Consider the following 53,295-nt stretch of genomic DNA (forward strand, 5'->3'; position numbering starts at 1 on the left):
GGAAGCCGGTCGTGCGTCCGGCCTTCATGGCCGGGCGCCCGCCAGTTCGGGACAACGATAATGAACGGGCAGAACATCCGGATCCGGCTCAAAGCCTTCGATCACCGGATCCTAGATGCTTCGACGCGGGAAATCGTGAACACCGCGAAGCGGACCGGCGCGCGCGTGCGTGGCCCTGTGCCGCTGCCGACGCGGATCGAGAAGTTCACGGTGAACCGTTCGCCGCACATCGACAAGAAGTCGCGTGAGCAGTTCGAGATGCGCACCCACAAGCGGTTGCTCGACATCGTCGAACCCACCCCACAGACAGTCGATGCGCTTATGAAGCTCGATCTCGCCGCTGGCGTTGACGTCGAGATCAAGCTCTAAGGCCGAGAAAGACGAGGCTGACATGCGCTCTGGTTTGATCGCGCAGAAGGTCGGCATGACCCGGATCTTCACCGAATCCGGCGAACAGGTGCCGGTCACGGTGTTGCGGGTCGAGGGCTGCCAGGTTGTGGCCCAGCGGACCGAAGAAAAGAATGGGTATACCGCGCTCCAGCTCGGAGCCGGCCTGGCCAAGGCGAAGAACACGTCGCGCCCGATGCGCGGCCACTTCGCCGTCGCCCAGGTCGAGCCGCGCCGGACGCTCGCCGAGTTCCGCGTGAGCCCGGAGAACATGATCGACGTCGGTGCGGAGATCACTGTCGACCACTTCGTGGCCGGCCAGTATGTCGACGTCACCGGCACCTCGATCGGCAAGGGCTTCGCCGGCGCCATGAAGCGGCACAATTTCGGCGGCCTGCGTGCTTCGCACGGCGTGTCGATCTCGCACCGCTCGCACGGTTCGACCGGTCAGAACCAGGATCCCGGCAAGGTCTTCAAGGGTAAGAAGATGGCCGGCCACATGGGCGACGAGCGGGTGACGACGCAGAACCTGCAGGTCGTGAAGACCGATGCAGAGCGTGGCCTGATCATGGTCCGCGGTGCGGTGCCGGGCTCGAAGGGCGGCTGGGTTCTCCTGAAGGACGCAGTGAAGCGCAAGCTTCCGGACGGCGTGCCGTTCCCGGGTGCCGTGAAGGCGGCGAACGGCGGGGCTGCAGCCGAGACCGGCGGCGAAGCCGGCCAGGAGGCGTGAGGACAATGAAGCTCGACGTAATCGCGCTCGACGGCAAGACGGCCGGCTCGGTGGAGCTCTCGGACGAGATCTTCGGTCTCGAGCCGCGCGAGGACATCATTCAGCGCATGGTGCGCTGGCAGCTGGCGAAGCGCCAGGCCGGCACGCACAAGTCGAAGACGCGCGGCGAGATCCGCGCGACGACTGCGAAGATGTTCAAGCAGAAGGGCACGGGCCGCGCGCGGCACGGCGCCCGGACGGCTCCGCAGTTCCGCGGCGGCGGCAAGGCGTTCGGCCCGGTCGTGCGCAGCCACGCCCACGACCTTCCCAAGAAGGTTCGGGCGCTCGCGCTGAAGCATGCGCTCTCGGCGAAGGCGAAGGGCGAGGCGATCGTCGTGATCGACGACGCGGTCGCTGGCTCGCCGAAGACGAAGGCGCTGGGCGAGCAACTCGCCAAGCTCGGCTGGACGTCCGCCCTGGTGATCGGCGGCGCGGAGCTCGACGACAACTTCAAGCTCGCCGCGCAGAACATTCACAGCGTTGACTTTCTGCCCGTGCAGGGAATCAACGTGTACGACATTCTTCGGCGCGACACGCTCGTGTTGACGAAGGCGGCGGTCGAGGCGCTGGAGGAGCGGTTCAAATGAATCCGAAGCTTTACGACATCCTCGTCGCGCCGGTGATCACCGAGAAGTCGACTCTGGCCTCCGAGAACGGCCAGGTCGTGTTCCGGGTTGCGAAGGACGCGACGAAGCCCCAGATCAAGGCCGCCGTCGAGGCGCTCTTCTCCGTGAAGGTGAAGGCCGTCAACACGCTGGTCCGCAAGGGCAAAACGAAGCGCTTTCGCGGCGTGAAGGGCAAGCAATCCGACGTCAAGAACGCGATCGTGACCCTCGAGGAGGGGCACTCGATCGACGTGACGACGGGGCTGTGACGGGAACGGACCGATGGCACTGAAGCATTACAATCCGATCACGCCGGGGCAGCGCCAGCTCGTCATCGTCGACCGGAGCGGCCTCTACAAGGGCGATCCGGTCAAGTCGCTGACCGAGGGCCTGACCAAGAAGGGCGGCCGCAACAACCTGGGTCGTATCACGGCCCGGCGTCGCGGCGGCGGTCACAAGCGGCTCTATCGCGTCGTCGACTTCAAGCGCACGAAGTTCGACGTCTCCGCGACGGTCGAGCGGCTCGAGTACGACCCGAACAGGTCGGCCTTCATCGCGCTCCTCAACTACGAGGACGGCGAGCAGGCCTACATCCTTGCGCCGCAGCGCCTGCAGGTCGGCGACAAGGTCGTCTCCGGCAAGCAGACCGACGTGAAGCCCGGCAACGCGATGCCGCTGTCCGCGATCCCGATCGGCACGATCGTCCACAACGTGGAGATGAAGCCGGGCAAGGGCGGGCAGATCGCACGCTCGGCCGGAACCTACGTACAGCTCGTCGGGCGCGACCAGGGCTACGCGGTGCTTCGCCTGAACTCGGGCGAGCAGCGCATGGTTCACGGCAGCTGCATGGCGACGGTGGGCGCGGTCTCGAACCCGGACCACTCGAACACGAACATGGGCAAGGCGGGCCGCGCACGGTGGGCCGGCAAGCGTCCTTCGGTCCGTGGCGTCGTGATGAACCCGGTCGACCATCCGCACGGCGGCGGCGAAGGCCGCACCTCGGGCGGCCGCCACCCGGTAACCCCGTGGGGCAAGCCGACGAAGGGCAAGCGGACCCGCAAGAACAAGGCGACGCAGAAATACATCCTGCGCTCGCGTCACCAGAAGAAGAAGTAAGTCGAGGTTCCGATGACCCGCTCAGTCTGGAAAGGTCCGTTCGTCGACGGCTTCCTCCTCAAGAAGGCAGAAGCTGCACGGCAGTCCGGCCGGAACGACGTGATCCGGATCTGGAGCCGCCGCTCCACGATCCTGCCGCACTTCGTCGGCCTGACCTTCGGCGTGCACAACGGGCAGAAGCATATCCCGGTGCTCGTCACCGAGGACATGGTCGGCCACAAGTTCGGCGAGTTCGCGCCGACCCGCACCTATTACGGCCATGCGGCCGACAAGAAGGCCAAGAGGAGGTAAGGGATGGGCAAGCCCGTGACCCCGCGCAGGCTCGCCGACAACGAGGCGAAGGCTGTCGCGCGCATGCTTCGCATCAGCCCTCAGAAGCTGAACCTCGTGGCCGGCCTGATCCGCGGCAAGAAGGTGTCGTCCGCCCTGGCGGATCTCACCTTCTCGCGCAAGCGGATCGCCAAGGACGTCAAGAAGACGCTCGAATCGGCTATCGCGAATGCCGAGAACAACCACGACCTCGATGTCGACGACCTCGTCGTCGCCGAGGCCTTCGTGGGCAAGGCGCTCGTGATGAAGCGCTGGGAGCCGCGGGCGCGTGGACGCGTCGGCCGGATCCAGAAGCCGTTCTCGAACCTCACGATCGTCGTCCGTCAAGTCGAGGAGACCGCCTGATGGGCCAGAAAATCAATCCGATCGGCCTGCGGCTCGGGATCAACAAGACCTGGGACTCCCGCTGGTTCGCCGACGACAAGGAGTATGGCGAGCTGCTGCACGAGGATCTGCGGATCCGCAAGATGCTGCAGAAGTCGCTGAAGCAGGCCGCGGTGTCGAAGATCGTCATCGAGCGTCCGCACCGGAAGTGCCGGGTCACGATCCACTCGGCCCGCCCGGGAATCGTCATCGGCAAGAAGGGCGCGGACATCGAGAAGCTGCGCCGCCGCATCTCGCAGCTCACGAAGAGCGAGGTGCACCTGAACATCGTCGAGGTCCGCAAGCCGGAGACGGACGCGAACCTCGTGGCGGACTCGATCGCGCAGCAGCTCGAGCGGCGCGTGTCCTTCCGCCGCGCGATGAAGCGTGCCGTGCAGTCCGCCATGCGCCTCGGCGCCGGCGGCATCCGCATCAACTGCTCCGGCCGTCTCGGCGGTGCCGAGATCGCGCGCATGGAGTGGTACCGCGAGGGCCGCGTGCCGCTGCACACGTTGCGCGCCGACATCGACTACGGCGAGGCGACGGCCGTGACGGCCTACGGCACGTGCGGCGTGAAGGTTTGGATCTTCAAGGGCGAGATCCTCGAGCACGACCCGATGGCGTCCGAGCGGCGTGCGACTGAGGCCGCCGAGAGTGGCGGCGGTGGTCGCGGACGTCGCGAGCGCGAGCGCGCGGGTTGAGGCGTCGAGGCTGAAGGCAAGAGAGAGAACAGATGCTGCAACCAAAGCGCACGAAGTTCCGCAAGCAGCACAAGGGACGCATTCATGGCGTCGCCAAGGGCGGCACGGAGCTGAATTTCGGCGCCTTCGGCCTGAAGGCGCTGGAGCCAGAGCGCATCACGGCCCGCCAGATCGAGGCCGCGCGCCGTGCCATCACGCGTCACATGAAGCGTGCGGGCCGGGTGTGGATCCGGATCTTCCCGGACGTGCCGGTTTCGAAGAAGCCGACCGAGGTCCGCATGGGCAAGGGCAAGGGCTCGCCGGAATACTGGGCGGCCAAGGTCAAGCCGGGGCGGATCATGTTCGAGATCGACGGCGTGCCGAACGACGTTGCCCGCGAGGCGCTTCGTCTCGGCGCGGCCAAGCTGCCGGTGAAGACGCGCTTCGTGCAGCGTCTCGGCAGCGACAGCGCGGGAGCGTGACGATGAAGGCGAGCGACCTCAAGGGCAAGACGCCCGACCAGCTCAAGGACGAGCTGCTTCGACTGAAGAAGGAGCAGTTCAACCTGCGCTTCCAGCAGGCCACCGGGCAGCTCGAGAACAGCGCGCGCGTGCGCCAGGTGCGTCGCGACATCGCGCGGGTCTCGACCTTCCTGTCCGAGGCTGGCCGCGGCGCGGCGAAGGGCTAAAGGAACGAACGAGATGCCGAAACGAGTGATGCAGGGCGTCGTCGTCAGCGACACCAACGACAAGACCGTGGTCGTGCGCATCGAGCGACGCTACACCCACCCGCTTCTGAAGAAGACGGTGCGGACGAGCAAGAAGTATCACGCGCACGACGAAGACAACCGGTGCAAGGCGGGAGACATCGTCCGGATCGAAGAGACCCGGCCGCTGTCGAAGACCAAGCGCTGGGTCGTGCTGGCGGACTGAACGCAAAGAAGAATCGAACAGGATCCCGCGACCTGGCTGAGGCGCGGAGATCGGAGTTGAGAGGCCGGCCATGATCCAGATGCAAACCAACCTCGACGTCGCCGACAATTCCGGCGCCCGACGTGTGCAGTGCATCAAGGTGCTCGGCGGCTCCAAGCGCAAGACCGCTTCCGTCGGCGACATCATCGTCGTCAGCGTCAAGGAAGCGATCCCGCGGGGCCGCGTGAAGAAGGGTGACGTCATGAAGGCGGTGATCGTGCGCACCGCGAAGGATATCCGCCGCCCGGACGGCAGCGTGATCCGCTTCGACCGGAACGCGGCCGTGCTGATCGGAAACAACAAGGAGCCTGTGGGCACGCGTATCTTCGGACCGGTTCCGCGCGAGCTTCGCGCGAAGAACCACATGAAGATCGTGTCGCTGGCGCCGGAGGTTCTCTAAACATGGCAGCGAAGATCAGGAAGGGTGACCGCGTCGTTGTCACGACCGGTCGCGACAAGGGCCAGGAGGGCGCCGTCCTCAAGGTTCTTCCCAAGGACAACCGTGCCATCGTTCAGGGTGTGAACCTCGTGCGTCGGCACCAGCGCCAGTCTCCGAACCAGGAGGGCGGGATCGTTTCCAAGGAAGCGAGCATCGACCTGTCCAACCTGGCGCTTCTGGATCCGAAGGACGGCAAGCCGACCCGTGTCGGCTTCAAAACCCTCAACGACGGTCGCAAGGTACGCTTTGCCAAGCGCTCGGGAGAAGAGATCGATGGCTGAGGCAGCTTACGAGGCCCGGCTCAAGGGCGAGTACGCCAACCAGATCCGCCCGAAGCTCATCGAGAGCTTCGGCTACAAGAACCCCATGCAGGTTCCGCGGCTGGAGAAGGTCGTGCTCAATATGGGCGTCGGCGATTCCGTGGGCGATTCCAAGCGCGCCCAGGCTGCCGCGAACGAGCTTTCGATCATCGCCGGCCAGAAGGCGCTCGTGACCCGCGCGCGGACGTCGATCGCGACGTTCAAGCTGCGCGAGGGCATGCCGATCGGCGCGAAGGTGACGCTCCGCGGGAACAGGATGTTCGAGTTCCTCGACCGTCTGGTAAATATCGCGCTGCCGCGCGTTCGCGATTTCCGGGGCCTCAACCCCAAGAGCTTCGATGGCCGTGGCAACTACGCGATGGGCATCAAGGAGCACATCATCTTCCCCGAGATCGAGTACGACAAGGTCGACCGGATCATGGGGATGGACATCATCGTCTGCACAACGGCGCGGACGGACGACGAGGCGCGGGAACTGCTTCGCGGCCTCAACTTCCCGTTCCGCAAGTGAACCGGCAGCCATAAGGAGATCGACATGGCGAGGAAAGGCCAGATCGAGAAGAACAAGCGCCGGCAGCGGATGGCGAAGAACTACGCGCCGAAGCGCGCTGCGCTGAAGGCGCTCGCCAACGACGAGTCGCTTTCGAACGAGGAGCGCTTCCAGGCGCGCCTGAAGCTCTCGGAGCTGCCGCGGAACTCCGCGCCCAACCGCGTCCGCAACCGCTGCGACGTGACGGGCCGGCCGCGCGCGTACTACCGCAAGCTGAAGATGTCGCGTATCGCGCTTCGGGAACTGGGCTCGCGCGGCCTGATCCCGGGCCTGGTCAAGTCGAGCTGGTGAGGATTTTCAGACATGGCCATCAGCGATCCCATCGGTGACATGATCACGCGCATCCGCAATGCGCACATCCGCCGCAAGACGAGGGTGACGACGCCGGCTTCCAAGCTGCGCGGCCGCGTTCTCGACGTGCTCCAGTCCGAAGGCTTCATCCGTGGCTACTCCATGGTGGAGTACGAGGGCGGCAAGCTCGAATACGACATCGAGCTGAAGTACTTCGACGGCGAGCCCGTGATCCGGAAGATCGAGCGCGTCTCGAAGCCGGGCCGCCGGGTCTACGCTTCGGTTCGCACGCTCCCGGTCGTGAATAACGGCCTCGGCGTCTCCATCGTGTCGACGCCAAAGGGTGTGATGCCCGACTGGCAGGCGCGCGAGGAGAATGTCGGCGGCGAGGTTTTGTGCCGCGTCTTCTAAGGCGGCGACAGGAATTATTGGAGACGGTTCAATGTCGCGTATCGGAAAGAGGCCCGTGCCCGTGCCGGGCGGCGTCACCGCGACGGTCGAGGGCCAGCGCGTCAGCGCCAAGGGCCCGAAGGGCGAGCTCTCCGTCGTGCTGCACGACGACGTGAAGGTGGAGCAGACGGACGAGGGCATCTCGATCATGCCCCGCACCGAGACGAAGCGCGCTCGCTCCATGTGGGGCATGTCGCGCACGATGGTCTCGAACATCGTCGGCGGCGTGTCCGAGGGCTTCCAGAGGCGTCTGGAGATCCAGGGCGTCGGCTATCGCGCCCAGCTTCAGGGCAAGAACCTGCAGCTGGCGCTCGGCTTCTCGCACGAGGTGCTGTTCCCGATCCCGGAGGGCATCACCATCGAGGTGCCGCGCCCGACCGAGATACTGGTGTCCGGCATCGACAAGCAGCGTGTCGGTCAGGTTGCGGCCAACATTCGCGACTACCGTCCGCCGGAGCCCTACAAGGGCAAGGGCGTGCGCTATGGCGACGAGTTCGTCATGCGCAAGGAAGGCAAGAAGAAGTAACGGGTGCGGATATGACAAAAGGACTGACGCGTCAGGAAAAGCGCACCCTGCGGGTGCGCCGCGCGCTGAAGAAGGCGGCCAACGGTCGCCCGCGGCTCAGCGTCTTCCGCTCCTCGAAGCACATCTACGCCCAGGTCATCGACGACGGCGTCGGCCGGACGCTCGCGTCGGCCTCGACGATCGAGAAGGACCTGCGCGAGGAGCTGAAGACCGGTGCCGACGTGAGTGCGGCCGCCCGGGTCGGGAAGCTGCTCGCCGAGCGCGCGACGGAGGCGGGCGTCAAGGACGTCATCTTCGACCGTGGCGGCTACCTCTATCACGGCCGGGTCAAGGCCCTGGCCGACGCCGCCCGCGAAGGCGGTCTGAGCTTCTAACGCGCTCGCAGAGACACGAAAGGGACTATCGTGGCAGGACCCAGAGAAGACCGCGAGCGCGACAGCGAATTCGTTGACAAGCTCGTCCACATCAACCGCGTCGCGAAGGTCGTCAAGGGCGGCCGTCGCTTCGGCTTCGCAGCACTGGTCGTCGTCGGCGACCAGAAGGGCCGTGTCGGCTTCGGCCACGGCAAGGCGCGCGAGGTGCCGGAGGCGATCCGCAAGGCGACGGACGCGGCGAAGCGCTCGATGGTGCGCGTGCCCCTGCGCGAGGGCCGGACGCTGCACCACGACGTGCACGGCCGCCACGGCGCCGGCAAGGTGATCCTGCGTGCCGCTCCCGCCGGCACCGGCATCATCGCGGGCGGCCCGATGCGCGCCGTCTTCGAGACGCTCGGCGTCCAGGACATCGTGGCGAAGTCGCTCGGCTCGTCGAATCCGTACAACATGGTCCGGGCGACGTTCGACGCGCTGAAGAACGAGGACAGCCCGCGCTCGGTCGCGGCGCGTCGCGGCCTCAAGGTGTCGGCGCTCCAGGCCCGTCGCCGCGAGGGCCAGGCCGACGTCGCCGAAGCCTGATCGCCGCGGCAGGAGCAGGTTAGATGGCGAAGAACAACGAACAGACGATCACGGTCGAGCAGATCGGCAGCCCTATCCGGCGTCCGAAGGACCAGCGCGCGACGCTGGTCGGCCTCGGCCTCAACAAGATCCGCCGCCGCTCCACGCTGCCGGATACGCCGGAGGTTCGCGGCATGATCGCGAAGGTCGGCCATCTCGTGCGCGTGGTCGAGGGCAAGTGAACTAGAGCCCGCGAGGAGCTGAAGACATGAAACTCAACGAGATCGCGGATCTCCCGGGTGCGACCCACGCGCGCAAGCGCGTCGGGCGCGGCATCGGGTCGGGCCTCGGCAAGACCGCAGGCCGCGGCCACAAGGGCCAGAAGAGCCGCACCGGCGTCGCCGTGAAGGGCTTCGAGGGCGGCCAGATGCCGATCTACCGGCGGCTCCCGAAGCGTGGCTTCAAGAGCCTGAACCGGAAGGACTACTCGGTCCTCAACCTCGGTCGCATCCAGGAGGCCTTCGACGCGGGCAAGCTGTCCGCCGATGGCGAGGTGACGATGGAGCAGCTCGTCGCCGCCGGTCTCGCCCGGAAGTCGAGCGACGGCGTGCGCCTCCTGGCCGAGGGCGAGCTGAAGACCAAGGCGACGTTCAAGGTGCATGGCGCCTCGAAGAGCGCCGTCGAGGCCATCGAGAAGGCCGGCGGCAGCGTCGAGATCATCGGCGGCCGGAAAGCCGACCCCGAGGCGACGGCCGAGTAACGGCCGTCATATCCTTGCCCTACCACCGGTAGGGCATCTCGGGGGGCGTATCGGAGCAGCATATGGCGTCAGCAGCCGAACAACTGGCCGCGAACCTCAACTTCGGGGCCTTTGCCAAGGCCGAGGAACTGAAGAAGCGCATCTGGTTCACGCTGGGTGCGCTGCTTGTCTATCGGCTGGGCACGTACATTCCGCTCCCGGGCGTCAACCCGGCCGCGGTTGCCGAGATCTTCAATCGCAACGCCTCCGGCCTGCTCGGCATGTTCAACATGTTCTCGGGCGGCGCCGTCGGGCGCATGGCGATCTTCGCGCTCAACATCATGCCGTACATCTCGGCGTCGATCATCGTTCAGCTGCTGACGGCGGTTTCGCCGCAGATGGAGCAGCTGAAGAAGGAAGGCGAGGCCGGGCGGAAGAAGCTCAACCAGTACACGCGCTACGGAACGGTCTTCCTGGCCGCCGTGCAGGGCTTCGCGATCGCGCAGGGCCTGCAGAGCACCGGCAACATCGTTCTGGACCCCGGGCCGTTCTTCATCATCTCCACCGTCATCACGCTGACGGGCGGCACGATCTTCCTGATGTGGCTCGGCGAGCAGATCACCCAGCGCGGCGTCGGCAACGGCATCTCGCTGATCATCTTCGCGGGCATCGTGGCCGAGCTTCCGTCGGCGCTCGCCGGCATGCTCGAACTCGGCCGCCAGGGGTCGCTGTCGACGGCGATCATCCTCGGCGTCATCCTGCTGGCCATCGTCGTGATCGCCTTCATCGTGTTCATGGAGCGCGCGCAGCGGCGGCTTCTGATCCAGTATCCGAAGCGCCAGGTCGGCAACCGGATGTATCAGGGCGATTCGTCGCATCTGCCGCTGAAGCTGAACACTGCCGGCGTGATTCCGCCGATCTTCGCCTCGTCGCTGCTTCTGCTGCCGATCACGGCCGCGAACTTCATGAGCGGGACGGGGCCGGAGTGGCTGAACACGACGGTGGCGCTGCTCGGCCGCGGCCAGCCGCTGTTCATGGCGATCTACGCGGCGGGGATCATCTTCTTCGCCTTCTTCTACACCGCCGTCGTCTTCAATCCGTCGGACACGGCGGACAACCTGAAGAAGCATGGCGGCTTCATCCCGGGCATCCGCCCCGGCGAGCGGACCGCCCAGTACATCGACTACGTGCTGACGCGGATCACCGTCATCGGCGCGGCCTATCTGACGATCGTCTGCCTGCTGCCGGAGTTCCTGGTGGCGAACTGGAGCGTGCCCTTCTATTTCGGCGGCACGTCTCTGCTCATCGTGGTCTCGGTCACGATGGACACCGTGGCCCAGGTACAGGGGCACCTTCTGGCGCACCAGTACGAGGGCCTTGTGAAGAAAGCACGCCTGCGGGGGGGCAAGCGTAGATGAGATTGATATTCCTGGGACCGCCGGGGGCGGGGAAGGGCACCCAGGCCGCGCGGCTTGCAGATCACTACGGGATCGCCCAACTATCGACGGGCGACATGCTGCGGGCCGCGGTCGCCGCGGAGACCAATATCGGGCTCGCGGCCAAGGACATCATGGCCCGCGGGGAGCTGGTGCCGGACGAAGTGGTCGTCGAGATCATTTCCCAGCGGGTCGAGGAGCCGGACTGCGCGAACGGCTTCATCCTCGACGGCTTTCCCCGAACGGTCGCCCAGGCCGCGGCGCTCGACGAGTTGCTCGCTCAGAAGAGGCTCGACCTCGATGCGGTTCTCGAGCTTTCGGTCGATGACGGCGTGCTGATCCAGCGGATCGAGAAGCGCGCGAAGGAGACGGTCGGCGGCCCGCGGGACGACGACAACGCGGAAGCCCTGAAGAACAGGCTCGGGGTCTACAACAGGCAGACCGCGCCGCTTGTCGCCTATTACAGGGAGCGCGGTCTCCTGAAGACTGTGGACGGCATGGCGGGAATCGACGATGTCACCGCAGAGATACTTCGGGCCCTCGAGGCCCGGTAGACGAGAGTTTCACGATCGAGGTTGACGACGTCGTCACCGATGCGCTATCAGACCCGTCTCATTCGCGAGACGTAAGTTGACGGGTTCTGCTGGCGGTGAAGCGCTGCGGAGCCTTTTGTCGCGCTGCGCGGTCGGTCCCTTGATCTGACGAAGAGAATGAACGTAGGCCGCGATCAGGTGGCCGGGGAATTTGGAGCGAGAATCGTGGCTCGTATTGCAGGCGTCAACATCCCGACGAACAAGCGTGTGGAAATCGCGCTTTGCTACATTCACGGCATCGGCCGCACGCAGGCGAAGAAGATTTGCGAAGCTGCGCAGATCCCCGCCGAGCGTCGCGTGAACGAGCTGTCTGACGCCGAGGTCGGCCAGGTCCGCGAGATCATCGACCGGGACTTCATCGTGGAAGGCGACCTGCGTCGCGACACCGCGATGAACATCAAGCGGCTGATGGACCTTGGCTGCTACCGCGGCCTGCGTCACCGCCGCGGCCTCCCGGTTCGCGGTCAGCGCACCCACACGAACGCCCGCACCCGCAAGGGTCCGGCCAAGCCGATCGCCGGCAAGAAGAAGTAAGCGGCGCGGCCACCCGTGCAGTCGCGTAGCCCGCAGAGGACATAGGTTAGATGGCGAGAGATACCAATCGCGTTCGTCGGCGCGAGCGCAAGAACATTACCGCTGGCGTGGCTCACGTGAATGCCAGCTTCAACAACACGATGATCACGATCACCGACGCGCAGGGCAACGCCATCTCCTGGTCGTCGGCCGGCACGATGGGCTTCAAGGGCTCGCGCAAGTCGACGCCCTATGCCGCCCAGGTCGCGGCCGAGGATGCCGGCAAGAAGGCCGCCGAGCACGGCATGCGGACGCTCGAGGTCGAGGTGACCGGCCCAGGCTCGGGCCGCGAGTCGGCGCTGCGTGCGCTGCAGGCCGCGGGTTTCACCATCACGTCGATCCGCGACGTGACGCCGATCCCGCACAACGGCGTCCGTCCCCGCAAGAAGCGCCGCGTCTGACATTTTTTATTCCCCGCGGCGCCGGTTCGGCCGGCTGCCGCGACGGGCGCATGTTCGCTTCCCGCGAACGACGCGTTGCGCCGCTGACTGACGAGGTCCGATCGTGATTGAAAAGAACTGGCAAGAGCTGATCAAGCCGAACAAGCTGCAGGTCACGCCGAGCCGTGAGGGCAAGAAGCTGGCGACGGTCGTCGCCGAGCCGCTCGAGCGGGGCTTCGGCGTGACGCTCGGAAACGCGCTGCGGCGCGTGCTTCTGTCGTCGCTGCAGGGTGCCGCGGTGACGTCGGTGCAGATCGACGGCGTCCTGCACGAGTTCTCGTCGATCCCCGGCGTGCGCGAGGACGTGACGGACATCGTCCTCAACATCAAGGAAATCGCCCTGAAGATGGGCGGGGACGGCCCGAAGCGGATGACGCTGCGCAAGCAGGGGCCGGGTCAGGCGACCGCCGGCGACATCCAGGCGGTCGGCGACATCCAGGTTCTGAACCCCAACCTCGTTCTCTGCACGCTCGACGAGGGCGCGGAGATGCGCATGGAGTTCACGGCCGATGTCGGGAAGGGCTACGTCCCCGCAGACCGCAACCGTCCGGACGACGCGCCGATCGGCCTCATCCCGGTCGACAGTCTGTTCTCACCGGTGCGCCGCGTGTCCTATCGCGTCGAGAACACCCGCGAGGGTCAGATTCTCGACTACGACAAGCTGACGATGGAAGTCGAGACGGACGGCTCGGTCTCCGCCGAGGACGCCGTGGCCTACGCCGCGCGTATCCTTCAGGACCAGCTCGAGGTCTTCGTGAACTTCGAGGAGCCGAAGCCCGAGGTCGTCGAGGACATGGTCCCCGAACTGGCCTTCAACCCGGCCTTGCTGAAGAAGGTCGACGAGCTCGAGCTCTCGGTCCGTTCGGCGAACTGCCTGAAGAACGACAACATCGTCTATATCGGCGACCTCATCCAGAAGAGCGAGGCGGAGATGCTCCGCACCCCGAACTTCGGGCGGAAGTCGCTGAACGAGATCAAGGAAGTGCTGGCGCAGATGGGCCTGCACCTCGGCATGGAAGTGCAGAACTGGCCGCCTGACAACATCGACGAGCTGGCCAAGCGCTACGAAGACCACTACTGAGAACACCAATTCGTGCCGCTGCCCCGTTCATGAGGCGCGCGGCGACTGATCGACGAGGGAGACTATCATGCGCCACGGCAAGGCAGGGCGGAGGTTCAACCGCAGCTCGAGCCATCGCCAGGCGATGCTCGCCAACATGGCGGTGTCGCTGCTGAGGCACGAGCAGATCGTGACGACCCTGCCGAAGGCGAAGGAGCTTCGGCCGGTGGTCGAGAAGCTGATCACGCTCGGCAAGCGGGGCGATCTTCACGCGCGCCGTCAGGTGATCAGCCAGATCGGCGACAAGGCCGTCGCCGCCAAGCTGTTCGATGCCCTCGCTGATCGCTATCGGGACCGCAATGGCGGCTATACGCGCGTCCTGAAGGCGGGCTTCCGCCACGGCGACGCCGCACCGGTGGGCGTGATCGAACTCGTCGATCGTGATCCCGACGCCAAGGGCGCGGACGACCGTGCGCGCCTCGAGGCCGAGGAGCGGGAAGAGCTCGAGAACGCCTGATCGGCGATCTCCGTCCATCCGCTTTCCAGAGGGCAGCCTTCGGGCTGCCCTTTTCGTTTGGCGTTGTGGGCGACGGGACGTGAAATCGTCGATGAACGCCGAGCCTGGCGGCATCTTTGGTGCCAGAAGGTGTTCGGCGTGATGAGGAGCTTCTTGGCTGGTCTGCTCGAGCCGCCGTTGTCGCGATTGTGGGCATCGACGCCATGAGGCGGTTGCTGAAGCGCACCGCCCTGGCGGTCGCCGCGGGTGCCGCCGTGGCACTTCTCGCGCTGGCGCTCGGGGTTCTCGTTCCGCGGCCGGGCTCGGCCGTTCCCGCGTCGCGGGGGGAGGGCGCGCGGGTGCTGCTGCTCGCCAACCCGATCCACACCGACATCGTGCTGCCCGCGACGCCGGAGATACTCGGGCGGTTCGAGTTTCTGGCCGAGGACGGGCTGGCGCTCGACCACCCGGACCTTGCAAACCTCGTCTTCGGCTGGGGCGCGCGCGACTTCTACATCAACACGCCGATCTGGTCGGATCTGCGCCCGGGACCGGCGGCGAGGGCGCTGACGGTGGACCGGTCGGTCATGCACGTCTCCCTGGCCGGACCGATCGGAGAAGACGGGCCGGACCTGCGCTGCCTCGATCTCGGGGAAGCGGAGCTCGACCGATTGCTCGCGGCGATCGAGGCCCGCTTCAGCCGGGGCGCAGGTGGTCGTCCCCGCCTGATCGCGGGTGCCGGCTATACGCCCTACGATCGCTTCTACGAGGCTGAGGGCTGGTTCAACCTTCTCGTGGGCTGCAATACCTTCACGGCCGGCGCCCTCCGCGCCGCCGGAATCACCACCGGCCTCTGGACGCCTCTTCCAGCGACGCTCTTCCTGTCGCTGGACCTGCACGAACCCGCAACGTGCTGACGGGGCGGCAGAGGTCTGCCCTGTCCAACTCGCGAATCTGTTAAGGAGCGGCGTGCTTCAAGACGCTTCACCTGAGATCACGGACGCCGAGGCGGCCGCCAGCGGACGGCGGAAGCTCGACGTCCTGCGCCAGACCTTCGGCTTCGACAGCTTCCGCTCGGGCCAGGAGGAGATCGTCGATTCCGTCCTGGCGGGCCAGAACACGCTGGCGATCATGCCGACCGGTGCGGGCAAGTCGCTGTGCTACCAGCTTCCCGCGCTCGTTCTCGGCGGGCTGACGATCGTCGTGTCGCCACTGATAGCGCTGATGGAAGACCAGGTCGCGGCCCTGACCGTCGCCGGGCTGGCGGCAGGCGCCATACATTCCGGCAAGTCGCGCGACGAGAACGTCGCGGTGTGGCGGCGCGTGGCGGCGGGCGAGATCCGGCTGATCTACATGTCGCCGGAGCGGCTGTTGAGCGACCGGATGATCGCGGCCCTTCAGCGGCTGCCGGTCCGGCTCATCGCTGTCGACGAGGCGCACTGCGTCTCGCAATGGGGGCACTCGTTCCGGTCGGACTATCTCGGTCTTTCGATCCTGCGCGAGCGCTTCCCTGGCATCGGGATCCTCGCCCTCACGGCCACGGCAGACACGACGACGCGCGAGGAGATCCGCAACAAGCTCTTCGGCGCCGAGGCGAGGGTGTTCGTCTCGGGCTTCGACCGGCCGAACATCCAGCTGACGGTGGTCGAGAAGGACGACACGTCGCGGCAGATCGAGCGCTTCATCGACGAGCGGCCGGGCGTCAGCGGCATCGTCTACCGGCTTTCGCGCAAGAAGGTGGAGCAGACGGCCGAGCGCCTGGCGGCGAAGGGCGTTCGGGCCCTGCCGTATCATGCCGGCATGAGCCAGGAGGACAGGGCGAGGAACCAGGAGACCTTCCTGGCGGAAGCCGGCGTCGTGATGGTTGCGACGATCGCCTTCGGCATGGGGATCGACAAGTCGGACGTGCGCTACGTCCTTCACGGCGACCTGCCGTCGAGCCTCGAAGCCTACTACCAGGAGATCGGCAGGGCGGGGCGTGACGGCGCGGCGGCCGAGGCGCATCTGCTCTACGGGCTGGAGGACGTGCAGCTCAGACGCCGCTTCATCGACGAGCAGGAAACGGACGAGGCTCGAAAGGCCGTGGAGGCGCGGCGTCTCGACGCGCTCCTCGGTTTCTGCGAGGCATCGACCTGCCGACGGTCGGTGCTCCTGCGCTATTTCGGCGAGGAGCAGGAGCCGTGCGGCAATTGCGACGTGTGCCTCGACCCCCCGCAGCTCGTCGACGGCACCGAGCCGGCGCGGCTCGCTCTCGCCGCTGTTTCTGAGACGGGCGAGAGATTCGGCGCCGCGCACGTCGTGTCCGTCCTGATCGGTCGGCAGACAGACAAGATCCGCGAGCGCGGCCACGACACGCTCACGGTTTACGGCGCCGGCGCCGCCAGGCCGGCGAACGAGTGGCGCTCGATCCTGCGGCAGATGGTGACGGGGGGGCTGCTGCATCTCGACCACGGCGCCTTCGGCTCGGTGACGATGACGCGCGAGGGCCGCCTTCTGGCCGAAGGGCAGGGGCGGTTCGACATGCGGCCGGTGCGGAAGCCGGCGAAGAAGCCGCGGGGCGAGGCCGCTCAGCTTCCGCCTGAGGACGCGGAGCTGATGGGGCGGCTGAAGAAGCTGCGGCGCGAGCTTGCGGCCGAACGAGGCGTGCCCGCTTATGTTATCTTCTCGGATCGGACGCTCGCCGAACTGGCGCGCCACCGGCCGGGCTCGCTCACCGAGCTTGCGGAGATCCATGGCGTCGGGCGCGCGAAGCTCGAGCAGTTCGGCCAGCCGTTCCTTCAACTCCTGGCGGACTGACCGCCGCCGTTTCTCCACGATCGGTTGCTACCGGGATCCGCATGCTGAAGCCCACTGGACTGAGTCTCCTCGCCGCGATCGGCCTCATGGCTGCTGCCGTCCTCGCCGTCACGCAGGCGGGCCATGGCGAAGCCGAAACCGTGCTCGCGCAGCGCGCGGAGCCTCAGATCGCGGTGCCGCCGGCGCGGCCGGAGGCGCCGGCCGAGGCGCTGCCGAGCGAGCGCGTGGTTCCCGAGGGGCGCGAGGGCCTGACGCTCTCCTACGCCCCGGTGGTCAGGCGCGTGGTGCCGGCCGTCGTGAACATCTATGCCAACCGCGTCGTGCAGGGGCGGCAGGCGTCGCCCTTCTTCGACGACCCGTTCTTCCGGAGGTTCTTCGGCGATATTCCCGGCCGCAGTCCCGACCGGGTCCAGCAATCGCTCGGCTCCGGCGTCATCGTCGACGCCACGGGACTGATCGTCACGAACCACCATGTCATCAATGGCGCCACCGAGGTGAGGGTCGCCCTGCACGACCGGCGAGAGTTCGAGGCCGAGGTGGTGGTCGACGACGAGAAGACCGACCTGGCCGTCCTCAGGATCGACGCCGGCGAGGCGCTTCCCGCCCTCGAGTTCGACGATTCCGAGGCGCTCGAGGTCGGCGATCTCGTGCTTGCGATCGGAAACCCGTTCGGCGTGGGCCAGACCGTGACGAGCGGCATCATCTCCGCCACGTCGCGCACGAAGGTCGGCGTCGGCGACTACGGGTTCTTTCTTCAGACCGACGCGGCGATCAACCCGGGCAATTCCGGCGGCGCGCTCGTCGACATGCGGGGCAGGCTCGTCGGCATCAACACCGCCATCTTCTCGCGGTCCGGCGGGTCGCACGGCATCGGCTTCGCGATCCCCTCGAACATGGTCCGGCTCGTCGTCTCCTCGGCCGAGAACGGTGGGGCCGTCGAACGCCCGTGGTTCGGCGGATCGCTCCAGGCGGTGACGAGCGACATCGCGGAGAGCATCGGGCTCGACCGGCCGCGCGGCTGCATCGTGGGGAATGTCTATCCCGGCAGCCCCGCCGAGCGCGCGGGCCTGCGCACCGGAGACGTCGTCGTGGCGGTCGACGGTGGAGAGGTGAGCGACCCGTCCGCGTTCGGCTACCGGTTCGCCACGCGGGGCATCGGGGGAACCGCCGACCTGACGATCCTGCGCGACGGGCGCGAGGAGACGGTGGCGGTCGCGCTGATGCCGGCTCCGGAGGATCCCCCTCGGGACCTGCGCGAGATCGGCGGCTCCTCGCCCTTCGCCGGTGCGACCGTCGGCAACCTGTCGCCGAAGCTCGCCGAGGAGCTCGGGCTTGAGCCGACACGGCGCGGCGTCGTGGTCGTCGGCGCCTCCCGCGGAACGATCGCGAACCGGGTGGGGTTGCGGCCGCGCGACGTCATCCTGCAGGTGAACGGGCAGCGTGTCGACACGACGGCGACGCTCGAGCGGATGGCGGCCGGTCGGCCCGGACGCTGGGAGCTTTCGATCGAGCGGGACGGCCGGGTGATCTCCACCGTCCTCAGGGGCTGAGACGGCCGTGTCCGACCTCTTCGCCGCCGCCGGGATCGAGGGAGACGCCACGCGACCGCTCGCCGACCGGCTGCGGCCTCGCACGCTCGGCGATATCGTGGGGCAGGACCATCTTGTGGGGCCGGACGGCGTGCTGACGCGCATGCTCGCCTCGGGGAGCCTCGGGTCCCTGATCCTCTGGGGGCCGCCGGGCACCGGCAAGACGACCGCGGCGCGCCTGCTCGCTGGGGAGACGGAGCTCGAATTCGAGCAGCTCTCGGCGATCTTCTCCGGCGTGGCGGACCTGAAGAAGGCGTTCGAGCGGGCCCGCGACCGGCGCCGGATGGGGAAGGGCACGCTTCTCTTCGTCGACGAGATCCACCGCTTCAACCGCGCCCAGCAGGATTCCTTCCTGCCGGTCATGGAGGACGGCACCGTCGTCCTGGTCGGTGCGACGACGGAAAACCCGTCCTTCGAGCTCAACGCCGCGCTCCTCTCGCGCGCGCAGGTGCTGGTGTTCCGGCGCCTCGACGCGCCGGCGGTCGAGACGCTACTTCGGCGTGCCGAAGCGGCGAAGGACCGCGAGCTGCCGCTGACGCCGGAGGCGCGCGAGACGCTGGCCTCCATGGCGGATGGCGACGGCCGCGCGGCCCTCACGCTCGCCGAGGACCTCTTCCGTGCCGCCCGTGAAGGCGAGACATTCGACGTGGCGGGCCTCGTCGAGGTCGTGCAGCGCCGAGCGCCGATCTACGACAAGGGGCAGGACGGGCACTACAACCTGATCTCCGCGCTGCACAAGGCCGTCCGCGGCTCCGACCCCGACGCCGCCCTCTACTACCTCGCGCGCATGTTCGTGGCCGGCGAGGACCCGCTCTACATCGCCCGCCGGGTGGTGAGGATGGCGGTCGAGGACATCGGGCTCGCCGACCCGCAGGCCCTCCTGCAGGCGAATGCGGCGAAGGAAGCCTACGACTTTCTCGGCAGCCCCGAGGGCGAGCTCGCGATCGCGCAGGCCGTGGTCTACTGCGCGACGGCGCCGAAATCGAACGCCGCCTACGTCGCCTACAAGCGCGCCACGCGCGCCGCGAAGGAGCACGGCTCGCTCCTGCCGCCGAAGCACATCCTGAATGCGCCGACGAAGCTCATGCGGCAGGAGGGATACGGCGAAGGCTACGAGTACGATCACGACGCGCCCGACGCGTTCTCCGGACAGGACTATTTCCCCGACGAGATGGAGCGCGAGACCTTCTACGATCCGCCGGAGCGCGGCTTCGAGCGCGAGATCCGCAAGCGGCTCGACTACTGGGCGAAGCGGAGGGGCGAGCGCGGTTGATCCGCCGGCCGCCGCGCCCGAGCCTCAAAGGAACGTGTCGAGCGCAACGTCGATGACGAGGCCGATCAGCTTCTGCCGGAAGCGCTCGAGTTCGATCTGTGTGATGCCGAGACGTGTCAGCGCCGCGAGCTCCGCCAGGTCCTTCTGGGAGTTCACCAGGAAGGCGAACTCGTCCGGCTTGAGCTTGCCTTCCGCCAGTGCAGCCGCCCAGCGCCGAAGCTTCTCCTCGGATCTCCTCAGGAAGTCGTCGGCGTCCTCACGCGCCTCGTCGGCCCCCTTCTTCAGGAAGTCTCGGGCCAGGTCGGCAGCGCCGTCGAGAACCCTTCTTGCGAAGTCGTCGAACGCGCTCATGATCCTACTCCTGTCGGCACCGCACAGGCCGTGGCCTTCTGCTTGTTGGCTTCAAGGCAGATGATGTAGTCGAAGCCCTCGGCGATCTGCGAGCGGGCTTCGTCGCGGAAGAACGCGCCGACTCGTCCCTGCTCCCGCCAGCGGGCAACGAAGCCGCCATAGAGATTCCGATCCGGCGACCGCATTATGGCCCACTGACGCGCAGAGAGCGCGTTGCGCGGCAGCCCGGCAGAGAATTCGTACGCAGCGTCGATCCTCGTCGACAGCTCTTCGACCTCCCTCGCATGGCTCGCATACGGCTCGTGCGCCTTGGCGATCAGCGCAAGGCTCTCTGCCTTCAGGGTCGTGGCGTTCCTGTAGGCCTCGAGGCTGTAGTCGGGAGCGAGCGACGCGCATGCGGACAGAAGCGCGACGAGGACTGCCGCCAGCAAAGGCAGCAGAAGATGACCTCGAACGAAACCAGGCACCTTGTGCATGACGGTCCCCTCCGGTCAGAAGCAAGATGCTCAGCATGATACAATCAACGGTTGTGTTCAAGTGGCGGAGGTTCATGGGCGTTCGCTCTTGACGTCCTGATGCATACCGACGATGCCTCGCGACGGATAAGGGGCGCACATGCCAACGTCACTCTCGCACTTCCTGCTCGTCGCCGCCGGCGGGGCGATCGGCGCGTCGGGCCGCCACGCCGTCGGGCTCATGACCCTCCGGCTGTTCGGTCCGGGCTTTCCCTATGGGACGCTTCTCGTCAACATCCTCGGCTCGTTCGCGATGGGCGTTTTGATCGGGGCGCTCGCGCTCAAGGCCGACGCGTCGCAGGGCTTGCGCCTCTTCCTGGCGACCGGTCTTCTCGGTGGGTTCACGACCTTCTCGGCCTTCTCCCTCGACGCCCTCTCACTCTGGGAGCGTGGTGCCCACGGTGCCGCTCTGCTTTACGTCGGCCTGTCCGTCGCCCTTTCGCTCGCCGCGGTCGTCGCGGGCCTCAGCCTCGTCAGGAGTATCGTCGCATGAGCAACGTCGAGAGACGGCTTGTCGGCCGGGAGGAGGGCGGGATGCGGCTCGACCGCTGGTTCCGTCAGCTCTTCCCCCACGTGACGCAGGGCCAGATCCAGAAGCTCCTGCGAACGGGCCAGATCCGCGTCGACGGCGCGCGCGCCAAGGCCGCCGACCGGCTGGAGGAGGGGCAGGAGGTCCGCATCCCGCCGCTGCCGGCCGCCCCTCCCGAGGACGCGGACAAGCCGAAGAAGACGCTGAGCGCGGCGGACCGCGCCTTCCTCAAGCGCATCACGCTCTACGAGGACGATGATCTCCTGGTGCTGAACAAGCCGTCCGGTCTCGCCGTCCAGGGCGGCTCGAAGACGGTCCGGCATCTCGACGGGCTTCTCGAGGCGATGGAGGAGGATCCCGAGAAGCGGCCCCGGCTCGTTCACCGGCTCGACCGCGATACGTCGGGCGTGATGGTGATCGCGAAGCGCCGGTCGGTGGCAAGCTCGCTCGGCAAGCTCTTCCAGACGCGCACCGTCCGCAAGATCTACTGGGCGGTCGTCAACGGCGTGCCGAAGCCCCCGCAGGGCAAGATCGACTTCGCGCTCGTGAAGACGGGTGGCCCTGAAGGCGAACGCGTGCGCAAGGCGCGCCCGGGCGAGCAGAAGGAGGCCCAGACGGCCATCACCCGCTACGCCGTGGTGGATCGCGCGGCGCAGAAATACGCGCTCGTCTCGTTGAAGCCGACGACCGGGCGCCAGCACCAGCTCAGGGCGCACATGTCGATCATCGGCCATCCGATTCTCGGCGACAACAAGTACGAGGGGGATCGGGAGATCCCGGATGGCATCGCGAAGCGCCTCCACCTCCATGCCCGGCGCGTGACGTTTCCGCACCCGTCCGGTCGAGGAACGGTCGACGTGACGGCGCCTCTGCCGGAGCACATGGAGGCGACGTTGCAGGCGCTGGGCTTCCAGCCGCCCGGCGAGCGGGACGAGGCCCGGGGCGACGACTGATCCGGCTCGCGGACGGGCCTCGCAGGACCGGGCCGGTGCCCCTATCTACCGGGGCGGGTACCCGCCGCGACGCCGGCGGCGGCCGATGAAGGATATCCGAATGACCGACAAACCCGATCCGACGCGGCGCGCGCAGGAACTCGCGCGTGCGGAGCTTCCCCGGCGATTCTACGAGGCCGTGACGGTGGAGGCCGGGGAGGCGGGACACGTCATCCGCCTCGACAGCCGCAACGTGCGGACGCCTGCACGGCGGCTTCTGGCCTTGCCCACGTCTGAGCTGGCGGAGCTGGTGGCGGAGGAGTGGCGGGCTCAGGGCGAGCGGATCGACCCTTCGTCCATGCCGGTCAACCGCATCGTCAACTCCGCCCTCGACGGTGTGGCCGTGTCGGCCGATGCCGTGCGCGAGGATGTGGTGCGCTTCCTCGACAGCGATCTCCTTTGCTACCGCGCCGACTCGCCGGAGCGGCTCGTCGAGTGGCAGAACGCTGCTTGGGATCCGCCGCTGGCGTGGGCGCGGGAGAGCCTGGGGCTCGACCTGAGGCTGGCGGCGGGCATCGTGCATGTCGAGCAACCCCCGCAGACGCTCGAGCGCGGGGCCGGGATCGTCGCCCGCTACGAGACGCTCCCATTGGCGGGGCTGCACGTCATGACGTCCCTGACCGGCTCCATCGTCCTCGCCCTCGCCGTCGTCGAGGGGCACATGTCGCCCGACGATGCATGGGCTGCGGCCCACGTGGACGAGGACTGGCAGATCTCGCAGTGGGGCGAGGACGCCGAAGCCATGCGTCGCCGTCAGGCACGCTGGGCCGAGATGCGCGCAGCGGCTCTGGTCGCGCGGCACGGGCGCGGCGGCCGCTGAGATTGCGCCGGCCACGCCAGACGACCGGCGGAGAGCGGTCGGACTTGCCGCCTCCGACAGGCATGCTATGCAACGGGTGAAGGGCAGGCAGCGCCTCCGGAGATGACATGAAGGCCATCCTCGACACGCTCGAAGAACGTCGCGCGGTCGCCCGACTGGGGGGCGGCGAGACCCGCATCGAGGCGCAGCACGCGCGGGGCAAGCTGACCGCCCGGGAGCGCCTGTCGCTGCTGCTCGACGAGAACTCCTTCGAGGAGTTCGACATGTTCGTCGAGCACCGCTGCACCGATTTCGGGATGGACAAGCAGAAGATCCCGGGCGACGGGGTCGTGACCGGCTGGGGCACGATCAACGGTCGCACCGTCTTCGTCTTCGCGAAGGATTTCACCGTCTTCGGCGGCTCGCTGTCGGAGACCCACGCCCGGAAGATCGCGAAGATCCAGGACATGGCGGTGCGCAACCGCGTTCCGATCATCGGTCTGTTCGACGCGGGCGGCGCGCGCATCCAGGAGGGCGTGGCGGCGCTCGGCGGTTATGGCGAGGTGTTCCAGCGCAACGTGCTGGCATCCGGCGTCATCCCACAGATCTCGGTGATCATGGGACCGTGCGCCGGCGGCGACGTCTATTCGCCGGCGATGACGGACTTCATCTTCATGGTCCGCGACACGAGCTACATGTTCGTGACGGGCCCCGATGTCGTGAAGACCGTCACGAACGAGACGGTGACGGCCGAGCAGCTCGGCGGCGCGAGCGTCCATACGACGAAATCCTCGATCGCCGACGGCGCCTATGACGACGATGTCGAGGCGCTGATCCAGATGCGCCGGCTGATGGATTTCCTGCCGCTCTCCAATCTCGGCGGGGTGCCGGAGATTTCGAGCTTCGACGATCCCGAGCGGATCGACCACTCGCTCGACACCCTCATACCCGAGAACCCCAACAAGCCGTACGACATCAAGGAGCTCATCCTGAAGGTCGTCGACGAGGGCGACTTCTTCGAGATCCAGGCGTCCTTCGCGAAGAACATCGTCATCGGTTTCGCCCGGATGGCCGGGCGCACGATCGGCGTCGTGGCGAACCAGCCGATGGTGCTCGCCGGCGTTCTCGATTCCGACGCCAGCCGGAAGGCGGCACGGTTCGTGCGGTTCTGCGACTGCTTCAACATCCCGATCGTCACCTTCGTCGACGTGCCGGGCTTTCTGCCGGGGACGGCGCAGGAGCAGGGCGGCCTCATCAAGCACGGCGCGAAGCTCCTCTTCGCCTATGCGGAAGCCACCGTTCCGAAGGTCACGCTCATCACCCGCAAAGCCTACGGCGGAGCGTATGACGTGATGGCGTCGAAGCACCTCCGAGGCGACCTGAACTACGCCTGGCCGACGGCCGAGATCGCCGTGATGGGTCCGAAGGGCGCAGCCGAGATACTCTATCGGTCCGAGCTCGGGGATCCCGAGAAGATCGGACGGCGGATCAAGGACTACGAGGAGCGCTTCGCGAATCCGTTCGTCGCGGCCGAGCGCGGCTATATCGACGAGGTCATCCTGCCGCACTCCACGAGGCGGCGTATCACCCGCGGTCTCGACATGCTGCGCGGCAAGAAGCTCGAGAACCCCTGGAAGAAGCACGACAACATCCCGCTCTGAGGGGTGGTCGGCAAACGACATGACCAAGACGAATCCCCAGCATTGGGACGAAACGGAGCGGCTGAGGACCCTAGAGGGCTTCGGCATCCTGGATACGCCGGACGAGGACGATTTCGAGGGCATCGTGCGCATGGCCTCGATCGTCTGCCGGGCGCCGATCGCGGCGGTCAATCTCGTCGACGCGTCCCGCCACTGGACGAAGGCGGCATCCGGCCTAACGGCGCGCGAGATGCCACGCGAGGCTTCGCTCTGCGCCGCCGCCATGGAGGAGGGGGAGCTTGTCGTCGTCCCGGACCTTCATGATGCTGCCCAGCCTCGGATGAAGGCCCTGTCGAACGGGGCCGGCCGTCCGCGCTTCTATGCGGGGGCGCGCATCGAGACCGCCGGGGGGCTGCCGCTCGGCATGCTCTGCGTCCTCGATCATGCGCCGCGGCCCGAGGGCCTGTCGGACGAGCAGCGAGAGGTGCTGCGCGTGCTGGCGCGGCAGGCGATGACGCTGATCGAGCTGAGGCGTGCCAGGGCGAACTCGGAGGTTCTGGGACGCGAGCTGAGGCACCGCATCAAGAACATCTTCGCCGTGGTCGGCGGGCTCGTCAGCGCGTCCTCGCGCGGCTTTCCCGAGGCCGCCGATTTCGTCTCCTCGCTTCAGGGGCGGCTCAACGCGCTCGCCAAGGCGCAGGATTTCGTCCGGCCGAACGAAGATGGATCCGGATATCTGGGGCGGAGCGCGACGCTCCACAGCCTCGTTCGCACGGTGCTCGCTCCCTATGCCGACCGCGACCAGAGGCTGGCGATCGCCGGCGACGACGTGGAGGTGGGGCCCGGCGCCGCGACTCCGCTCTCGCTGATCGTGCACGAGCAGGCGACGAATGCGATGAAGTACGGGAGCCTCGCGGCCGAGGACGGGCACCTCGACATCCTCACGCGGCTCGAAGGCGGCACGCTCGTGCTGACCTGGACCGAACAGGGCGGGCCGCGCATCGAGGCGCCGCCACAGAGGCAGGGCTTCGGCTCCCGCCTTGCCGCCCGCTCCGCGGCGCAGCTCGACGGAGAGGTGCGCTACGACTGGGCGGAGGAAGGTTTGCGCCTGGAGCTCGAGATCCCGGTCCATCGCCTCGCGAACTGAAGCCGGCGACGTCCGTTTAACGCGAGACCTACAACGGACAGGAGGGTCGAGAGATGTATGCGGTCGTGACGCGGGTGAAGGTGATGCCGGGCACGATGGACGAGCTTGCAGCCACGTTCCGGGCGATGCATCCGTCGACCGTCGAGCACGAGACGGAATGGCGGTCCGCACGGCTGCTGGCCGACCGCGACAGGGATCTCGTGACGATCGTGGAGATCTGGCATTCCGCGGACGCCTATCGCCGCTACGCCTCCACGCCGTCCTTCCTCCACGCCATGTCGAAGCTCGAGCGCTGTTTCGACGGCGCGCCCGAGGTTTCGATCACCGAGGTCCTGGCGGACTTCGAGCACACGTCCGCGGCGGCGCAGGGCATCGCTTTCGGCCCCGGCTGACGCCTCACGCCTTCAATCGCTGCGCGTGCCAGGCGATGTGGTCCTCCATGAAGGTCGAGATGAAGAAGTAGGAGTGGTCGTAGCCCGGCCGCATGTTCAGCGTCAGGTCGATGCCGGCGTTCGTGCAGGCCGCCTCCAGCGCTTCCGGCTGCAACTGCTCGGTCAGGAACTGATCCTTATCTCCCTGATCGACAAGGATCTCCTCGACGCGGTGCCCGTCCTCAATGAGTGCCGCCGCATCGTGCTGCCGCCACAGCGCGCGATCTTCGCCGAGATAGGCGGGGAAAGCCTTCTGGCCCCAGGGCACGGAGATCGGATTGACGATCGGCGCGAAGGCCGAGACGGAGCGGTAGGTGTCGGGGTTCTTCAGCGCGATGGTCAACGCTCCGTGGCCGCCCATCGAATGGCCGAAGATCGACTGGCGCGTCATGTCGGCGAAGAAGTTCGGCTCGATCAGCTGCGGCAGCTCCCGCGTGACGTAGGAGTACATCCGGAAGTGCTTCGCCCACGGGTCCGCGGTCGCGTCGAGGTAGAAACCCGCGCCCTGGCCCATGTCGTACGCCTCGTCGTTGGCGATGCCGTTTCCCCGTGGCGAAGTGTCGGGGCAGACGATGAGCACGCCATGCTCGGCGGCGGCGCGCCGGTACTCCCCCTTGTCCATGACGTTCTGGTGCGTGCAGGTCAGTCCGGACAGGTAATAGAGGACCGGGCATGGCCCGTCCGCGGCCTGGGGAGGCGTGAAGACGGCGAAGGTCATGGGGCAGCGGCATTCGGCCGAATCGTGGCGGTACACGCCCTGGATGCCGCCATGCGAGGTGTTGATCGAGATCGTTTCCATGTCCTGCGGCTCCCTTTAGACCCGGTTCCAGTGGTGGCGATGCTACCGCGTCCGCCGCGGCGGGGACACCCGGCCCTCGACCGGAGGCGGCCGCTTCGGATGGCGAGCCGGTTGTCCGGGCCGCCGCGAGCCCGTAAAGAATCTGCATTGCCCGGGCTGTGCCGGGACTGGGGCAGGGAAAACGCATGTTCTCCAAGATCCTGATCGCCAATCGCGGGGAAATCGCCTGCAGGGTCATCCGGACGGCGCGCCGCATGGGCATCAAGACGGTGGCTGTGTACTCGGATGCGGACCGCGACGCGCTCCACGTCGAAATGGCCGACGAGGCCGTGCGTGTCGGTGCGCCCCCGGCCGCGGAATCCTACCTGCTGATCGACCGGATCGTCGAAGCCTGCAGGCAGACCGGCGCCGAAGCGGTCCATCCCGGTTACGGCTTTCTCTCGGAGAACGCCCGGTTTCCGCAGGCGCTGGCGGCGGAAGGGATCGTCTTCATCGGCCCCCCGGTGCGGGCCATCGAGGCGATGGGCGACAAGATCGAGTCGAAACGCGCGGCGAGAGCCGCGGGCGTGAGCACCGTGCCGGGCTCCGAGGGCGTGATCGAAAGCGCGGAGCAGGCGGTCACGGTGGCAGGCGAGATCGGCTACCCCGTGATGATCAAGGCCTCGGCCGGCGGCGGCGGCAAGGGCATGCGCATCGCCGAATCGGTTTCGGAGGTGAAGGAAGGATTCGAACGCGCCCGCTCGGAGGCCCGCTCCTCCTTCGGCGACGACCGCGTCTTCATCGAGAAGTTCATCGTGGATCCCCGGCACATCGAGATCCAGGTGCTCGGCGACCAGCACGGCAACATCGTCTATCTCGGCGAGCGCGAGTGCTCGGTGCAACGGCGCAACCAGAAGGTCGTGGAGGAGGCGCCTTCGCCACTGCTCGACCGCGAGACGCGCCGCCGGATGGGCGAGCAGGCCGTCGCCCTGGCCCGCGCCGTCGGTTACTTCTCCGCCGGGACGGTCGAGTTCGTCGCGGGGCAGGACAAGTCGTTCTATTTCCTCGAGATGAACACGCGTCTTCAGGTCGAGCATCCGGTGACCGAGCTCGTCACCGGCATCGATCTCGTCGAACAGATGATCCGGATCGCCGCAGGGGAGAATCTGCCCTTCGGGCAGGAGGACATCAGGCTCGATGGCTGGGCCGTGGAATCACGGGTCTATGCCGAGGATCCCGAGCGGAACTTCCTGCCCTCGATCGGTCGCCTGACGCGCTACCGGCCGCCGGAGGAGGGGCGCGACCCCGACGGGCGCACCGTACGCATCGATACGGGCGTCGGCGAGGGCGGCGAGATCTCGATGTACTACGACCCGATGATCGCGAAGCTCGTCACCCATGGCAGCGACCGGATCGCGGCGATCGACGCGATGGCGCAGGCGCTCGACGCGTTCCACATCGCGGGCATCAGGCACAACATGCCCTTCCTTTCGGCGCTCATGGCCCATCCCCGGTGGCGCGAGGGCCGGCTCTCCACGGCGTTCATCAAGGAGGAGTTTCCGGAGGGGTTCGTGCCTCGCGTTCCGGACGAGGACGAGCGGGTCAGGCTCGCCGCCGTCGCAGCCTGCATCGATCACCTGCACAACACGCGCCGGCAGACGATCACCGGACGCATGGCGGTGGAGGGGTATCGTTTCCCGGGACGGCGGATCGTGCGCTTCGCGGGAGGCGACGTGTCCGTCACGGTCAGCGGTCAGATGCCCCACTTCACGGTGGCTCTCCACGATCGCGACGAGACGCTTCTGAGCGTTCATTCGCACTGGGTGCCGGGGCATCCCGTGTGGACCGGGACGATCGAGGGAGAGGCGATCCACATCCAGGTGACGTCGACCTCGACGGGCTATGAACTGTCGCACGGGGGCGCCTCGGCTGAGGCCAAGGTGTTCACGGAGCGCGAGGCGGCGCTCGCGGCGCTGATGCCGGTCAAGGTGCCGCCCGACACGACCAAGATGCTGCTCTGCCCGATGCCGGGACTCGTCGTGTCGATCGCCGTCGGCGAGGGGCAGGAGGTGAAGGCCGGCGAGACGCTTGCGGTGGTGGAAGCGATGAAGATGGAGAACGTCCTGCGTGCCGAGCGCGACGGCGTGGTGGCGAAGGTCCACGCGGCCGAGGGGCGCACGCTGTCCGTCGACGACCTCATCCTGGAGTTCGAGTGAGGGGCGGGATGGCGAGCAAGCGGGTGAAGATCGCCGGCCGGGTCCAGGGCGTCAGCTACCGTGCCTGGACGGAGGAGCGTGCCGTGGGTCTCGGCCTGGACGGCTGGGTGCGCAACCGGAGCGGGGGCTGGGTCGAGGCACTGTTCGCCGGCGACCAGGATCTCGTCGAGCAGATCCTCGCCGAGTGCCTCGAAGGTCCTCGCGCGGCGCGCGTCGAGGCGGTCGAGGTCCTGGCCGAGAACGAGGCTTCGGAACCTGGCTTCAGGGTGCTTCCGACGGAATAGTCGAAACCGCGAAGACCTCTTCGAACGTCCGGCGCAGCGCCTGGTCGACTTCCGCCATCGACACCAGGAGCCCCAGATCGGAGAGGCTCGTCACTCCGTGCCCGGCGATCCCGCAGGGGATGATGCCCGCGAAGTCGGAAAGCTCCGGCTCGACGTTCAAAGCCACGCCGTGGAAGCTGACCCAGCGGCGCAGACGGACGCCGAGCGCGGCGATCTTGTCTTCGCTACCATCTCCCTTCTCGGGACGACGCACCCAGACGCCGACGCGATCGTCGCGCCGCTCTCCCTTCACGTTGAAGGTCGCGAGCGTGCGGATGAGCCATTCCTCGAGCTGCCGGACGAAGTGCCTCACGTCCTGGCCGTGGCGCTTCAGGTCGAGCATCACGTAGGCCACGCGCTGTCCGGGGCCGTGATAGGTCCACCGTCCGCCCCGGCCTGTGCGATAGACGGGCAGGTCGTGGCGGAGAAGCTCGCCGTCCTCGGCGCTCGTGCCGGCCGTGTAGAGGGGCGGGTGCTCGAGAAGCCACACGAGCTCCGCGGCATCGCCCGACGCGATCGCCGCCGCCCGGGACTCCATGACGGCGAGGGCGTCCTCGTAGGGAACAAGTCCATCGGAGACGCGCCATTCGACCGCCGACGTGCCTGCCATGAGGGCGGGCATTAACGCGCTGGTAACCATAAATCGTCAGCCTCGTGTCACTCACAGATATAGGCGCGGAGCTGCCCGAGCACCATGACGAGCCTCGACGACGTCACCATAGAGCTTTCCGTGCTGCTCGGCACGGCGACGATGCCCGTTCACCAGTTCCTGCGGATGGGGCGGGGCGCGGTCATCGCGCTCGAGACCCATGCCGAGGAGGATCTGAAGCTTCTGGCGAACGGCGTTCCCGTCGCGAGGGGCGAGGTGGTGCTCGAAGGCGACCAGATCGCGGTGACCATCACGGAGATGCTTGCCAAGCGCAAGTCGAGGTCTCTCGGGAAAGAAACGTGACATAGCCGCGAAGGCCCTTGTCCGACCTTCGCTCCTTTGCTACATGAGCCTCGCTCGCCGACGCCAACCGCGCCGGCTTCGAGCGGAAAATCGCGGTCGTGGCGGAATTGGTAGACGCGCAGCGTTGAGGTCGCTGTGGGGCAACCCGTGGAAGTTCGAGTCTTCTCGACCGCACCATTTTCCTGATGCAGGGGCCGCTGGCCCCTGTTTTCGTTTTGCGGACCTTCGTTCCCGAGCGCGGTGTGCCCCTGAGGCGATGCTGCCGCGTGCCCTTTTGCCCCCTTCGGCCTTCGGGTAGAAGGTCCCCAACGTGACGTGCCCGGGGCACGGCGGGAATCCGAGCAGGGAGTGCGTGCCTTGGACGTGCATGAGCACGAGACACAGGAGGACTCCGGCGCCCCGGCCGCCGCGCGGGACGAAGCGGGTTATTTCTCTTCCGCTTTCGTGGAGGCCGTCGGGGACGCGATCGAGAACCGCGATCGCAAGACGCTGCGGGACCTCTGCCAGGATCTCCACAACGCGGATCTCGCCGACCTGATCGAGCAGCTCGATCAGGAAAGGCGCACGCAGCTGATCCAGCTTCTCGGCCGCGACTTCGACTTCGCCGTCCTGACCGAGGTGGATGACACGGTTCGCGAGCAGATCCTCGAAGCCCTGCCTGTCGCCGCCGTGGCGGCGGGCCTGCGGGATCTCGATTCGGACGATGCGGTCTACATCCTGGAGGATCTCGCCGACCAGGAGCAGGAGGAGATCCTCGCCCGGATCCCCGAATTCGTCCGTGTCCGCCTGCGCCGGAGCCTCGACTACCCCGAGGAGACGGCCGGACGACGCATGCAGTCGGACGTCATCGCCGTGCCGCCCTTCTGGGATGTCGGCCGAACGATCGACTACATGCGCGAATCGGACGACCTGCCCGACGAGTTCTACGAGCTCATCGTCGTCGACCCGTCCTTCAGGCCCGTCGGAACCGTCCCGCTCAACCGCCTGCTGCGCACGAAGCGGCCGGTGCGGATCGACGAGATCATGGACACGCCGATCCGGACGATTCGCGGCGACCTCGACCAGGAGGAGGCGGCGCGCATCTTCGAGCGGTACAACCTCGTCTCGGCGGCGATCGTCGACGACTCGAACCGGCTCGTCGGCGTGATCCACCACGACGACATCATCGACGTCATCGAAGAGGAGGCCGAGGAAGACATCCGCGGGCTCGTCGGGCTGGGCGACGAGGAGATCTCGGACAACTTCCTGTACACGGCGCGCAGCCGCTTTCCCTGGCTCTTCATCAATCTCTGGACCGCCATGCTCGCGGCATCGGTGATAGGGCTGTTCGACGAGTCGCTGGAGAAGATGGTGGCGCTTGCGGTGCTGATGCCGATCGTCGCCTCGATGGGCGGCAATGCCGGGACCCAGACGATGACCGTCACCGTGCGCGCCCTGGCGACGCGGGAGCTCGGCGGGTTCAACAAGCGCCGCATCTTCTGGCGCGAGCTGCTCGTGGCGCTCCTCAACGGCGTGACCCTGGCGATCCTGATCGGCATCATCGCGGCCTTGTGGTTCTCGAATGCCGAGCTTGGCGGGGTGATCGGAGCGGCGCTCGTCTTCAACCTCCTCGTCGCCGGATCGGCCGGATTCGTCGTGCCGGTGCTGCTCGATCGGTTCGGTGCCGACCCGGCCGTCGCATCGAGCGTCTTCCTCACGACTGTTACAGACGTCGTTGGATTCTTTGCTTTTCTCGGACTGGCGACGTTGTTGCTTCTGTAGGGGCGAAGTGTCATCACCCCAGCCATGACCTCGCGAATCCGTACCGCAGTGGTGGGCCTCGGCTATTTCGGCCGCTTCCACGCCAAGCATCATGCCCAGAATCCGGACTGCGATCTCGTGGCCGTCTGCGACGCCGACGCCGGGACGGCGAAACGGCTTGCGGAGGAGCACGGCTGCGAGGCGCTGACCGATCACCTCGCGTTGAAGGGGCGGGTCGACGCCGTCAGCATCGCCGTGCCGACCACCCATCATGCGCGCGTCGCCCGCGACCTGATGGATGCCGGCATCCACGTGCTCATCGAGAAGCCGGTGACGGAGACGGTCGCCGAGGCGGAGGAGCTGCTGGAGCTGGCCGCAGCCCGGGGCCTCGTGCTGCAGGTCGGGCACATAGAGAGTTTTTCCTCTGTCTTCAAGGTGTTACGCGAGCGTGTGAGAGCGCCGCTTTACCTGGAGGCGACGAGGGTGGGGCCTTGGCGCGGTGGGCGCGCCACCGACGTTTCGGTCGTCCTGGACCTGATGATCCACGATCTCGACCTCGTGATGTCGCTCGTCGACGCGCCGGTCGAGCGGGTCGAGGGGCTGGGCGCCCCTGTGCTGAGTGGGTCGGAAGACATGGCGCGGGCGCGTCTCACATTCGCGAACGGCGCGATCGCCGACGTGACGGCCTCCAGGGTGGCAGAGGCGGTCGATCGCCGCCTTCGCGTCTTCGAGGACGGGGTCCTCCACGAGTGCGACTTCGCCGCGCACGTGCTGACGCGGAAATCCGTCGGCAGCGAAGCTGAGGATCCGATCGCCGTCGAGCGAACTGAAATCCCGCGAGAGGATTCACTGGGGAACGAGATCGCCGAGTTCGTCGCTTGTGTGCGCGACGGCACGGCGCCGACAGTGGGCGGGCGCCGGGGGGCGGAAGCGCTGCGTGTGGCGCAGCTGGTTATGGAAGATGCGCGCGCCCGGCTCGGCCGGATGTCGGCGCAGGGCCGCAACTCGGCGGCGTGATGCAAGGAGACTTCAGACTTGGCTAGCTCAGTGTCGGCGGCTTCTGCCGTCTCGCCGGCGGTGCGTCCGCAATCGGTCCCCCTCTACGATCTCTCGCGCCAGCGCGAGCGGATGGCGGCCGGCATCGAGGCGCGGGTTTCGGCCGTGCTCAAGCATGGGCAGTTCATCCTGGGCCCCGAGGTCGCGGAACTCGAGGGACGGCTCGCGGAATATTGCGGCGCCAGCCACGCGATCGGCGTCTCGAGCGGTCGCGACGCGCTCACCATGGCTCTCATGGCGATGGGAGTGGGCGAAGGCGACGCCGTCTTCGTGCCTGGCTTCACCTTCTCGGCATCCGCCGCCTCCATCGCGCCGCTGGGCGCGGTCCCGGTCTTCGTGGACGTCGACGAGCGGTCGTTCAACCTCGACCCCGCGGCGTTCGAGGCGGCCATCGCCGAGGTGAACGCCGCCGGCCGGCTGAGGCCCGCGGCCGTGATGCCGGTGGACCTCTACGGTCGGCCCGCCGACTATCCGGCGATCTCCGCCATCGCGGCCCGGCACGGGGTCGCCGTGCTGGCAGATGCCGCACAGAGCTTCGGCGGCGCGCTCGGCAATCAGCAGGTCGGTGCGATGGCGCCCATCACGGCGACGAGCTTCTATCCGACGAAGCCGCTCGGCGCATACGGCGACGGTGGCGCCATCTTCACCCAGGACGATTCCCTCGCCGAAGCCGTGCTGCAGATTCGGACGCACGGGCGGCAGGGCTCGGGCGACGAGGCCCTGCGCATCGGCATGACTGGGCGGCTCGACACGATCCAGGCCGCGGTGCTTCTGGAGAAGCTCGATTCGTTCGCCTGGGAGATCGCGCGGCGACGCGAAATCGCGGCAGCCTATGACGAGGGTCTCCGCGATCTCGTCGAGACGCCGCTCATGGATGGCGCCAGCAGCGCCTGGGCCCTCTACACGATCCGCGTGCCGGAGCGGGATCGGGTCCGCGACGCGCTTCAGGCGGCCGGCGTCGGCTCCGGCCTGTTCTACCGGGTGCCGCTGCACAGGCATCCCGCCTTCGTGAACTGGGTGCCCGAGGGGCTCTCGCTGCCGGTCTCCGAGAGGCTGGCGGACGAGGTGCTGAGCCTGCCGATCCATGCGGATCTCAACGAGGACGAGGTGGCCTACGTCATCGAGCAGGTGAGGGCGGCGGTCGCATGACGTCCGCCGGCGTCACCGCCCGACACCTAGAGGCCGCCGACAGGGCGGTCTGGGACGGGCTGTGGCAAGGCTATCTCGACTTCTACGAGGTGGAGCTCCCGCCGGGCGTCAGCGACCGCACCTGGGAGCGCCTCCTCCATCCACAGTTCGACATGCACGGGCTGCTCGCGCACGACGGCGAGGGCCGGGCGATCGGCCTGTGCAACTATCTCTTCCATCCCTCGACATGGTCGCTGCAGCCCTACTGCTATCTGGAAGACCTCTATGTCGCGGAGGGCGCGCGCGGCCGGGGTGGCGGCCGGGCGCTGATCGAGATGGTGTATGCTGCGGCCGACGCCCGAGGGTGTGAACGGGTGTACTGGGTGACCCACGACACCAACACCGCAGCCCGTAGCCTCTACGACAAGGTCGGCCGTCTCAGACCCTTCGTCCAGTACGCCCGATAGCCGCTCGCGGCTCTTGGCGGACGTCGCTCGCGCGCGAAAGTGACCGCAGGGTGGCGGCAATTTTTCTTCTCCGCGCCTACGCTTTCTTTACCACGAGGGCTGCTTCATCGCGGCCGGTCGAGAGTAGTGAGAAAGCCATATGCCCCGGTCGCACCGCGCGCGCCGCCTAACGCAAGCGATTGCCGCCACTGTCCTTTTTGCGGTACTGACATCCTGTGCCGGCTTCGAGCCGAGGGTGCTCACCCCGAAGGACTATCCCGTGCACGGGATCGATGTCGCCCGCTACCAGGGCGACATCGACTGGAAGGTCGCCGCCCGTTCCGGAGTGGCCTTCGCCTGGATCAAGGCGACCGAAGGGGGCGATCACCTCGACAAGAAGTTCTACGACAACTGGTATGGCGCCAAGGAAGCCGGCGTGCCGCGCGGCGCCTACCATTTCTACTATTTCTGCCGGACGCCGGAGGAGCAGGCCGCCTGGTTCATCGCGAACGTTCCTTACGATCCCGACGCGTTGCCGATGGTGCTCGACATGGAGTGGAACAACCACTCCAAGACCTGCACGCGAATCCCCAAGCCCGACGTCGTCCGCAAGGAGATGGTGACCTTCCTCGAGATCATGGAGGGCTACTACGGCAAGCGGCCCGTGATCTACACCGACTACAACTTCCACACGGACAACCTCGAGGGCGTCTTCAACGGTCACCATTTCTGGCTCCGGAGCATCCCCAGGCACCCGAGCGAGCGCTTTCCCGGGCGGCGCTGGACCTTCTGGCAGTACACCGCCCAGGGCAACGTCGACGGCATCAAGGGGCATGTCGACCGCAACACCTTCGTTGGATCCTGGGAGGACTGGAAGAAATTCCTGAAGGGCGACTTCTGACCCGGTTATTGGGGCGCTTCGCCTTCCGGGTTATGCTTAGGCCCGAGTTCGTCAGCCGTCAGGGGAGCCGTGCCGGTGCGCGATAGCGGAGCCACGCACGAAGTCGCGAACCAGTCGCCGGAGCTCGTCGACTTCGACCCTTACGCCGCCGACGAGGCGCTGCGGACGGCCGTTCAGGTCCACGGCGCATCGTGGGCGGAAGAGAGGCTCACCGCCCTCGGCCGGTGGGCGGGAAGCCGTCACGCCCGCAGGCTCTCCGAACGGGCGAACCGATATCCGCCCGTTCTCCACACGCATGACGCGCGGGGCCACCGGATCGACGAGGTGGAGTTCCATCCCGCCTATCACGAGCTCCTCGGCACCGCGATCTCGCACCGGCTCGCCGACCTGCCCTATGTCGAGCGCCGGCCCGGAGCACATGTGGCGCGCTGCGCCCTCAACCACCTCTTCCACAACGCCGACATCGGCGTCCTCTGTCCCGTCACCATGACGTTCGCCGCCGTGCCGGCCCTTCGTCGGGAGCAGGTGCTGGCCGCTGAATGGGAGCCCCGTCTGACGTCGGGGCGCTACGATCCGGGCTTCGTGCCGGCCGCCGGCAAGGCCGGCTCCACCTGCGGCATGGCGATGACGGAGAAGCAGGGTGGGTCGGACGTCCGCGCCAGCACGACGGTGGCCGAACCCCTCGGAGACGGGGCGTACAACCTGACGGGGCACAAGTGGTTCTGCTCGGCACCGATGTCCGACGCGTTCCTGACGCTCGCGCAGACCGGGGCGGGCCCGACCTGTTTTTTCGTCCCGCGCTTCACTCCCGACGGCGACCAGAATGCCGTGCTGATCCAGCGGTTGAAGGACAAGCTCGGCAACCGCTCGAACGCGTCGTCGGAGATCGAGTATCGCGGAACCTATGCGAGGATCGTCGGCGCCGAGGGCGACGGTGTCCGGACGATCCTCGAAATGGTGCACCATACGCGGCTCGACACGGCGGTCTCCGCTGCCGCGATCATGCGGCGGGCGACGCTTCTCGCCGTTCACCACGCGAGCCACCGCACAGCATTCCAGAAGAGGTTGGTCGATCATCCCGCGATGCGTCGCACGCTCGCCGATCTCGCGCTCGAATGCGAGGGAGCGACCGCGCTCGCGATGCGGGTCGCACATGCGTTCGATCGTGCCGCCGACGAAGAGCAGCAGGCCTTCGCCCGAGCGGCGGTCGCCATCGCGAAGTTCGCCCTCTGCAAGCGGTGTCCGATGCTCGTCGCGGAGGCGCTTGAGGTTCACGGTGGCAACGGCTACGTGGAGGCCGGCCCGATGGCCGCTCTCTATCGCGAGGCGCCGTTGAACGGCATCTGGGAGGGGACCGGCAACGTCATGGCGCTCGACGTCCTGCGGGCCTTCCGCCGCGATGAGCGCGCGCTCCATGCGGTCGTCTCGGAGCTGCGGCGCGCCGAGGGAGCGGATGCACGGGTCGATGCGCATGCCGGCAGGCTCGTCGACAGGCTGAGCGGTGGGCTGGAGGAGGCCGACGCCCGGCGCACGGCACTGGATGTCGCGACGGCGCTGCAGGCTTCGCTCCTCCTGCGTCACCGCCCGTCGGCGGTAGCCGAGGGGTTCGTGACGTCGAGGCTGTCGACGGGAACCGGCGCCGCATTCGGACTCCTGCCTCCGGACATCGACGAGGGCGAGATCCTGTCGCGGGCGCTGCCGCAGACCTGACGCGTTTTCGGGCCATGCTTCCACTGCTTGCGAACGAACGCCTCTTCCATCTCGGCCGTTGACCACTTCAAATGCGCGCGGAGGCCGCGCGGGCACCGACGCCCGTGTCCGGACGACTGCGGCAGAGGAGGCTCCACCTATGCAGACGATACACGCCAACGGTGCGGACATTCCGGCGATCGGTCTCGGCACATGGCAACTGACCGGCGAGCAGTGCGCCGACATCGTGCGGCAGGCGATCGAACTCGGCTATCGCCACATCGACACCGCTGCGGCGTACGGCAACGAGGTGGAGGTGGGAGAGGGCGTCCGCCGCTCCGGCATCTCCCGAGACGAGGTCTTCGTGACGACCAAGGTGTGGCACGATAACCTGGCTCCCGATCTCCTGGTGGAATCGGTCGAGGGGAGCCTCGAGCGACTCGATCTGGGCCATATCGACCTCCTCCTCATTCATTGGCCCTCGCGGACCGTCCCGCTGGAAGAGACGCTTGCGGCGATGTCGCAGGTGCGGGAAACCGGATGCGCGAAGCACATCGGCGTCTCGAATTTCCCATCCGGCCTGCTGCGCCGGGCAGTCGGCCTGACGGACACGCCACTGGTCGCGAACCAGATCGAGTACCATCCATACATCGACCAGACGAAGCCGTTGGCGGCGGCGCGCGAAAGCGACGTGGCGACCATCGCCTACACACCGATCGGCCGCGGCAAGGTGTTCGAGGATCCGGTCATCCGGGAGATCGCCGAGAGGCACGGCAAGACGCCCTCGCAGGTCACGTTGCGATGGCTTGTCCAGCAGGACCGGGTGGGCGCCATCCCCCGAACCTCCAAGATCGAGCGGCTCCACGAGAACATCGACATCTTCGATTTCGACCTGAGCCGCGAAGAGATGGACCGCATCCACAGCCTGGCCCGGCCCGACGGGCGCATGGTCGACCCGGAGTGGGCACCGGACTGGGACTGAGCGGGACCGAAGGAGGGTGTTAACCACCTCGGGCGAAATCGTCGGGGGGCAGGGCGCGGCCCGCCGCGTGGTTCAGATCCTGTTACCTCGCCACCGTGGATTCTCCCGTTTCCGAAACGAGCTGGGGAGCGAGTGGTGGGACCGCGTGGCGTGCTCTTGACGATACTGGCAGCGGGTATATTGACTTCATCGGTCATTCAACTGGGGCAACGCTGGAGCCGGAGCGACGAGATCGTCCGAACCGAGCCGGTTCAGCACGCGAACGCCCCGCATCAGACCGGAGGGCCGGAGACCGTCCGCCGGTAGCTTCCGCGGCCACACTCTCGGTCTGCGGTCACGGCACCCAGGGAGCGGCTGCGTGTCTCACGCACTCAACAGGACGTTTGCCCTCGCGCTTGCCGCCGTGGTTCTGGCGGGGCCGGGCCGAGCGCAGGACGACGCGACGACCGGCGCGAACGCGGAACTGACGGACCGGCAGAAGGTCGAGCAGTGTATGAGAGCGGTGACGAACGCAGGCTCGGATCCGCGCGCTTGCGTCGGCGTCGTGGCCGACCCCTGTCTGGATGCCCTCGGCGAGGGCGACAAGTCCCAGGCTGCCGCGTGCATGGATCGGGAGACGGCGATCTGGGCCGAGAACCTCGAAAGCTCGGTGAAGGAACTGAGCCGCGTTCTAGGGCGGCAGGCGCCAGAGGCGTTGCAGGAGGTTCAGGAAGCATGGCTCGTCTATCGTGACCGCCGGTGCGGCTTCGGCTCGACGCTCTACAGCGACGAGGAGTTCGTGGGCATCTGGCGGGCGACATGCCTGCTGGAGGAGACGGGTCGACGCGCGGTGGAGGTCGGGACGATCCTGAAGGAAGCAAGGAGCAGGGGCGGCTGACGGCATGTTCTATGTCGTCTCCAAGATCGCGTGGCTTCTCCTTGCGCCGAGCAACGTGGTGTGCCTCCTGCTCGTTCTGGGCGCGGTCCTCCTGTTCACTCGCTTCTATCGCTGGGGCCGGGGCTTCGTCGCCGTCGGCGCTCTCCTCCTCCTGACGTTCGGGTTCACGCCGCTCGGCCACCTCCTCATCCTTCCCCTCGAGGAGCGGTTTCCGCCGCCGGCCTCGGATGCACCGGCTCCCGACGGGATCATCGTGCTCGGTGGCTCTTTCGACACCGGCGTGACCGCCGCCCGCGGCCAGGTGGCCCTCAACGAGGCCGGCGAGCGCCTGACCGCGTTCGCAGCCCTGGCGAGCCGCTATCCGGAGTCGCGACTGGTCTTCTCCGGCGGCTCGACAGCCATGCTTCTCGAGCATGCCAACGAGGCGGAGACGGCCCGCCTTCTCCTCGAGTCGATGGGGCTTGGAGAGGGGCGGCTCCTCCTCGAGGATCGCTCCCGGAACACCGCTCAGAACGCGCAATACTCCGCCGAGCTCGTTCAGGCCTCGACGGGAGAGCGCTGGCTTCTGGTGACATCGGCGTGGCACATGCCCCGTGCGGTGGGCGCTTTCAGGACCGCGGGGCTCGAAGTCGCAGCGTATCCTGTGGATTACCGCACGCGCGGTTGGGGGGACCTGGCGCGACCGTTCGAGGCGGTTTCGGAGGGGCTCAAGCGCATGGACATCGCGACGCGGGAGTGGATCGGCCTCGTCGCGTATCGGCTGACCGGGAAGACACCGTCTCTTCTTCCCGCAGTTGCGAAGTAGGCCCCTCGGGGAGCCCCTTGCGCCATTGTTTAAGGAAGTGTAACGCAATGCGCATCGCGCCGGCGGAATGCGCGATATCCTGAGTTTTCAACATCTCCGATGAGGCATTCTTGATGCACCGAGACGCTGAGCCGTCTTACCTGCGCGTCACGTTCTGGGCGCTGGCTTTCCTGGTCGGCACCCTCCTCGTGACCGCGTTGTTCGGCGGGTTCGAGCCCATCGCGATCGCAGCGCGATAGAGCCTGAAGGGAGTGTTTCTGAACGGCGCGGCCGGGGCGGCCGCGCCGTTTGTCGTTCAAGGGGCGGCGGTCGACGGCGGAGGGCACGAGCCGAACGCGGCTTGAGCCCTGTTCCGTGACAGGCTATGTGACGCGGCAATGATCAGGACAGGCCTGTACTCCGGCAGCTTCGACCCCATCACGCTCGGGCATCTCGACGTGATCAGGCGCGGCGCGCGCCTCGTCGACCGGCTCGTGGTGGCGATCGGTGTCCATCACGGCAAGGCGCCGCTCTTCTCCGCGGAGGAGCGCCAGTCGATGATCGAGCGGGAGGCGGGTGCCGTCGTGCGCGAGGCGGGATGCGACCTCGAGGTCGTGACCTTCGATGACCTCGTGATCGATGCGGCCCGCCGCGCGGGCGCGAACTTCATTCTTCGCGGGATTCGCGATGCGACGGATCTCGACTACGAGATGCGGATGTGCGGGATGAATGCCGCCGTGGCGCCGGACGTCCAGACCGTTTTCCTCCCCGCCTCCGCCGAAGTCCGCCATATCGCCGCGAGCCTTGCCCGGCAGGTTGCGGCGATGGGCGGCGATGTCGGCCATTTCGTGCCCCCACGTGTCGCCGAGGCGCTGGTCACACGCTCCCGCAGCGCTAGCTGACCCGCGGACCGGACAAACCAATAGGAGAGACCTGATGAAAGCGCTGCTGGCTTTGGGAATGCTCGCCGTCGCGACGATGCCGTATGACGCGCACGCGCAGGGGGCGAACGATCCGGAGAACACGCTGCTGATGCAGCTCGAGAGCGGCACGGTCACCATCCAGCTTCGCCCCGACCTCGCGCCCAACCACGCGGAGCGCCTGAAGGAGCTGACGCGCGACGGCTTCTACGACGGCGTCGTGTTCCATCGGGTGATCGACGGCTTCATGGCCCAGACCGGCGACCCGACCGGCACCGGCATGGGCGGTTCAGACCTGCCCGACCTCGAGGCCGAATTCTCCGACGCGCCGTTCGAGCGCGGCACGGTGGGCATGGCCCGGTCGCAGAGCCCGAACAGCGCGAACAGCCAGTTCTTCGTCATGTTCGACAGCGCCCAGCACCTGAACGGCCAGTACACCGTGGTCGGTGAGGTCATCGACGGCATGGAGCATATCGATGCGATCAAAAAGGGTGGAGGCGCCAACGGGATGGTGCAGGATCCTGACAAGATCGTTGAGATGACGGTCGAAGCCGAAGCGAACAACTGAAGACACAAGAAACCACAGGAGCCGGATATGGCCGACACCGACAACACGCTGGTGATGGAGACGACGAAGGGGCGGGTCGTGATCGAAATGCGACCCGATCTCGCACCGAACCACGTGGCCCGGATCCGCGAGCTCGTCTCGCAGGGCTTCTACGACGGCATCGTCTTCCACCGCGTCATCGATGGCTTCATGGCGCAGACCGGTTGCCCGCAGGGCACCGGGACCGGCGGCTCGGGCACGAAGCTGAAGGCCGAGTTCTCCAAGGAGCCGCATGTGCGCGGCACCTGCTCGATGGCGCGGGCGGCGAACCCGGATTCCGGCGACAGCCAGTTCTTCATCTGCTTCGACCGCGCCCCGTGGCTGGACGGCCAGTACACCGTCTGGGGCAAGGTGGTCGAGGGCATGGAGGCTGTCGATCAGCTGAAGCGCGGCGAGCCCGTCCAGAACCCCGACAAGATCGAGAAGATGACCGTTCAGGCGGCGACCTGACGGCGGACGGGCGATGCGCGTCGATCTCTTCGACTTCGAGCTTCCCGAGGAGCTCATCGCGCTCCGCCCTGCCGAGCCGCGAGGCGCCTCGAGGCTTCTCGTGGTGCGGCCGGGCGCCACGCCCGAGACGGAGGATCGCGCCTTCGCCGATCTGCCGAAGCTCCTCGTTTCGGGAGACGTGCTCGTCTTCAACGACACGCGCGTGATCCCCGCGAGGCTCTTCGGCAGGCGGACGGGCCGCGGCGAGACGGAGCCGCGCATCGAGGTGACGCTGCACAAGCGGGCCGGCGAAGACGGCTGGCACGCCTTCGCCCGGCCCGCGAGGAAGCTCGAGCTGGGCGACTGCGTCGACTTTGGCGACGGCAACGGCGCCTGCCTGCTCGGTGCCCTTGCCGCCACCGTCGAGGCCAAGGGCGAGGGCGGCGAGATCCTGCTGCGCTTCGAGCTCTCGGGCGCGGCGCTCGACGAGGTTATCGAGGCGGTGGGAGAGATCCCGCTGCCGCCCTACATCGCGTCGCGCCGGCCAGCCGACATGCGGGACCGGCAGGACTACCAGACGGTCTACGCGCGCGAGGCCGGCGCCGTCGCCGCGCCGACGGCGGGTCTCCACTTCACCCCCGAGGTGATGGGCGAGCTTTCCTCCCGCGGCATCGGCAGCGAGACGCTGACACTTCACGTCGGGGCCGGCACGTTCCTGCCGGTGAAGGCCGACGACACGGCCGATCACCGCATGCACGCCGAGACCGGCCGGATCGACGCGGAGGTCGCGGCGCGGCTCAACGACGCGCGTGCCCGCGGCGGCCGTATCGTTGCCGTCGGAACGACCGCTCTCCGGCTCCTGGAATCGGCGGCGACGCCCGAGGGGCTCATCGAGCCCTTTGCCGGCGACACCGACATCTTCATCACGCCCGGCTACCGCTTTCGTGGCGCGGACCTGCTCGTGACGAACTTCCACCTGCCGCGCTCGACGCTCTTCATGCTCGTTTCCGCCTTCAGCGGGCTGGAGACGATGCGCGGCGCCTACGCCCATGCCGTCGCGGCGCGGTACCGCTTCTACTCCTACGGCGATTCCTGCCTGCTATTCCCTTCGGAAGCCAGATGACCATCCAGTTCGGCTACGAGCTCCAGGCGCGCGACGGCAAGGCGCGGCGAGGTGTGGTGCACACGCCGCGCGGCGACATCCAGACGCCCGCGTTCATGCCTGTCGGCACGGCCGGCACCGTGAAGGGCCTCCTGCCGGAGCAGGTGAGGGCGACGGGTGCCGACATCATTCTCGGCAACACCTACCACCTGATGCTCAGGCCGGGCGCCGAGCGGGTGGCGAGGCTCGGCGGCCTGCACGCCTTCATGCGCTGGGACGGGCCGATCCTCACCGATTCCGGCGGCTTCCAGGTGATGTCGCTCGCGAGCCTGAGGAAGATCGACGAGCAGGGCGTCGTCTTCAAGTCGCATCTCGACGGCAGCGAACATGCGATGAGCCCGGAGCGGTCGGTCGAGATCCAGAGGCTCCTCGGCGCCGACATCACGATGCAGCTCGACGAGTGCATCCGCCTGCCGGCGCCTCACGCGGAGGCCGAGCGGGCGATGCAGTTGTCTCTGCGCTGGGCGGAGCGCTGCAAGGCGGCCTTCGACCCGGCCGGCGGGGGGCGCGCGCTGTTCGGCATCGTCCAGGGCGGCACGGAGCGGGATCTGCGCCTGCGTTCCGCCGAGGGCCTCGTCGGCATCGGCTTCGACGGCTACGCCGTCGGTGGCCTGGCGGTCGGGGAGCCGCAGGAGGTGATGATCCGTGTCCTGTCGGAGACGCTCGGCGCGCTGCCGGAGGACAGGCCGCGCTACCTCATGGGCGTCGGCACGCCGGAAGACATGCTGCTGTCGGTCGCCGAGGGGATCGACATGTTCGACTGCGTGATGCCGACGAGGGCAGGGCGGCACGGCCAGGCCTACACGCGGTTCGGCAGGCTGAACCTCAAGAACGCGAAGCACGCCGAGGACCTGCGTCCCCTCGACGAGGACAGCGACTGCCCTGCCATGCGCGACTACAGCCGCGCCTATCTGCACCACCTCGTCAGGTCGCAGGAGCTTCTCGGAGCCGTCCTCCTCAGCTGGGCCAACGTCCACTACTACCATTCGGTCATGCGCGACGCGCGACGCGCGATCGAGGAGGGCCTTTACGCGGACCACGTGGCGGCCACGAGGGAGGCCTGGGCCCGGGGCGACGAAAGCGCCGCCTGAAGGCCCGGTGGCGCCATCCGCGCTTGATTTCGGCGCCCCGCCCCCCTACCGTGCCGCCGACTCGTGGAGAGCCTGTAGCTCAGCTGGTAGAGCAACTGACTTTTAATCAGTAGGTCCAGGGTTCGAATCCCTGCGGGCTCACCAACCTCGGATGACCTCCCTCAAGGTGGGAGGCCGAGCGGTTGCTCAGCCGAGCAGCAGCGAGATGCCTGCCAGGCCGCCGACGGTGGCCGTCAGCAGGATCCCGCCGAACGAAAGCCAGCTCACCATGTGCGCGTTGACCGCCCGCCGGTATTCCCGGGGCGTGAGACCGTAACGTGCGTGCATGTTGACCCTCTCGGTTCGCAGATCGCCCCACCAGCCCTCCGAGACTCGGTCCATAGGGTTAACGAAAGGCTAATTCATGGCCACGACCGTTTCGCGTGCCGCGAAGCGCGAGCGCTCGGTCGACAGGCGGGACGGAGCTGGGGGGCGGGCCTCAGTCGAGAAGCCAGGCGAGGGAGCGCCGCAGATGTCTGCTGCCGTTCTCCCCGAACCAGTCGCCGTGCGCGAAGATGACGCGCTCGGGGTTCCACTCGATCATCCGGAGAGCCGCCGCGGCCGCTTCCTTTCGACGCCACAGCACGGCGGCGCGGAGATAGGCCGGCGCCCTCCCGTCCGGTGCGGTGGCCCCGACGAGCCGGGCGCCCAGCCGGGCGGGGAACGGGAGAAGAGCGGGGGGAACGTTGACGACGAGGTCCGTCAGCACGAGCGTGCGGGAGGGCCGGTGGAAGAACGCGATCTCGGCGAATCCTCCTGCTCCGCGCACGAGGACCTGGTCGAGGCACCCTGACCATTCGGCAGGGGGATGCTCCGCGAGGTCGCGGTCGATCCGCAGGGCGGACCGCCTGACGGGACGCCGGTCGCGCAAGCCTGGCGCGGCCCAGGTGTCGGCGGCGGGGTAATGCTCCTGCCACGCCTTCGCGTGCGTCCAGTGCGCGCTGTTCGGCAAGACGATGTGCCGCACGGGGCCCACGGCGCGGAGTTCCCCGGCGAGGCCCTCCACGTATCGTGTCGGAGAGTGGAGCAGGAGTTCGCCGTCCGGCAGGCGGATGACCGTCATCCGCACGGGAAGGGGAATCCCCATCGTCACATGCGGGCCACTGTCCACGATCCAGACGTCGTCCGTGACGGGCTTGAGCGTGTCGAGCGGTCGATAGACCTCCTGGAGACGCATATGCCGTCTCGTGCCTCGATGCCGCATCGGTACGGAAGGTTCGGTGCCGACCGCCGGTTCCCTGTTGTCAAAGCTCCTTCAGGCAGGCGGTGCGGCGAGCGCGCAGGTGGCAGCGGGGGAGACGATACGGGGAAGGAGGATCTGGGAATCCGAGCCGGCGGCGATGAGCGCCACGGCCTCCGCGACCGACCCGACGCCATAGAGCCGTTCGACTTCCGGCGAGTGGGTGACGATCCGGTGCTTCACCCGCGCCATCTCCCCCCTGGTGACGATCCGCGTCGCCGCGCCGAAGTGGATGACGGCGGCACGGAAGGCTGGAAGCGCGGTGCGGTCGGTGAGGGTCGCGAAGCAGGAGATCGCATCCCGCTCCAACCCGCTCTGCGCAAGCGCGCTGTTGAAGAGGGCCACCAGTTCCGAGGTGCCGACCTCCCGCCGCATCCCGAACCCTGCAGCCACGATCAACCTGTCCTCCGGCATGGGCGTCACCTCCGTCGTCCGTTGCGCGCGGCTCCGGATTGGAGAAGCCGGACCGTTCGGATTTGATCCGAAGATCGTTCTCCCGCCGGTCTCTGCGGCAGCCTGCCGCGCCACCGACGGCTCCTCACGAAAGTCGGAGAAACTCGCTTCAAAGGCCGCATTGCAGGCAAACGAAGGCTTTGCATGAGCTGTGTTCACTCCTCGGCCGTGTTCAATTGTTGCGTCCCCCTCCACGATGAAATTTAGAGAGTTTGCTGCGGATCGTCATGGAAACGTCGCGGTCACATTCTCGTTGCTCCTGATGCCGATCCTCGCGGCCATCGGGGTCGCACTGGATGTCGGTCGCGCTGGCTCCGCCCACAGCAAGCTGCAGAACGCGCTGGATGCTGCGGCGCTGGCAATGTCGGTCGACGCCCCCTGGCACAGCGGCCAGGGGCTGGAGCCCTACGCCAGGCAGATCCTCAAGGAGAACTTCGGTGCCGGACAGGGTGCCGAGATCACCTCCGTCAGCGTTGAACGCAGCAGCGAGGACCTCGTCCTCAAGGCCGAGGCTCATCTTCCCTCGACCTTCGCCGGGCTGATCGGAGTCGAGCGCATTCCTCTTTCGGCAACGACCAACACCGTCTGGGGCGGCAACCCGGTCGAGGTTGCGCTCGTGCTGGACAACACGGGCTCCATGGCTTCGAGTTCGAAGATGGCGACTCTGAAGGTCGCGGTCCACAACATGCTCGGCATTCTCGAGCAGGGGACGCTCGACCAGGAAGCCGTCGCCGTCGGCATCGTGCCGTTCGCCACGCAGGTCCGCATCGCCCGCACCTACGAGATTGCGCTCTGGCTGCGCAAGCTCGACGCATCGGCGTCCAAACCGTGGTGGTGGCCGAAGTCATGGCCCTGGACCGACTCCTGGGACGGCTGCGTTACCGACCGGGATCAGCCTTACGATGTCGACGACACGCTGCAGGCGAGCGAGACCACGAAGCACCCGGCGGCCAAATGCGCCGTGACGGGCCTTCAGGAACTCCTCCCCCTGACGGACGATTTCACCGCCCTTCGCGACAAGGTCGACGACATGCGCGCCGACGGCAACACGAACGTCACCATCGGGATCGCCTGGGGGATGGCGATGCTCAGCCATCATGCGCCCCTGGAGGAGGCCAGCGTGCCCGGCACGGTCCGCGGCATGAAGCAGGTGATGGTGGTGCTCACGGACGGCGAGAACGCGCAGAACCGCTTCACGAGCGACCGAACGTCGATCGACCGGCGGACCGAGCTCGCATGTCAGGCCGCGAAGGATGCGGGCATAGAGGTCTTCACGGTCCGGGTGGTGGAAGGCAACAGGAACCTCCTGCGCGACTGCGCCACGGATCCCGACCATTATTTCGACGTCGAGAACGTCGACGATCTCCTGCCCGTGTTCCAGACGATCAGCACCCGGATCTCGGAGCTGCGCATCGCCCGCTGATCCCCGCCGCGCGCGGTTTTGGTCCTTAACCCACCATCTCCTTGATCGCGCGCACGAGGCCCTCGCTCGTATAGGGCTTCCTGAGGACGGGCCGGTCCCTGTACTCGGCCACGATCGAGGTCTGCGGGTCGTAGCCGGTCGCCAGAACGAACGGCTTCGACCGCCGAGCGAGCGTGTCGGCGACGGCATAGGTCAACTCGCCGTCCAGGTTGACGTCGAGCAGGGCCACGTCGAACTCCGCGCTGGCAGCGAGCTCGGACGCCTGGGCCAATCGCGTTGCAGGTCCCACGACCAAACCGCCGGCGTCCTCGATGGCCATCTCGACTTCCATCAGGATCAGCGCCGAATCCTCGACGACGAGCACCCGGACGCCCTCGATGCTGGCTTCTTCGCTCTGCAGACCGGCTTCCGACATCGACGGCTCCAGCTCCCCCTTCTCGTTCGGCCGGATCACGTGAGAGGTTGGCACGACCATCCGACAATAGGCGCCACCCGGGCGGATATCATGCTCGACCGATCCGTCCAGGTCCATTGCGAGCGATCGCGCGATGAGCTTCTGACCGAATCCCCGTCGATTGACCTCCGAGGTCGGAGGGCCGCCGTGTTCGCTCCACTCCACCACGAGATCGCCGTTCACCTCGAAGGCCCAGGACACATGGACCCCGCCGGACTGACTACTCAGGCCGCCATACTTGACAGCGTTCGTGGCCAATTCGTGGACCGTGAGCGACAGGGCGAGTGCCGCTTTCGGCGTGAGCATGCACTCGGGGCCGTTCAGCAGGACATTGCTCCGCTCGGCGCGGCGATAGGCGGCAAGCTCCTCTTCCAGGAGGCGGCGCAGTTCGACGCTCTGCCAGCGGCTTTGGCTCAGGAGGCTGTGCGCGCGCGCCATGGCGGCAACCCGGCCGTCGATGGCCGACAGGAAGTCCGGCACCGTCCGGGCGTTTGCCGCCGACTGACGAATGATCGAGAGCACCACCGCGAGAATGTTCTTCGCCCGGTGGTCGATCTCGGCCGCGAGAAGCCGAAGCTGCTCCTCCGCCCGCTTGCGCTCAGTCACGTCGACCGCGACCCCGCTCAAGCCCTGCATCCGGCCCTCGTCGTCGAAGCGCGGCTCGAGAGTGAGGTCGAACACGCGCGCCCGGCCGGCCACGTGATGCACCACTTCGTCCCCCACGCTGCGGCGCGTGGCGACGGCCCGGCGGTAGAGCGACCGGTATCGCGCGGCATCGCCTCCGCCGATATCGGGAATAGCCGTGCCGATCAGGCTGTCGCGCGACAGCGGGGGCGGGGGATTGAAGCACCAGGTCAGGCGCAGGTCGCGATCGCACTCGAACACGAAGATCGGCGACCCCGACAGCGCGAGGCGGAAGCGGGATTCGCTTTCGCGGAGCTGGTGCGTCCTCTGCTCCACCACCTCCGCCATGCGGTTGAAGCTGCGGCCGAGCCGCTTGTGCTCGGGAGAGCTGCCGCGCATCTCGCCCGCCCGCGCGCCGAGATCGCCCTCCGCCATCGCCTCGGTCAGGCGGGTGAGGTGCAGGACCGGCAGGCGGATGGAGACGTTGCCGATCACGAGCGCGGCGACCCCCGCCGTCCCGAACACCAGCAGGACGGCGATCATGTTGCGCCAGAAGAGCCGCTCGGCGGCGCCGGTGATCGCATCCTCGGAGGTGGACACCACGGCGTAGAGGCCGGTTCCGCCGAGAACGGGTGCATAGGCATCGAACTGGCCGCCTGCGTCTTCGTCGCTGATCACGCTACCCGATCCGCCGGCGGCGATGGCGCCGCGGAGGGCCTCGCGGTCGACGGGGCGGCCGATGAGGGCGGGATCGGAGGGGACGCGGGCGACGCGCACGAGGTTCGCGTCGACCAGAAGCAACGCCTGGTTCTCCGGAGGCCGCCCTGCCGCCAGTTCCAGTCCGACCTTCAACACGTCGTAGGCAACGATCACCGCCCCCCTGACTTCATTCTCGGGGCCGATGATCGGGTATGCGAAGCTCAGTATCGGCTCCTGGGTCTGGCGGCCGAGAATGTAGCCGCTCGTCGTGAGCCGCCGCTCGCTCATGCTCCTCATCACGTAGTCGCGGTCGCTCAGATCGACGCTCTGCCCCCGGTTCAGCTGGTTGCAGAACACGCGCCCCGTCATGTCGACAGCCAGGAGCTGCGTCAGGGCGACGGAGTGGGCGGTGTAGGCGTCGATCGCGTCCTCGCAGCCCGTCGTGTCGAGGGCTTGCATCGGCGGCAGGCGGGAGAGGGTTGCCGCGAAAATTCGGACCCCGTCGACGAATGCGCCGAACTGCGCGGCGAGAAGCCGTGCCGATTGCTCCGCCGCGCTTCTCGATGCTTCCTCGCGAAGTCGGCGGCTCTCGATCTCGTCGGCAACCTGGAGACCGAAGATGGGCAGGGCGGCGATGAGGACGAGCAGGAGTATGCGGGCACCGAGGGATCCCCTTCCGCACCCGGGCCCGTCGATGAGCCTCCTCGTATCCCCCTGGTCGGGCGGAGGATCGCTATGTGTGGAAGGCGAGGCTATTTCCCAGTCCCCCTTCGGGCCGAATCGGAGCCGCTGCGCAACGTCTACCGCGCCGGTGCCCAATCCATCTACGTCTTATCGATCTCTCGCGACAAAGCGAGAGGGCGAGAATGCCCGTTATCCCCCTTGACGGGATGATGCCCGCGTGGTGATGCCACGCCATGAGCAGCACAAGCCCCATCGTGATCGCCCCGTCGATCCTCTCCGCCGACTTCGCGCGCCTCGGCGCCGAGGTCGAGGCCATCGTCGCAGCCGGCGCCGACTGGGTCCATGTCGACGTCATGGACGGTCATTTCGTCCCGAACATCACGATCGGGCCGCCGGTCGTGAAGGCGGTCCGCAAGGTCACCGACCGGCCTCTCGACGTGCATCTGATGATCGCCCCGGTCGACCCCTATCTCGAAGCGTTCGCGGAGGCGGGGGCCGACATCATAACGGTCCATCCCGAGGCCGGCCCGCATCTCGACCGGTCGCTCCGCACGATCCGGGCGCTCGGGAAGAGGGCGGGCGTGGCCCTCAATCCGGCAACCCCCCTGAGCTCGATCGAGCACGTCCTCGACGTCGTCGACCTCGTGCTCGTCATGACGGTCAATCCGGGCTTCGGCGGCCAGTCCTTCATCTCCTCGCAGGTGAAGAAGATCGCGGCGCTGAAGGAGATGATCGCGGACCGGCCGATCACCATCGAGGTCGACGGCGGCGTCGACCGCGAGACGGCGCGGGACGTCGCGGCCGCCGGCGCGACGGCGCTCGTCGCAGGCTCGGCCGTCTTCCGCGACGGTCCGGCGAACTACGCCGGGAACATCGACGCGATCCGCCGCAGCGCCGAGGCTGCCCGGTCATAGGCGAAGGGGGCGCCGCCGCCCGCAGCCCACCCTCTACGGCATCGGAAGCGGGCGTCCCTCGCGTGTCGTGACCGCGCAGTCGCGGCCGGAGAGGGTGATGAGCGCGCAGCGTGTTCCCGCGCTCTGGTCGTCGTCCAGGCTGCCCGCCATCAGCCAGAGCTGGCTCGTGTCGCGTTCATCCATCGCGATCAGCGGCGTGAGCCCCTTGAGCGCCTCGGGAACCCGGTTCTCAATCAGGCCCCAGACCTCGCGCGCCTCCTCGATCGAGCCCACGCCGTCGAGGTGCAGCGCGAAGGTCGCGCCGGCAGCTCCCTCACGAGCACGCACCGCCGCGGGAACGCCCGCCACTTCGCTGAGCATCACCGAAGGATCGGCGAGCTCGCGTGCCTGCGGCGCTTCTGCGGACGAGCCGCCCGCCGCCTCCGCGGGAATGGAACCCGTCACCGTGGCGGCGTCGCCCTCGCTCGCGAGGAGAGCGAGCCGGATGGCCAGTGCCTTCTTCTCCAGCGCGAGCAGCCGTGTCTCGTTGCGGAGACGGGCGATCTCCTCCGACGTGGCGTCCTCGGACGGCGCGGCGCCGACGTCGGCGATCTGCGCGCGGGGAGGGCGGGGCGACAGGATCTCGGCCATGCGCTCGCGGCCCGTCGGGTCCGTCGCGGCCACGATGGCGGATGCCGCAGCGGTTGTGGCCGCCACCAACCAGGCGAAGCCGGCCACCCAGCCATGCCGCCGCCTTGTCGGCCGCCTAACCATTTCCTCGGAGTCTCTTTGACCGCCCACCGTCACCACCGCTAAGAATCGCGCGCCGAACTTTGCACGATTCTTTTCTTCGCCAAGGTTAACAACCTATTCCGTCAGCGTCTCAGCCGACTGCCTCCCCCGGAGCGGGAACCATGACCGCGTCACCCACCGTTCTCATCCTCGCTGCCGGGGAGGGGACACGAATGAAGTCCCGACTGCCGAAGGTCCTGCACCCGATCGCGGGGCTATCGATGCTGGGGCACGTCGCCGCCACCGTGGAGGCGGCCGTCGCCGGTGCCGCCACCGGCCTCGTCATCGGCCCGCACATGGAAGGCGTCACCGCCGGTGCCGCACGGAGCTTCGTCCAGAAGGACCGCCTCGGCACGGCCCACGCGGTGCTGCAGGCCCGTCCCCTTCTCGAGGCGGCTGAAGGGCCGATCCTCGTCCTCTACGGCGATACGCCGTTGATCCGGCCGGAGACGCTGCGTCGACTCGTGTCCGCCGTCACCCAAGGGCCCGCGATCGCCGTTCTGGGGTTCCGGGCAGCCGATCCGACAGGGTACGGCCGCCTCCTGACGAGAGATGGACAGCTGACCGCGATCCGCGAGGAGCGTGACGCGACCGACGAGGAGCGCCGGATCGACCTCTGCAACTCCGGGGTGATGGCCTTCGCGCCCGGCAAGGCCCTCGGGCTGCTCGACCGCATTCGCAACGACAACGCGAAGGGCGAGTTCTACCTCACGGACGCGGTGGCGCTGGCGGTCGCCGACGGAGAGAGTGCCGCGATCATCGAATGCGGCGAGGACGAGGTGCTCGGGGTCAACACCCGCGCGCAACTGGCGGAGGCCGAGGCGGAGTTCCAGGCGAGGGCGCGGCGGGCCGCCATGGAGGAGGGGGCGACACTCGTCGCGCCCGACACCGTCTTCTTCTCCCACGACACGAAGCTCGGGCGGGATGTCGTGGTCGAGCCCAACGTCGTCTTCGCCCCTGGTGTCGTCGTGGAGGACGGAGCGACCATTCGCGCCTTCTCCCACTTGGAGGGAGCCCACGTCTCCTCCGGCGCGACGGTCGGACCCTACGCGCGGCTCAGGCCGGGGGCGAGGATCGGCGAGAGCGTGCACATCGGCAACTTCGTGGAGATCAAGGCCGCGACCATCGAGCGCGGGGCGAAGGTGAACCATCTGAGCTATGTCGGGGATGCCCGGGTCGGTGAGGGCGCCAATGTCGGTGCGGGCACGATCACCTGCAACTACGACGGCTTTTCCAAGCACGTCACCGATATCGGCGCGGGGGCGTTCATCGGGTCGAACAGCGCGCTCGTCGCGCCTGTCAAGATCGGAGATGGCGCCTATGTCGGCTCCGGCAGCGTGATCACCGAGGACGTCGCCACCGACGCGCTCGCCATCGGGCGGGGCAGGCAGGTGGCGAAGGCGGGCCGCGCCCGCGAGCTGCGCGAGGCGCTCGGAAAGAAGAAGGGCGGATAGCCTGCGCCCTCGATGCGGTCGTGCGACACTAGTGATGTTGCGCAGTCGGCAATCAATCGTGATTCGCCTTCCGCTTGCTTCGCCAGGCGCCGGCGGTAGAGCTTCCCCCCCGTACCTGGCGGTGCGGACCGAAATCCTGAAGGAGCATGGGGCATGTGCGGCATTGTAGGGATACTCGGCAAGAATGCCGCGGCGCCTGGACTCGTCGAAGCCCTGCGGCGGCTCGAGTATCGCGGATATGACTCTGCGGGCATCGCCACCGCGGAGAACGGCACCATCCGTCGCCTGAGAGCCGAAGGCAAGCTGCACAACCTGGCCGACAAGCTCGCCG

General features: G+C 67.5%; 68 protein-coding genes and 2 tRNA genes (1 of these 70 only partly in view). 61 read left to right on the forward strand and 9 right to left on the reverse strand.

Going from position 1 to position 53,295, the window contains the following annotated elements:
* Positions 1 to 60 precede the first annotated feature (60 nt).
* The 31 genes from rpsJ to N177_RS03780 all read left to right on the forward strand — a co-directional run bounded on the left by rpsJ (position 61) and on the right by N177_RS03780 (position 19,724).
* Complete coding sequence (rpsJ, locus tag N177_RS03630) at positions 61 to 369, forward strand: 30S ribosomal protein S10 (RefSeq protein WP_023430878.1); 309 nt, start codon at positions 61 to 63, stop codon at positions 367 to 369.
* Between the two features lie 22 nt (positions 370 to 391).
* Positions 392 to 1,117 (forward strand): 50S ribosomal protein L3, encoded by a 726-nt coding sequence (rplC, locus tag N177_RS03635; RefSeq protein WP_023430879.1) that lies wholly within the window; start codon positions 392 to 394, stop codon positions 1,115 to 1,117.
* A gap of 5 nt (positions 1,118 to 1,122) precedes the next feature.
* A complete protein-coding gene (gene rplD, locus N177_RS03640; RefSeq protein WP_023430880.1) occupies positions 1,123 to 1,743 on the forward strand; it encodes a 50S ribosomal protein L4 in 621 nt (206 codons plus the stop codon).
* Entirely contained in the window at positions 1,740 to 2,030 is a 291-nt protein-coding gene (locus tag N177_RS03645) for a 50S ribosomal protein L23 (protein ID WP_023430881.1), read from the forward strand. The genes rplD and N177_RS03645 overlap by 4 nt, the downstream gene beginning before the upstream one ends.
* A 13-nt stretch (positions 2,031 to 2,043) precedes the next feature.
* Positions 2,044 to 2,877: a 50S ribosomal protein L2 gene (gene rplB / locus N177_RS03650; RefSeq protein WP_023430882.1), complete on the forward strand. Its 834-nt coding sequence runs from the start codon at positions 2,044 to 2,046 to the stop codon at positions 2,875 to 2,877.
* Between the two features lie 12 nt (positions 2,878 to 2,889).
* Positions 2,890 to 3,168, forward strand: coding sequence for a 30S ribosomal protein S19 (rpsS, locus tag N177_RS03655; protein ID WP_023430883.1), 279 nt, complete (start codon positions 2,890 to 2,892; stop codon positions 3,166 to 3,168).
* Positions 3,169 to 3,171: 3 nt separating this feature from the next.
* Positions 3,172 to 3,552 carry a 50S ribosomal protein L22 gene (rplV, locus tag N177_RS03660; RefSeq protein WP_023430884.1) on the forward strand — a complete coding sequence of 127 codons (381 nt, stop codon included), beginning with the start codon at positions 3,172 to 3,174 and terminating at the stop codon, positions 3,550 to 3,552.
* Entirely contained in the window at positions 3,552 to 4,271 is a 720-nt protein-coding gene (gene rpsC / locus N177_RS03665) for a 30S ribosomal protein S3 (RefSeq protein ID WP_023430885.1), read from the forward strand. The genes rplV and rpsC overlap by 1 nt, the downstream gene beginning before the upstream one ends.
* Positions 4,272 to 4,303: 32 nt before the next feature.
* A complete protein-coding gene (rplP, locus tag N177_RS03670; RefSeq protein ID WP_023430886.1) occupies positions 4,304 to 4,732 on the forward strand; it encodes a 50S ribosomal protein L16 in 429 nt (142 codons plus the stop codon).
* Between the two features lie 2 nt (positions 4,733 to 4,734).
* Positions 4,735 to 4,938, forward strand: coding sequence for a 50S ribosomal protein L29 (gene rpmC, locus N177_RS03675; RefSeq protein WP_023430887.1), 204 nt, complete (start codon positions 4,735 to 4,737; stop codon positions 4,936 to 4,938).
* Positions 4,939 to 4,951: 13 nt separating this feature from the next.
* Positions 4,952 to 5,182, forward strand: coding sequence for a 30S ribosomal protein S17 (gene rpsQ / locus N177_RS03680; RefSeq protein ID WP_023430888.1), 231 nt, complete (start codon positions 4,952 to 4,954; stop codon positions 5,180 to 5,182).
* A 70-nt stretch (positions 5,183 to 5,252) separates the two neighbouring features.
* The gene (gene rplN, locus N177_RS03685; protein ID WP_040485100.1) at positions 5,253 to 5,621 is read left to right on the forward strand and encodes a 50S ribosomal protein L14; all 369 of its coding nucleotides are present in this window, start codon (positions 5,253 to 5,255) and stop codon (positions 5,619 to 5,621) included.
* A gap of 2 nt (positions 5,622 to 5,623) precedes the next feature.
* Positions 5,624 to 5,941, forward strand: a complete 318-nt coding sequence (gene rplX / locus N177_RS03690; RefSeq protein ID WP_023430890.1) for a 50S ribosomal protein L24 — start codon at positions 5,624 to 5,626, stop codon at positions 5,939 to 5,941.
* The gene (rplE, locus tag N177_RS03695) at positions 5,934 to 6,491 is read left to right on the forward strand and encodes a 50S ribosomal protein L5 (protein ID WP_023430891.1); all 558 of its coding nucleotides are present in this window, start codon (positions 5,934 to 5,936) and stop codon (positions 6,489 to 6,491) included. The genes rplX and rplE overlap by 8 nt, the downstream gene beginning before the upstream one ends.
* A 24-nt stretch (positions 6,492 to 6,515) precedes the next feature.
* Positions 6,516 to 6,821, forward strand: a complete 306-nt coding sequence (rpsN, locus tag N177_RS03700) for a 30S ribosomal protein S14 (RefSeq protein WP_023430892.1) — start codon at positions 6,516 to 6,518, stop codon at positions 6,819 to 6,821.
* Between the two features lie 12 nt (positions 6,822 to 6,833).
* Complete coding sequence (gene rpsH, locus N177_RS03705) at positions 6,834 to 7,232, forward strand: 30S ribosomal protein S8 (RefSeq protein ID WP_023430893.1); 399 nt, start codon at positions 6,834 to 6,836, stop codon at positions 7,230 to 7,232.
* Positions 7,233 to 7,263: 31 nt separating this feature from the next.
* Positions 7,264 to 7,797, forward strand: a complete 534-nt coding sequence (gene rplF / locus N177_RS03710; protein WP_040485101.1) for a 50S ribosomal protein L6 — start codon at positions 7,264 to 7,266, stop codon at positions 7,795 to 7,797.
* Positions 7,798 to 7,808: 11 nt separating this feature from the next.
* Positions 7,809 to 8,171 carry a 50S ribosomal protein L18 gene (gene rplR, locus N177_RS03715; protein WP_023430895.1) on the forward strand — a complete coding sequence of 121 codons (363 nt, stop codon included), beginning with the start codon at positions 7,809 to 7,811 and terminating at the stop codon, positions 8,169 to 8,171.
* Positions 8,172 to 8,198: 27 nt separating this feature from the next.
* Entirely contained in the window at positions 8,199 to 8,750 is a 552-nt protein-coding gene (gene rpsE, locus N177_RS03720) for a 30S ribosomal protein S5 (RefSeq protein ID WP_081718350.1), read from the forward strand.
* Between the two features lie 23 nt (positions 8,751 to 8,773).
* Positions 8,774 to 8,971 (forward strand): 50S ribosomal protein L30, encoded by a 198-nt coding sequence (gene rpmD, locus N177_RS03725; protein WP_023430897.1) that lies wholly within the window; start codon positions 8,774 to 8,776, stop codon positions 8,969 to 8,971.
* Between the two features lie 26 nt (positions 8,972 to 8,997).
* A complete protein-coding gene (gene rplO, locus N177_RS03730; protein WP_023430898.1) occupies positions 8,998 to 9,489 on the forward strand; it encodes a 50S ribosomal protein L15 in 492 nt (163 codons plus the stop codon).
* Between the two features lie 62 nt (positions 9,490 to 9,551).
* Positions 9,552 to 10,886: a preprotein translocase subunit SecY gene (gene secY, locus N177_RS03735; protein WP_023430899.1), complete on the forward strand. Its 1,335-nt coding sequence runs from the start codon at positions 9,552 to 9,554 to the stop codon at positions 10,884 to 10,886.
* Positions 10,883 to 11,458, forward strand: a complete 576-nt coding sequence (locus N177_RS03740; RefSeq protein WP_023430900.1) for an adenylate kinase — start codon at positions 10,883 to 10,885, stop codon at positions 11,456 to 11,458. Before secY ends, N177_RS03740 begins: the two co-directional genes overlap by 4 nt.
* A 204-nt stretch (positions 11,459 to 11,662) precedes the next feature.
* Entirely contained in the window at positions 11,663 to 12,031 is a 369-nt protein-coding gene (rpsM, locus tag N177_RS03745; RefSeq protein WP_040485102.1) for a 30S ribosomal protein S13, read from the forward strand.
* 50 nt (positions 12,032 to 12,081) lie between these two features.
* The gene (gene rpsK, locus N177_RS03750; protein ID WP_023430902.1) at positions 12,082 to 12,471 is read left to right on the forward strand and encodes a 30S ribosomal protein S11; all 390 of its coding nucleotides are present in this window, start codon (positions 12,082 to 12,084) and stop codon (positions 12,469 to 12,471) included.
* 100 nt (positions 12,472 to 12,571) lie between these two features.
* A complete protein-coding gene (locus N177_RS03755) occupies positions 12,572 to 13,591 on the forward strand; it encodes a DNA-directed RNA polymerase subunit alpha (protein WP_040485103.1) in 1,020 nt (339 codons plus the stop codon).
* Between the two features lie 67 nt (positions 13,592 to 13,658).
* Entirely contained in the window at positions 13,659 to 14,087 is a 429-nt protein-coding gene (gene rplQ / locus N177_RS03760; protein WP_023430904.1) for a 50S ribosomal protein L17, read from the forward strand.
* A 203-nt stretch (positions 14,088 to 14,290) separates the two neighbouring features.
* Positions 14,291 to 14,983, forward strand: a complete 693-nt coding sequence (locus N177_RS03765) for a TIGR02117 family protein (RefSeq protein ID WP_051402236.1) — start codon at positions 14,291 to 14,293, stop codon at positions 14,981 to 14,983.
* A gap of 52 nt (positions 14,984 to 15,035) precedes the next feature.
* Positions 15,036 to 16,862, forward strand: coding sequence for a DNA helicase RecQ (recQ, locus tag N177_RS03770; protein ID WP_023430906.1), 1,827 nt, complete (start codon positions 15,036 to 15,038; stop codon positions 16,860 to 16,862).
* Positions 16,863 to 16,903: 41 nt separating this feature from the next.
* Positions 16,904 to 18,412: a Do family serine endopeptidase gene (locus N177_RS03775; RefSeq protein ID WP_023430907.1), complete on the forward strand. Its 1,509-nt coding sequence runs from the start codon at positions 16,904 to 16,906 to the stop codon at positions 18,410 to 18,412.
* A 7-nt stretch (positions 18,413 to 18,419) separates the two neighbouring features.
* Positions 18,420 to 19,724: a replication-associated recombination protein A gene (locus N177_RS03780; protein ID WP_023430908.1), complete on the forward strand. Its 1,305-nt coding sequence runs from the start codon at positions 18,420 to 18,422 to the stop codon at positions 19,722 to 19,724.
* A gap of 24 nt (positions 19,725 to 19,748) precedes the next feature.
* Here the strand turns inward: N177_RS03780 and N177_RS03785 are convergent, their stop codons facing one another.
* Together N177_RS03785 and N177_RS03790 are read right to left on the reverse strand one after the other, a co-directional pair.
* Positions 19,749 to 20,075, reverse strand: a complete 327-nt coding sequence (locus N177_RS03785; protein WP_023430909.1) for a hypothetical protein — start codon at positions 20,073 to 20,075, stop codon at positions 19,749 to 19,751.
* Positions 20,072 to 20,551 (reverse strand): amino acid kinase family protein, encoded by a 480-nt coding sequence (locus N177_RS03790; protein ID WP_023430910.1) that lies wholly within the window; start codon positions 20,549 to 20,551, stop codon positions 20,072 to 20,074. Before N177_RS03790 ends, N177_RS03785 begins: the two co-directional genes overlap by 4 nt.
* Before the next feature lie 139 nt (positions 20,552 to 20,690).
* Between N177_RS03790 and crcB the strand changes: the two genes are divergently transcribed.
* From crcB to N177_RS03820, 6 genes are all read left to right on the forward strand, one after another.
* On the forward strand, positions 20,691 to 21,083 hold the full coding sequence (crcB, locus tag N177_RS03795; RefSeq protein ID WP_023430911.1) for a fluoride efflux transporter CrcB: 393 nt from the start codon (positions 20,691 to 20,693) through the stop codon (positions 21,081 to 21,083).
* A complete protein-coding gene (locus N177_RS03800) occupies positions 21,080 to 22,072 on the forward strand; it encodes an RluA family pseudouridine synthase (RefSeq protein WP_023430912.1) in 993 nt (330 codons plus the stop codon). The genes crcB and N177_RS03800 overlap by 4 nt, the downstream gene beginning before the upstream one ends.
* Before the next feature lie 100 nt (positions 22,073 to 22,172).
* Positions 22,173 to 22,931: an ATP12 family chaperone protein gene (locus N177_RS03805; protein ID WP_023430913.1), complete on the forward strand. Its 759-nt coding sequence runs from the start codon at positions 22,173 to 22,175 to the stop codon at positions 22,929 to 22,931.
* A gap of 107 nt (positions 22,932 to 23,038) precedes the next feature.
* Positions 23,039 to 24,571 (forward strand): acyl-CoA carboxylase subunit beta, encoded by a 1,533-nt coding sequence (locus tag N177_RS03810; protein WP_023430914.1) that lies wholly within the window; start codon positions 23,039 to 23,041, stop codon positions 24,569 to 24,571.
* A gap of 19 nt (positions 24,572 to 24,590) precedes the next feature.
* Positions 24,591 to 25,697, forward strand: a complete 1,107-nt coding sequence (locus N177_RS20445; RefSeq protein WP_023430915.1) for a sensor histidine kinase — start codon at positions 24,591 to 24,593, stop codon at positions 25,695 to 25,697.
* Between the two features lie 53 nt (positions 25,698 to 25,750).
* Complete coding sequence (locus tag N177_RS03820) at positions 25,751 to 26,089, forward strand: putative quinol monooxygenase (RefSeq protein ID WP_023430916.1); 339 nt, start codon at positions 25,751 to 25,753, stop codon at positions 26,087 to 26,089.
* A 4-nt stretch (positions 26,090 to 26,093) separates the two neighbouring features.
* Here the strand turns inward: N177_RS03820 and fghA are convergent, their stop codons facing one another.
* The gene (gene fghA / locus N177_RS03825) at positions 26,094 to 26,927 is read right to left on the reverse strand and encodes an S-formylglutathione hydrolase (protein WP_023430917.1); all 834 of its coding nucleotides are present in this window, start codon (positions 26,925 to 26,927) and stop codon (positions 26,094 to 26,096) included.
* A gap of 185 nt (positions 26,928 to 27,112) precedes the next feature.
* On the opposite strand from fghA, the gene N177_RS03830 reads away from it, so the two are divergent.
* Positions 27,113 to 29,122 carry an acetyl-CoA carboxylase biotin carboxylase subunit gene (locus N177_RS03830; protein ID WP_023430918.1) on the forward strand — a complete coding sequence of 670 codons (2,010 nt, stop codon included), beginning with the start codon at positions 27,113 to 27,115 and terminating at the stop codon, positions 29,120 to 29,122.
* A gap of 8 nt (positions 29,123 to 29,130) precedes the next feature.
* Entirely contained in the window at positions 29,131 to 29,406 is a 276-nt protein-coding gene (locus N177_RS03835) for an acylphosphatase (protein WP_023430919.1), read from the forward strand.
* On the opposite strand, the gene lipB is transcribed toward N177_RS03835, so the two are convergent.
* Positions 29,384 to 30,067 (reverse strand): lipoyl(octanoyl) transferase LipB, encoded by a 684-nt coding sequence (lipB, locus tag N177_RS03840; protein ID WP_023430920.1) that lies wholly within the window; start codon positions 30,065 to 30,067, stop codon positions 29,384 to 29,386. The genes N177_RS03835 and lipB overlap by 23 nt on opposite strands.
* 72 nt (positions 30,068 to 30,139) lie before the next feature.
* On the opposite strand from lipB, the gene N177_RS03845 reads away from it, so the two are divergent.
* From N177_RS03845 to N177_RS03925, 18 genes are all read left to right on the forward strand, one after another.
* Positions 30,140 to 30,397 (forward strand): FliM/FliN family flagellar motor switch protein, encoded by a 258-nt coding sequence (locus tag N177_RS03845; RefSeq protein WP_023430921.1) that lies wholly within the window; start codon positions 30,140 to 30,142, stop codon positions 30,395 to 30,397.
* 92 nt (positions 30,398 to 30,489) lie between these two features.
* Positions 30,490 to 30,574: transfer RNA gene (locus N177_RS03850), tRNA-Leu, on the forward strand.
* Between the two features lie 186 nt (positions 30,575 to 30,760).
* Positions 30,761 to 32,158 (forward strand): magnesium transporter, encoded by a 1,398-nt coding sequence (gene mgtE / locus N177_RS03855; RefSeq protein ID WP_081718356.1) that lies wholly within the window; start codon positions 30,761 to 30,763, stop codon positions 32,156 to 32,158.
* A gap of 24 nt (positions 32,159 to 32,182) precedes the next feature.
* Positions 32,183 to 33,154, forward strand: a complete 972-nt coding sequence (locus N177_RS03860) for a Gfo/Idh/MocA family protein (RefSeq protein WP_040485105.1) — start codon at positions 32,183 to 32,185, stop codon at positions 33,152 to 33,154.
* Positions 33,155 to 33,172: 18 nt separating this feature from the next.
* Complete coding sequence (locus N177_RS03865) at positions 33,173 to 34,342, forward strand: DegT/DnrJ/EryC1/StrS family aminotransferase (protein WP_152527826.1); 1,170 nt, start codon at positions 33,173 to 33,175, stop codon at positions 34,340 to 34,342.
* The gene (locus tag N177_RS03870; RefSeq protein WP_023430925.1) at positions 34,339 to 34,788 is read left to right on the forward strand and encodes a GNAT family N-acetyltransferase; all 450 of its coding nucleotides are present in this window, start codon (positions 34,339 to 34,341) and stop codon (positions 34,786 to 34,788) included. The genes N177_RS03865 and N177_RS03870 overlap by 4 nt, the downstream gene beginning before the upstream one ends.
* Before the next feature lie 235 nt (positions 34,789 to 35,023).
* Entirely contained in the window at positions 35,024 to 35,668 is a 645-nt protein-coding gene (locus N177_RS03875) for a glycoside hydrolase family 25 protein (protein ID WP_244444229.1), read from the forward strand.
* Between the two features lie 75 nt (positions 35,669 to 35,743).
* Positions 35,744 to 37,378: an acyl-CoA dehydrogenase family protein gene (locus N177_RS03880; protein WP_023430927.1), complete on the forward strand. Its 1,635-nt coding sequence runs from the start codon at positions 35,744 to 35,746 to the stop codon at positions 37,376 to 37,378.
* Positions 37,379 to 37,517: 139 nt separating this feature from the next.
* Complete coding sequence (locus N177_RS03885) at positions 37,518 to 38,339, forward strand: aldo/keto reductase (protein ID WP_023430928.1); 822 nt, start codon at positions 37,518 to 37,520, stop codon at positions 38,337 to 38,339.
* A 358-nt stretch (positions 38,340 to 38,697) separates the two neighbouring features.
* Positions 38,698 to 39,216, forward strand: coding sequence for a lysozyme inhibitor LprI family protein (locus N177_RS03890; RefSeq protein WP_023430929.1), 519 nt, complete (start codon positions 38,698 to 38,700; stop codon positions 39,214 to 39,216).
* A 4-nt stretch (positions 39,217 to 39,220) separates the two neighbouring features.
* Entirely contained in the window at positions 39,221 to 40,021 is an 801-nt protein-coding gene (locus N177_RS03895) for a YdcF family protein (RefSeq protein WP_023430930.1), read from the forward strand.
* Positions 40,022 to 40,134: 113 nt separating this feature from the next.
* Positions 40,135 to 40,260: a hypothetical protein gene (locus N177_RS22225; RefSeq protein ID WP_023430931.1), complete on the forward strand. Its 126-nt coding sequence runs from the start codon at positions 40,135 to 40,137 to the stop codon at positions 40,258 to 40,260.
* Between the two features lie 138 nt (positions 40,261 to 40,398).
* Positions 40,399 to 40,902: a pantetheine-phosphate adenylyltransferase gene (coaD, locus tag N177_RS03900; protein WP_023430932.1), complete on the forward strand. Its 504-nt coding sequence runs from the start codon at positions 40,399 to 40,401 to the stop codon at positions 40,900 to 40,902.
* Between the two features lie 34 nt (positions 40,903 to 40,936).
* Entirely contained in the window at positions 40,937 to 41,488 is a 552-nt protein-coding gene (locus N177_RS03905; RefSeq protein ID WP_023430933.1) for a peptidylprolyl isomerase, read from the forward strand.
* A gap of 27 nt (positions 41,489 to 41,515) precedes the next feature.
* Positions 41,516 to 41,977 carry a peptidylprolyl isomerase gene (locus tag N177_RS03910; protein ID WP_023430934.1) on the forward strand — a complete coding sequence of 154 codons (462 nt, stop codon included), beginning with the start codon at positions 41,516 to 41,518 and terminating at the stop codon, positions 41,975 to 41,977.
* Between the two features lie 13 nt (positions 41,978 to 41,990).
* Positions 41,991 to 43,079, forward strand: a complete 1,089-nt coding sequence (gene queA / locus N177_RS03915; protein ID WP_023430935.1) for a tRNA preQ1(34) S-adenosylmethionine ribosyltransferase-isomerase QueA — start codon at positions 41,991 to 41,993, stop codon at positions 43,077 to 43,079.
* A complete protein-coding gene (gene tgt, locus N177_RS03920; RefSeq protein WP_023430936.1) occupies positions 43,076 to 44,209 on the forward strand; it encodes a tRNA guanosine(34) transglycosylase Tgt in 1,134 nt (377 codons plus the stop codon). The genes queA and tgt overlap by 4 nt, the downstream gene beginning before the upstream one ends.
* Before the next feature lie 68 nt (positions 44,210 to 44,277).
* Positions 44,278 to 44,353: transfer RNA gene (locus N177_RS03925), tRNA-Lys, on the forward strand.
* Between the two features lie 42 nt (positions 44,354 to 44,395).
* Here N177_RS03925 and N177_RS21560 read toward each other — a convergent pair.
* The 3 genes from N177_RS21560 to N177_RS03940 form a co-directional block, all read right to left on the reverse strand.
* Positions 44,396 to 44,536 carry a hypothetical protein gene (locus N177_RS21560; RefSeq protein WP_023430937.1) on the reverse strand — a complete coding sequence of 47 codons (141 nt, stop codon included), beginning with the start codon at positions 44,534 to 44,536 and terminating at the stop codon, positions 44,396 to 44,398.
* A 151-nt stretch (positions 44,537 to 44,687) separates the two neighbouring features.
* Entirely contained in the window at positions 44,688 to 45,425 is a 738-nt protein-coding gene (locus N177_RS03935) for a DUF4336 domain-containing protein (protein WP_023430938.1), read from the reverse strand.
* Positions 45,426 to 45,503: 78 nt separating this feature from the next.
* Positions 45,504 to 45,902: a cobalamin biosynthesis protein gene (locus N177_RS03940; RefSeq protein WP_040485108.1), complete on the reverse strand. Its 399-nt coding sequence runs from the start codon at positions 45,900 to 45,902 to the stop codon at positions 45,504 to 45,506.
* A 235-nt stretch (positions 45,903 to 46,137) separates the two neighbouring features.
* Between N177_RS03940 and N177_RS03945 the strand changes: the two genes are divergently transcribed.
* On the forward strand, positions 46,138 to 47,364 hold the full coding sequence (locus N177_RS03945; protein ID WP_081718351.1) for a vWA domain-containing protein: 1,227 nt from the start codon (positions 46,138 to 46,140) through the stop codon (positions 47,362 to 47,364).
* Between the two features lie 25 nt (positions 47,365 to 47,389).
* Here the strand turns inward: N177_RS03945 and N177_RS20450 are convergent, their stop codons facing one another.
* Positions 47,390 to 49,600 carry an HWE histidine kinase domain-containing protein gene (locus N177_RS20450; RefSeq protein WP_152527827.1) on the reverse strand — a complete coding sequence of 737 codons (2,211 nt, stop codon included), beginning with the start codon at positions 49,598 to 49,600 and terminating at the stop codon, positions 47,390 to 47,392.
* A 458-nt stretch (positions 49,601 to 50,058) separates the two neighbouring features.
* On the opposite strand from N177_RS20450, the gene rpe reads away from it, so the two are divergent.
* Complete coding sequence (gene rpe / locus N177_RS03955; RefSeq protein WP_023430942.1) at positions 50,059 to 50,739, forward strand: ribulose-phosphate 3-epimerase; 681 nt, start codon at positions 50,059 to 50,061, stop codon at positions 50,737 to 50,739.
* A 33-nt stretch (positions 50,740 to 50,772) separates the two neighbouring features.
* Here the strand turns inward: rpe and N177_RS03960 are convergent, their stop codons facing one another.
* Positions 50,773 to 51,492: a hypothetical protein gene (locus N177_RS03960; RefSeq protein ID WP_152527828.1), complete on the reverse strand. Its 720-nt coding sequence runs from the start codon at positions 51,490 to 51,492 to the stop codon at positions 50,773 to 50,775.
* Between the two features lie 140 nt (positions 51,493 to 51,632).
* Here N177_RS03960 and glmU point away from each other — a divergent pair, with 140 nt between their 5' ends.
* Positions 51,633 to 52,964 carry a bifunctional UDP-N-acetylglucosamine diphosphorylase/glucosamine-1-phosphate N-acetyltransferase GlmU gene (gene glmU, locus N177_RS03965; RefSeq protein WP_040485110.1) on the forward strand — a complete coding sequence of 444 codons (1,332 nt, stop codon included), beginning with the start codon at positions 51,633 to 51,635 and terminating at the stop codon, positions 52,962 to 52,964.
* A 153-nt stretch (positions 52,965 to 53,117) separates the two neighbouring features.
* Positions 53,118 to 53,295 carry the 5' end (the start) of a glutamine--fructose-6-phosphate transaminase (isomerizing) gene (gene glmS / locus N177_RS03970; protein ID WP_023430945.1) on the forward strand. Its footprint extends 1,649 nt past the window's final position, so 178 of the gene's 1,827 nt are visible here — the first part of the coding sequence; the start codon lies at positions 53,118 to 53,120; its stop codon lies beyond the right edge, outside the window.

It is taken from the genome of Lutibaculum baratangense AMV1 (assembly GCF_000496075.1).
In the GTDB taxonomy this organism is placed as follows: domain Bacteria; phylum Pseudomonadota; class Alphaproteobacteria; order Rhizobiales; family Tepidamorphaceae; genus Lutibaculum; species Lutibaculum baratangense.

Bases quoted from the DNA above. Each gene is read 5' to 3' on its own strand.
- N177_RS03775 (WP_023430907.1), top strand. From the start codon at position 16,904: ATGCTGAAGCCCACTGGACTGAGTCTCCTCGCCGCGATCGGCCTCATG.
- N177_RS03790 (WP_023430910.1), bottom strand. From the start codon at position 20,551: ATGCACAAGGTGCCTGGTTTCGTTCGAGGTCATCTTCTGCTGCCTTTG.
- coaD (WP_023430932.1), top strand. From the start codon at position 40,399: ATGATCAGGACAGGCCTGTACTCCGGCAGCTTCGACCCCATCACGCTC.
- rplQ (WP_023430904.1), top strand. From the start codon at position 13,659: ATGCGCCACGGCAAGGCAGGGCGGAGGTTCAACCGCAGCTCGAGCCAT.
- N177_RS03740 (WP_023430900.1), top strand. From the start codon at position 10,883: ATGAGATTGATATTCCTGGGACCGCCGGGGGCGGGGAAGGGCACCCAG.
- N177_RS03905 (WP_023430933.1), top strand. From the start codon at position 40,937: ATGAAAGCGCTGCTGGCTTTGGGAATGCTCGCCGTCGCGACGATGCCG.
- crcB (WP_023430911.1), top strand. From the start codon at position 20,691: ATGCCAACGTCACTCTCGCACTTCCTGCTCGTCGCCGCCGGCGGGGCG.
- N177_RS03895 (WP_023430930.1), top strand. From the start codon at position 39,221: ATGTTCTATGTCGTCTCCAAGATCGCGTGGCTTCTCCTTGCGCCGAGC.
- rplB (WP_023430882.1), top strand. From the start codon at position 2,044: ATGGCACTGAAGCATTACAATCCGATCACGCCGGGGCAGCGCCAGCTC.
- N177_RS03800 (WP_023430912.1), top strand. From the start codon at position 21,080: ATGAGCAACGTCGAGAGACGGCTTGTCGGCCGGGAGGAGGGCGGGATG.
- N177_RS03835 (WP_023430919.1), top strand. From the start codon at position 29,131: ATGGCGAGCAAGCGGGTGAAGATCGCCGGCCGGGTCCAGGGCGTCAGC.
- rplC (WP_023430879.1), top strand. From the start codon at position 392: ATGCGCTCTGGTTTGATCGCGCAGAAGGTCGGCATGACCCGGATCTTC.
- rpmC (WP_023430887.1), top strand. From the start codon at position 4,735: ATGAAGGCGAGCGACCTCAAGGGCAAGACGCCCGACCAGCTCAAGGAC.
- tgt (WP_023430936.1), top strand. From the start codon at position 43,076: ATGACCATCCAGTTCGGCTACGAGCTCCAGGCGCGCGACGGCAAGGCG.
- rplF (WP_040485101.1), top strand. From the start codon at position 7,264: ATGTCGCGTATCGGAAAGAGGCCCGTGCCCGTGCCGGGCGGCGTCACC.
- N177_RS03810 (WP_023430914.1), top strand. From the start codon at position 23,039: ATGAAGGCCATCCTCGACACGCTCGAAGAACGTCGCGCGGTCGCCCGA.
- fghA (WP_023430917.1), bottom strand. From the start codon at position 26,927: ATGGAAACGATCTCGATCAACACCTCGCATGGCGGCATCCAGGGCGTG.
- N177_RS03830 (WP_023430918.1), top strand. From the start codon at position 27,113: ATGTTCTCCAAGATCCTGATCGCCAATCGCGGGGAAATCGCCTGCAGG.
- N177_RS22225 (WP_023430931.1), top strand. From the start codon at position 40,135: ATGCACCGAGACGCTGAGCCGTCTTACCTGCGCGTCACGTTCTGGGCG.
- rpsQ (WP_023430888.1), top strand. From the start codon at position 4,952: ATGCCGAAACGAGTGATGCAGGGCGTCGTCGTCAGCGACACCAACGAC.
- N177_RS03845 (WP_023430921.1), top strand. From the start codon at position 30,140: ATGACGAGCCTCGACGACGTCACCATAGAGCTTTCCGTGCTGCTCGGC.
- rpsJ (WP_023430878.1), top strand. From the start codon at position 61: ATGAACGGGCAGAACATCCGGATCCGGCTCAAAGCCTTCGATCACCGG.
- rplV (WP_023430884.1), top strand. From the start codon at position 3,172: ATGGGCAAGCCCGTGACCCCGCGCAGGCTCGCCGACAACGAGGCGAAG.
- rpsK (WP_023430902.1), top strand. From the start codon at position 12,082: ATGGCGAGAGATACCAATCGCGTTCGTCGGCGCGAGCGCAAGAACATT.
- rplD (WP_023430880.1), top strand. From the start codon at position 1,123: ATGAAGCTCGACGTAATCGCGCTCGACGGCAAGACGGCCGGCTCGGTG.
- rpsS (WP_023430883.1), top strand. From the start codon at position 2,890: ATGACCCGCTCAGTCTGGAAAGGTCCGTTCGTCGACGGCTTCCTCCTC.
- rpe (WP_023430942.1), top strand. From the start codon at position 50,059: ATGAGCAGCACAAGCCCCATCGTGATCGCCCCGTCGATCCTCTCCGCC.
- rplP (WP_023430886.1), top strand. From the start codon at position 4,304: ATGCTGCAACCAAAGCGCACGAAGTTCCGCAAGCAGCACAAGGGACGC.
- N177_RS03785 (WP_023430909.1), bottom strand. From the start codon at position 20,075: ATGAGCGCGTTCGACGACTTCGCAAGAAGGGTTCTCGACGGCGCTGCC.
- lipB (WP_023430920.1), bottom strand. From the start codon at position 30,067: ATGCCCGCCCTCATGGCAGGCACGTCGGCGGTCGAATGGCGCGTCTCC.
- N177_RS20450 (WP_152527827.1), bottom strand. From the start codon at position 49,600: ATGCAAGCCCTCGACACGACGGGCTGCGAGGACGCGATCGACGCCTAC.
- N177_RS03870 (WP_023430925.1), top strand. From the start codon at position 34,339: ATGACGTCCGCCGGCGTCACCGCCCGACACCTAGAGGCCGCCGACAGG.
- N177_RS03885 (WP_023430928.1), top strand. From the start codon at position 37,518: ATGCAGACGATACACGCCAACGGTGCGGACATTCCGGCGATCGGTCTC.
- rplN (WP_040485100.1), top strand. From the start codon at position 5,253: ATGATCCAGATGCAAACCAACCTCGACGTCGCCGACAATTCCGGCGCC.
- glmU (WP_040485110.1), top strand. From the start codon at position 51,633: ATGACCGCGTCACCCACCGTTCTCATCCTCGCTGCCGGGGAGGGGACA.
- rpmD (WP_023430897.1), top strand. From the start codon at position 8,774: ATGGCGAAGAACAACGAACAGACGATCACGGTCGAGCAGATCGGCAGC.
- N177_RS03935 (WP_023430938.1), bottom strand. From the start codon at position 45,425: ATGCGTCTCCAGGAGGTCTATCGACCGCTCGACACGCTCAAGCCCGTC.
- N177_RS03805 (WP_023430913.1), top strand. From the start codon at position 22,173: ATGACCGACAAACCCGATCCGACGCGGCGCGCGCAGGAACTCGCGCGT.
- rpsC (WP_023430885.1), top strand. From the start codon at position 3,552: ATGGGCCAGAAAATCAATCCGATCGGCCTGCGGCTCGGGATCAACAAG.
- N177_RS03945 (WP_081718351.1), top strand. From the start codon at position 46,138: ATGAAATTTAGAGAGTTTGCTGCGGATCGTCATGGAAACGTCGCGGTC.
- N177_RS20445 (WP_023430915.1), top strand. From the start codon at position 24,591: ATGACCAAGACGAATCCCCAGCATTGGGACGAAACGGAGCGGCTGAGG.
- N177_RS03910 (WP_023430934.1), top strand. From the start codon at position 41,516: ATGGCCGACACCGACAACACGCTGGTGATGGAGACGACGAAGGGGCGG.
- queA (WP_023430935.1), top strand. From the start codon at position 41,991: ATGCGCGTCGATCTCTTCGACTTCGAGCTTCCCGAGGAGCTCATCGCG.
- rplX (WP_023430890.1), top strand. From the start codon at position 5,624: ATGGCAGCGAAGATCAGGAAGGGTGACCGCGTCGTTGTCACGACCGGT.
- N177_RS03940 (WP_040485108.1), bottom strand. From the start codon at position 45,902: ATGCCGGAGGACAGGTTGATCGTGGCTGCAGGGTTCGGGATGCGGCGG.
- secY (WP_023430899.1), top strand. From the start codon at position 9,552: ATGGCGTCAGCAGCCGAACAACTGGCCGCGAACCTCAACTTCGGGGCC.
- rpsH (WP_023430893.1), top strand. From the start codon at position 6,834: ATGGCCATCAGCGATCCCATCGGTGACATGATCACGCGCATCCGCAAT.
- N177_RS21560 (WP_023430937.1), bottom strand. From the start codon at position 44,536: ATGCACGCACGTTACGGTCTCACGCCCCGGGAATACCGGCGGGCGGTC.
- N177_RS03645 (WP_023430881.1), top strand. From the start codon at position 1,740: ATGAATCCGAAGCTTTACGACATCCTCGTCGCGCCGGTGATCACCGAG.
- rplO (WP_023430898.1), top strand. From the start codon at position 8,998: ATGAAACTCAACGAGATCGCGGATCTCCCGGGTGCGACCCACGCGCGC.
- N177_RS03860 (WP_040485105.1), top strand. From the start codon at position 32,183: ATGACCTCGCGAATCCGTACCGCAGTGGTGGGCCTCGGCTATTTCGGC.
- rplE (WP_023430891.1), top strand. From the start codon at position 5,934: ATGGCTGAGGCAGCTTACGAGGCCCGGCTCAAGGGCGAGTACGCCAAC.
- N177_RS03960 (WP_152527828.1), bottom strand. From the start codon at position 51,492: ATGGTTAGGCGGCCGACAAGGCGGCGGCATGGCTGGGTGGCCGGCTTC.
- N177_RS03765 (WP_051402236.1), top strand. From the start codon at position 14,291: ATGAGGCGGTTGCTGAAGCGCACCGCCCTGGCGGTCGCCGCGGGTGCC.
- N177_RS03820 (WP_023430916.1), top strand. From the start codon at position 25,751: ATGTATGCGGTCGTGACGCGGGTGAAGGTGATGCCGGGCACGATGGAC.
- rpsN (WP_023430892.1), top strand. From the start codon at position 6,516: ATGGCGAGGAAAGGCCAGATCGAGAAGAACAAGCGCCGGCAGCGGATG.
- rplR (WP_023430895.1), top strand. From the start codon at position 7,809: ATGACAAAAGGACTGACGCGTCAGGAAAAGCGCACCCTGCGGGTGCGC.